55 protein-coding genes, 4 tRNA genes and 1 riboswitch (1 of these 60 only partly in view) are annotated in these 57502 nt (G+C 45.6%); of the genes, 46 read left to right on the top strand and 13 right to left on the bottom strand.

What is annotated here, in order from left to right; all coding sequences use genetic code 11:
- Window positions 1–233: 233 nt before the first annotated feature.
- Complete coding sequence (locus tag AC2CGA_RS11355) at window positions 234–377, bottom strand: YycC family protein (protein WP_014306172.1); 144 nt, start codon at window positions 375–377, stop codon at window positions 234–236.
- Window positions 378–495: 118 nt separating this feature from the next.
- Between AC2CGA_RS11355 and AC2CGA_RS11350 the strand changes: the two genes are divergently transcribed.
- Complete coding sequence (locus tag AC2CGA_RS11350) at window positions 496–705, top strand: hypothetical protein (protein WP_484480196.1); 210 nt, start codon at window positions 496–498, stop codon at window positions 703–705.
- A 30-nt stretch (window positions 706–735) separates the two neighbouring features.
- On the opposite strand, the gene AC2CGA_RS11345 is transcribed toward AC2CGA_RS11350, so the two are convergent.
- Window positions 736–933 (bottom strand): DUF2188 domain-containing protein, encoded by a 198-nt coding sequence (locus tag AC2CGA_RS11345; protein ID WP_004393099.1) that lies wholly within the window; start codon window positions 931–933, stop codon window positions 736–738.
- 170 nt (window positions 934–1103) lie between these two features.
- Here AC2CGA_RS11345 and dnaB point away from each other — a divergent pair, with 170 nt between their 5' ends.
- The 20 genes from dnaB (at window position 1104) to AC2CGA_RS11245 (ending at window position 20557) form a co-directional block, all read left to right on the top strand.
- On the top strand, window positions 1104–2468 hold the full coding sequence (gene dnaB / locus AC2CGA_RS11340) for a replicative DNA helicase (protein ID WP_004393100.1): 1365 nt from the start codon (window positions 1104–1106) through the stop codon (window positions 2466–2468).
- 117 nt (window positions 2469–2585) lie between these two features.
- Window positions 2586–2999, top strand: coding sequence for a VOC family protein (locus tag AC2CGA_RS11335; RefSeq protein ID WP_283002479.1), 414 nt, complete (start codon window positions 2586–2588; stop codon window positions 2997–2999).
- Window positions 3000–3237: 238 nt separating this feature from the next.
- Window positions 3238–4530 carry an adenylosuccinate synthase gene (gene purA / locus AC2CGA_RS11330; protein ID WP_004393102.1) on the top strand — a complete coding sequence of 431 codons (1293 nt, stop codon included), beginning with the start codon at window positions 3238–3240 and terminating at the stop codon, window positions 4528–4530.
- A gap of 202 nt (window positions 4531–4732) precedes the next feature.
- Window positions 4733–4808 (top strand) — tRNA-Lys (locus AC2CGA_RS11325).
- Between the two features lie 8 nt (window positions 4809–4816).
- Window positions 4817–4888: transfer RNA gene (locus AC2CGA_RS11320), tRNA-Glu, on the top strand.
- 84 nt (window positions 4889–4972) lie between these two features.
- A tRNA-Asp gene (locus tag AC2CGA_RS11315) sits at window positions 4973–5049 on the top strand.
- A gap of 36 nt (window positions 5050–5085) precedes the next feature.
- A tRNA-Phe gene (locus AC2CGA_RS11310) sits at window positions 5086–5158 on the top strand.
- A 336-nt stretch (window positions 5159–5494) separates the two neighbouring features.
- Entirely contained in the window at window positions 5495–6202 is a 708-nt protein-coding gene (gene walR / locus AC2CGA_RS11305; protein WP_004393104.1) for a cell wall metabolism DNA-binding response regulator WalR, read from the top strand.
- Window positions 6203–6208: 6 nt separating this feature from the next.
- Window positions 6209–8044 carry a cell wall metabolism sensor histidine kinase WalK gene (gene walK / locus AC2CGA_RS11300; protein WP_004393106.1) on the top strand — a complete coding sequence of 612 codons (1836 nt, stop codon included), beginning with the start codon at window positions 6209–6211 and terminating at the stop codon, window positions 8042–8044.
- Window positions 8034–9392, top strand: a complete 1359-nt coding sequence (yycH, locus tag AC2CGA_RS11295; RefSeq protein ID WP_004393107.1) for a two-component system activity regulator YycH — start codon at window positions 8034–8036, stop codon at window positions 9390–9392. Before walK ends, yycH begins: the two co-directional genes overlap by 11 nt.
- Window positions 9379–10218, top strand: a complete 840-nt coding sequence (locus tag AC2CGA_RS11290) for a two-component system regulatory protein YycI (RefSeq protein WP_004393108.1) — start codon at window positions 9379–9381, stop codon at window positions 10216–10218. Before yycH ends, AC2CGA_RS11290 begins: the two co-directional genes overlap by 14 nt.
- A 14-nt stretch (window positions 10219–10232) precedes the next feature.
- Window positions 10233–11027 (top strand): MBL fold metallo-hydrolase, encoded by a 795-nt coding sequence (locus AC2CGA_RS11285; RefSeq protein ID WP_004393110.1) that lies wholly within the window; start codon window positions 10233–10235, stop codon window positions 11025–11027.
- 86 nt (window positions 11028–11113) lie between these two features.
- Entirely contained in the window at window positions 11114–12310 is a 1197-nt protein-coding gene (locus tag AC2CGA_RS11280) for a S1C family serine protease (RefSeq protein ID WP_015387437.1), read from the top strand.
- Window positions 12311–12776: 466 nt separating this feature from the next.
- Window positions 12777–12989, top strand: a complete 213-nt coding sequence (locus AC2CGA_RS11275) for a winged helix-turn-helix domain-containing protein (protein ID WP_004393115.1) — start codon at window positions 12777–12779, stop codon at window positions 12987–12989.
- On the top strand, window positions 12986–14404 hold the full coding sequence (locus AC2CGA_RS11270; RefSeq protein ID WP_230639699.1) for a sensor histidine kinase: 1419 nt from the start codon (window positions 12986–12988) through the stop codon (window positions 14402–14404). Before AC2CGA_RS11275 ends, AC2CGA_RS11270 begins: the two co-directional genes overlap by 4 nt.
- Before the next feature lie 231 nt (window positions 14405–14635).
- Window positions 14636–15643 carry a ThiF family adenylyltransferase gene (locus tag AC2CGA_RS11265; protein WP_484480195.1) on the top strand — a complete coding sequence of 336 codons (1008 nt, stop codon included), beginning with the start codon at window positions 14636–14638 and terminating at the stop codon, window positions 15641–15643.
- Window positions 15640–16962, top strand: a complete 1323-nt coding sequence (locus AC2CGA_RS11260; protein ID WP_139885505.1) for a periplasmic substrate-binding domain-containing protein — start codon at window positions 15640–15642, stop codon at window positions 16960–16962. Before AC2CGA_RS11265 ends, AC2CGA_RS11260 begins: the two co-directional genes overlap by 4 nt.
- A gap of 18 nt (window positions 16963–16980) precedes the next feature.
- A complete protein-coding gene (locus AC2CGA_RS11255) occupies window positions 16981–18171 on the top strand; it encodes an MFS transporter (protein WP_014306161.1) in 1191 nt (396 codons plus the stop codon).
- 27 nt (window positions 18172–18198) lie between these two features.
- Complete coding sequence (locus AC2CGA_RS11250; protein ID WP_014306160.1) at window positions 18199–19824, top strand: ABC-F family ATP-binding cassette domain-containing protein; 1626 nt, start codon at window positions 18199–18201, stop codon at window positions 19822–19824.
- A gap of 13 nt (window positions 19825–19837) precedes the next feature.
- On the top strand, window positions 19838–20557 hold the full coding sequence (locus tag AC2CGA_RS11245; protein WP_004393125.1) for a cupin-like domain-containing protein: 720 nt from the start codon (window positions 19838–19840) through the stop codon (window positions 20555–20557).
- Window positions 20558–20598: 41 nt separating this feature from the next.
- Here the strand turns inward: AC2CGA_RS11245 and AC2CGA_RS11240 are convergent, their stop codons facing one another.
- Window positions 20599–22014, bottom strand: coding sequence for a sigma-54 interaction domain-containing protein (locus tag AC2CGA_RS11240; protein WP_046341460.1), 1416 nt, complete (start codon window positions 22012–22014; stop codon window positions 20599–20601).
- Between the two features lie 207 nt (window positions 22015–22221).
- On the opposite strand from AC2CGA_RS11240, the gene AC2CGA_RS11235 reads away from it, so the two are divergent.
- From AC2CGA_RS11235 to AC2CGA_RS11210, 6 genes are all read left to right on the top strand, one after another.
- Window positions 22222–23427: an ornithine--oxo-acid transaminase gene (locus tag AC2CGA_RS11235; RefSeq protein WP_004393130.1), complete on the top strand. Its 1206-nt coding sequence runs from the start codon at window positions 22222–22224 to the stop codon at window positions 23425–23427.
- 223 nt (window positions 23428–23650) lie between these two features.
- Complete coding sequence (locus AC2CGA_RS11230) at window positions 23651–25051, top strand: amino acid permease (protein ID WP_004393132.1); 1401 nt, start codon at window positions 23651–23653, stop codon at window positions 25049–25051.
- Between the two features lie 73 nt (window positions 25052–25124).
- Window positions 25125–26015 carry an arginase gene (gene rocF / locus AC2CGA_RS11225; protein ID WP_058906479.1) on the top strand — a complete coding sequence of 297 codons (891 nt, stop codon included), beginning with the start codon at window positions 25125–25127 and terminating at the stop codon, window positions 26013–26015.
- 131 nt (window positions 26016–26146) lie between these two features.
- On the top strand, window positions 26147–27262 hold the full coding sequence (locus AC2CGA_RS11220; protein ID WP_024086023.1) for a response regulator aspartate phosphatase: 1116 nt from the start codon (window positions 26147–26149) through the stop codon (window positions 27260–27262).
- Entirely contained in the window at window positions 27249–27383 is a 135-nt protein-coding gene (locus AC2CGA_RS11215; protein WP_007407881.1) for a hypothetical protein, read from the top strand. The genes AC2CGA_RS11220 and AC2CGA_RS11215 overlap by 14 nt, the downstream gene beginning before the upstream one ends.
- A gap of 37 nt (window positions 27384–27420) precedes the next feature.
- Window positions 27421–27894, top strand: coding sequence for a GNAT family N-acetyltransferase (locus AC2CGA_RS11210; RefSeq protein WP_072588337.1), 474 nt, complete (start codon window positions 27421–27423; stop codon window positions 27892–27894).
- Window positions 27895–27923: 29 nt separating this feature from the next.
- Here AC2CGA_RS11210 and AC2CGA_RS11205 read toward each other — a convergent pair whose 3' ends face one another.
- Entirely contained in the window at window positions 27924–28904 is a 981-nt protein-coding gene (locus AC2CGA_RS11205; protein ID WP_139885504.1) for an aldo/keto reductase, read from the bottom strand.
- A gap of 181 nt (window positions 28905–29085) precedes the next feature.
- On the opposite strand from AC2CGA_RS11205, the gene AC2CGA_RS11200 reads away from it, so the two are divergent.
- The 8 genes from AC2CGA_RS11200 to AC2CGA_RS11165 all read left to right on the top strand — a co-directional run bounded on the left by AC2CGA_RS11200 (window position 29086) and on the right by AC2CGA_RS11165 (window position 36941).
- Window positions 29086–29835, top strand: coding sequence for a YiiX/YebB-like N1pC/P60 family cysteine hydrolase (locus AC2CGA_RS11200; RefSeq protein ID WP_015387448.1), 750 nt, complete (start codon window positions 29086–29088; stop codon window positions 29833–29835).
- A 10-nt stretch (window positions 29836–29845) separates the two neighbouring features.
- Window positions 29846–31009: a hypothetical protein gene (locus AC2CGA_RS11195; RefSeq protein WP_264254720.1), complete on the top strand. Its 1164-nt coding sequence runs from the start codon at window positions 29846–29848 to the stop codon at window positions 31007–31009.
- 304 nt (window positions 31010–31313) lie between these two features.
- Window positions 31314–31484 (top strand): hypothetical protein, encoded by a 171-nt coding sequence (locus AC2CGA_RS11190; RefSeq protein ID WP_004393146.1) that lies wholly within the window; start codon window positions 31314–31316, stop codon window positions 31482–31484.
- Window positions 31485–31637: 153 nt separating this feature from the next.
- Complete coding sequence (locus AC2CGA_RS11185) at window positions 31638–31808, top strand: CxxH/CxxC protein (protein WP_004393147.1); 171 nt, start codon at window positions 31638–31640, stop codon at window positions 31806–31808.
- 80 nt (window positions 31809–31888) lie between these two features.
- Window positions 31889–32368 carry a 23S rRNA (pseudouridine(1915)-N(3))-methyltransferase RlmH gene (gene rlmH / locus AC2CGA_RS11180; RefSeq protein ID WP_007407874.1) on the top strand — a complete coding sequence of 160 codons (480 nt, stop codon included), beginning with the start codon at window positions 31889–31891 and terminating at the stop codon, window positions 32366–32368.
- A gap of 149 nt (window positions 32369–32517) precedes the next feature.
- Window positions 32518–34461, top strand: a complete 1944-nt coding sequence (locus tag AC2CGA_RS11175; protein ID WP_088037194.1) for a hypothetical protein — start codon at window positions 32518–32520, stop codon at window positions 34459–34461.
- A 624-nt stretch (window positions 34462–35085) separates the two neighbouring features.
- Window positions 35086–36078 carry a ParA family protein gene (locus AC2CGA_RS11170; protein WP_020958089.1) on the top strand — a complete coding sequence of 331 codons (993 nt, stop codon included), beginning with the start codon at window positions 35086–35088 and terminating at the stop codon, window positions 36076–36078.
- The gene (locus AC2CGA_RS11165) at window positions 36075–36941 is read left to right on the top strand and encodes an SIR2 family protein (RefSeq protein ID WP_061861697.1); all 867 of its coding nucleotides are present in this window, start codon (window positions 36075–36077) and stop codon (window positions 36939–36941) included. Before AC2CGA_RS11170 ends, AC2CGA_RS11165 begins: the two co-directional genes overlap by 4 nt.
- Before the next feature lie 169 nt (window positions 36942–37110).
- Here AC2CGA_RS11165 and AC2CGA_RS11160 read toward each other — a convergent pair whose 3' ends face one another.
- Both AC2CGA_RS11160 and AC2CGA_RS11155 read right to left on the bottom strand, forming a co-directional pair.
- Complete coding sequence (locus AC2CGA_RS11160; protein WP_004393168.1) at window positions 37111–37272, bottom strand: hypothetical protein; 162 nt, start codon at window positions 37270–37272, stop codon at window positions 37111–37113.
- A 58-nt stretch (window positions 37273–37330) separates the two neighbouring features.
- The gene (locus AC2CGA_RS11155; protein WP_264101689.1) at window positions 37331–37885 is read right to left on the bottom strand and encodes a Pathogenicity island protein; all 555 of its coding nucleotides are present in this window, start codon (window positions 37883–37885) and stop codon (window positions 37331–37333) included.
- 316 nt (window positions 37886–38201) lie between these two features.
- Here AC2CGA_RS11155 and AC2CGA_RS11150 point away from each other — a divergent pair, with 316 nt between their 5' ends.
- The 6 genes from AC2CGA_RS11150 (at window position 38202) to AC2CGA_RS11125 (ending at window position 44543) form a co-directional block, all read left to right on the top strand.
- Window positions 38202–39218 carry an FUSC family protein gene (locus AC2CGA_RS11150; protein ID WP_349686190.1) on the top strand — a complete coding sequence of 339 codons (1017 nt, stop codon included), beginning with the start codon at window positions 38202–38204 and terminating at the stop codon, window positions 39216–39218.
- A gap of 69 nt (window positions 39219–39287) precedes the next feature.
- Window positions 39288–40304 (top strand): XdhC family protein, encoded by a 1017-nt coding sequence (locus AC2CGA_RS11145; protein ID WP_117614740.1) that lies wholly within the window; start codon window positions 39288–39290, stop codon window positions 40302–40304.
- Window positions 40301–40921 (top strand): NTP transferase domain-containing protein, encoded by a 621-nt coding sequence (locus AC2CGA_RS11140; protein ID WP_484480194.1) that lies wholly within the window; start codon window positions 40301–40303, stop codon window positions 40919–40921. The genes AC2CGA_RS11145 and AC2CGA_RS11140 overlap by 4 nt, the downstream gene beginning before the upstream one ends.
- Before the next feature lie 5 nt (window positions 40922–40926).
- On the top strand, window positions 40927–43257 hold the full coding sequence (locus AC2CGA_RS11135) for a xanthine dehydrogenase family protein molybdopterin-binding subunit (RefSeq protein WP_484480193.1): 2331 nt from the start codon (window positions 40927–40929) through the stop codon (window positions 43255–43257).
- Window positions 43244–44086 carry an FAD binding domain-containing protein gene (locus AC2CGA_RS11130; protein ID WP_213403685.1) on the top strand — a complete coding sequence of 281 codons (843 nt, stop codon included), beginning with the start codon at window positions 43244–43246 and terminating at the stop codon, window positions 44084–44086. Before AC2CGA_RS11135 ends, AC2CGA_RS11130 begins: the two co-directional genes overlap by 14 nt.
- Window positions 44079–44543 carry a (2Fe-2S)-binding protein gene (locus AC2CGA_RS11125; protein WP_044052762.1) on the top strand — a complete coding sequence of 155 codons (465 nt, stop codon included), beginning with the start codon at window positions 44079–44081 and terminating at the stop codon, window positions 44541–44543. Before AC2CGA_RS11130 ends, AC2CGA_RS11125 begins: the two co-directional genes overlap by 8 nt.
- 52 nt (window positions 44544–44595) lie before the next feature.
- On the opposite strand, the gene fbp is transcribed toward AC2CGA_RS11125, so the two are convergent.
- Window positions 44596–46521 carry a fructose-1,6-bisphosphatase gene (gene fbp / locus AC2CGA_RS11120; RefSeq protein WP_213403683.1) on the bottom strand — a complete coding sequence of 642 codons (1926 nt, stop codon included), beginning with the start codon at window positions 46519–46521 and terminating at the stop codon, window positions 44596–44598.
- A 298-nt stretch (window positions 46522–46819) separates the two neighbouring features.
- Window positions 46820–46900: riboswitch (glycine riboswitch) on the top strand.
- 145 nt (window positions 46901–47045) lie between these two features.
- Between fbp and AC2CGA_RS11115 the strand changes: the two genes are divergently transcribed.
- Window positions 47046–48392: an amino acid permease gene (locus tag AC2CGA_RS11115; RefSeq protein ID WP_139885500.1), complete on the top strand. Its 1347-nt coding sequence runs from the start codon at window positions 47046–47048 to the stop codon at window positions 48390–48392.
- Window positions 48393–48483: 91 nt separating this feature from the next.
- Here AC2CGA_RS11115 and ahpF read toward each other — a convergent pair whose 3' ends face one another.
- Together ahpF and ahpC are read right to left on the bottom strand one after the other, a co-directional pair.
- Window positions 48484–50013, bottom strand: coding sequence for an alkyl hydroperoxide reductase subunit F (gene ahpF, locus AC2CGA_RS11110; protein WP_007614902.1), 1530 nt, complete (start codon window positions 50011–50013; stop codon window positions 48484–48486).
- 13 nt (window positions 50014–50026) lie between these two features.
- On the bottom strand, window positions 50027–50590 hold the full coding sequence (gene ahpC / locus AC2CGA_RS11105) for an alkyl hydroperoxide reductase subunit C (protein WP_004393188.1): 564 nt from the start codon (window positions 50588–50590) through the stop codon (window positions 50027–50029).
- A gap of 298 nt (window positions 50591–50888) precedes the next feature.
- Here ahpC and AC2CGA_RS11100 point away from each other — a divergent pair, with 298 nt between their 5' ends.
- A complete protein-coding gene (locus AC2CGA_RS11100) occupies window positions 50889–51575 on the top strand; it encodes a VOC family protein (RefSeq protein ID WP_014306142.1) in 687 nt (228 codons plus the stop codon).
- 36 nt (window positions 51576–51611) lie between these two features.
- Here the strand turns inward: AC2CGA_RS11100 and AC2CGA_RS11095 are convergent, their stop codons facing one another.
- The 3 genes from AC2CGA_RS11095 to AC2CGA_RS11085 all read right to left on the bottom strand — a co-directional run bounded on the left by AC2CGA_RS11095 (window position 51612) and on the right by AC2CGA_RS11085 (window position 53695).
- Window positions 51612–52067 carry an RDD family protein gene (locus tag AC2CGA_RS11095; RefSeq protein WP_004393190.1) on the bottom strand — a complete coding sequence of 152 codons (456 nt, stop codon included), beginning with the start codon at window positions 52065–52067 and terminating at the stop codon, window positions 51612–51614.
- A gap of 69 nt (window positions 52068–52136) precedes the next feature.
- Window positions 52137–53303 (bottom strand): MFS transporter, encoded by a 1167-nt coding sequence (locus tag AC2CGA_RS11090; RefSeq protein ID WP_043867576.1) that lies wholly within the window; start codon window positions 53301–53303, stop codon window positions 52137–52139.
- An 80-nt stretch (window positions 53304–53383) separates the two neighbouring features.
- Entirely contained in the window at window positions 53384–53695 is a 312-nt protein-coding gene (locus AC2CGA_RS11085) for an ArsR/SmtB family transcription factor (RefSeq protein WP_007407855.1), read from the bottom strand.
- Window positions 53696–53837: 142 nt separating this feature from the next.
- Here AC2CGA_RS11085 and AC2CGA_RS11080 point away from each other — a divergent pair, with 142 nt between their 5' ends.
- Both AC2CGA_RS11080 and AC2CGA_RS11075 read left to right on the top strand, forming a co-directional pair.
- Window positions 53838–54257 (top strand): DUF5391 family protein, encoded by a 420-nt coding sequence (locus AC2CGA_RS11080; RefSeq protein ID WP_004393203.1) that lies wholly within the window; start codon window positions 53838–53840, stop codon window positions 54255–54257.
- A 130-nt stretch (window positions 54258–54387) separates the two neighbouring features.
- Window positions 54388–55608 (top strand): outer membrane protein assembly factor BamB family protein, encoded by a 1221-nt coding sequence (locus AC2CGA_RS11075; RefSeq protein WP_088005523.1) that lies wholly within the window; start codon window positions 54388–54390, stop codon window positions 55606–55608.
- 33 nt (window positions 55609–55641) lie between these two features.
- Here AC2CGA_RS11075 and AC2CGA_RS11070 read toward each other — a convergent pair whose 3' ends face one another.
- A complete protein-coding gene (locus AC2CGA_RS11070) occupies window positions 55642–56979 on the bottom strand; it encodes an aldehyde dehydrogenase family protein (RefSeq protein WP_139885499.1) in 1338 nt (445 codons plus the stop codon).
- A gap of 141 nt (window positions 56980–57120) precedes the next feature.
- Here AC2CGA_RS11070 and AC2CGA_RS11065 point away from each other — a divergent pair, with 141 nt between their 5' ends.
- Window positions 57121–57502, top strand: partial view of a TetR/AcrR family transcriptional regulator gene (locus AC2CGA_RS11065; protein ID WP_139885498.1) — the start only. The gene runs 776 nt beyond the window's last position; 382 of the gene's 1158 nt are visible here — the first part of the coding sequence; its start codon is at window positions 57121–57123; its stop codon lies off the right edge, out of view.

The raw sequence follows: 57502 nt of genomic DNA, 5'->3' as shown, positions 1-57502 counted from the left end.
TCGGGCTGAGCCTGTTTTTCCGGTGCTGTGAGATTTTTGTGCCGTTCTTTTTAATCCATGAGACAAGCTTTGTGTTGCCTGAATTGTTTCCTGATTATAAGAAATAGTTCACTTTTCCTTCGTCAACAAGTTTTTTCAGCTGTGAGACGGTTTTACCGAAATTTTCTTCATGGAAAAAAGAGGCGGAAAGCCATCGCTTCCGCCTCCCGCACATATATATGAGAGAGCAGCCTTTATTTGTGATCGTTCTCTTTTTGGATTTCAGCTAATTTGGCAAGCAGAATGTGCTGAGGCATGTGCATGATTCTCTCAAGCGGCATATTCAGTGATTCTGCGAGCTTTTGCGCCGTTTCGGCGGAAATTTGCAGCGGTTTCATGTGATCACTCCTTCCGTTTCTTTATTGTACTAAAATCAGAAATCTATCGTAAGAGGATATGACAAAGGAATGGAGGTTTGAAAAGCGGGGCTTTATAACAGAATGGGGGAGGTTTTTTATGCAATCGCCATTGATGTTATTACAGCTGAAGCTGGCTGATTATCAGAAAAAAGCCGCAGAACTGTGGACAATTGACGAATTTATCATACTGAAACAGACATTGCAGGACATGATGAAAGTATTCGCCGCCTTTGAAGAATGGGAGCTGTATCAAAAAACGGCCGATCTCATGGCGCAGACGGTGCTGCACATCCGTTTCATCGAATAAGAAAAGCCCTCGCACGGGCGAAGGCTTTTCTTAAAAGGAACGTTCCTCTTCAATGTTTTTATGCTGATCATAAATGACAAGCTTAGCCGGGCTGTTCTCTTTCGCCATCTGCTCCGCTTTTTCAATCGCCGCGTCCTTTGATGTACAAAGAGCCGTCGGCGCCACATTTTCCACCTTCACAAACCATCCGTCCGCATCAACACTGGGTGTTACTGCATATGTTTTCATCCTTCTTACCTCCCGGTTTCGATTTATTTATTTGTTTCCCGGCATTCGGAACGGCAAAACACATAACCCTCTCCTGACAAATACAGGCAAAGTGATATTTTTCTATTCTTTTTCATGAGAAATGGTAAAATGAAGTTTGGATATTTTTTAAGGAAAGGACGGTGCTTAGCATGACAGACCTTCTGAATGATCGGCTGCCGCCGCAAAACATAGAAGCTGAGCAGGCCGTGTTAGGTGCTGTTTTTTTACAGCCGTCTGCGTTGACACTGGCTTCTGAAGTGTTGATTCCGGATGATTTCTACAGAATGTCACATCAAAAAATTTACAATGCCATGCTCGTGCTCGGAGACCGCGGTGAACCGGTTGATTTGGTCACGGTAACGTCAGAGCTTGCGAATACCGATTTGTTAGAAGAGGTGGGAGGCGTCTCTTACCTGACGGACATCGCGAATTCCGTTCCGACAGCGGCTAATATAGAATATTACGCGAAAATCGTTGAGGAAAAATCCATTCTCCGCCGTTTAATCAGAACGGCGACCTCGATCGCTCAAGACGGGTATACGCGCGAGGATGAAGTTGAAGATTTATTAAGCGATGCGGAAAAAACGATTATGGAGGTCGCGCAGCGAAAAAATTCGGGCGCCTTCCAAAATATTAAAGACGTGCTTGTTCAAACATACGACAACATTGAGCAGCTTCACAACCGGAAAGGCGATATTACCGGGATTCCGACCGGCTTTATCGAGCTTGACCGGATGACGGCGGGTTTTCAGCGGAATGATTTGATCATTGTCGCAGCCCGTCCGTCTGTGGGGAAAACGGCGTTTGCCTTAAATATTGCGCAAAACGTGGCTACCAAAACGGATGAGAGCGTCGCGATATTCAGTCTTGAGATGGGTGCCGAGCAGCTTGTCATGCGTATGCTCTGCGCCGAAGGGAATATTAACGCCCAAAATCTCAGAACGGGTAATCTGACGGAAGAAGATTGGGGCAAGCTGACGATGGCGATGGGAAGCCTGTCAAACAGCGGTATCTTTATAGATGACACCCCCGGCATCCGCGTCAGCGAAATCCGTTCAAAATGCCGAAGACTGAAGCAGGAGAACGGATTGGGCATGATTTTAATTGACTACCTGCAGCTCATTCAGGGAAGCGGCCGTTCGAGCGACAACCGTCAGCAAGAGGTATCGGAAATTTCACGGGCGCTAAAAGCGCTGGCGCGGGAGCTCGAAGTCCCGGTCATCGCCCTGTCTCAGCTCTCCCGGGGTGTTGAGCAGCGGCAGGATAAACGTCCGATGATGTCAGATATCCGTGAGTCGGGAAGTATTGAGCAGGATGCCGACATCGTCGCCTTCCTGTATCGTGATGATTACTATGATAAAGAATCCGAAAACAAAAACATCATCGAAATCATTATCGCCAAACAGCGTAACGGCCCGGTGGGCACCGTCTCACTGGCTTTTGTGAAAGAATACAATAAGTTCGTAAATCTGGAAAGGCGCTTTGATGACGGCGGTGTTCCGGCAGGTGCGTAAAGCCTCAAGCAATGTCTTGAGGCTTTTTTTCATCCGAAAGAATGAGAGAATGCCGTCTGTTCGGCAGTCGATAAAAAGAAAGCGCTTTTATATAATGGCATTAAGGGAGGGATGATGATGACAATTGAATTTCCGCAATTTCAAGCGGCGCAAATCCGGATTGCCCGGCCGACCGGACAGCTCAAAGAAATCATCAGGTTTTATGAAGAAGGCCTCGGATTGAAGAGGGGCGGCAGTTTTTCCGGACATGAGGGCTACAGCGGCGTCATGTTCGGCCTGCCGCATACGCAATATCACTTAGAATTCACCGAAGAAACCGGCTCGTCTCAGCCGGCGCCCGTTCCGCACGGCGACAGCCTGCTTGTCTTTTACATCCCTGATCAGCAGGAGGTCATTCGCATCAGCACGAAATTAAAGCAGATGGGATATGAGGAGAAAGAACCCGAAAACCCGTACTGGGAAGAAAAAGGCGTGACCATCGAAGATCCTGACGGCTGGCGGATCGTCCTGATGAATACAAGCGGAATATAAATGACTGTCTGAAGAACCCGGGATATGGGTTCTTTTTCGTGTTAAAGTATGAAAGTTTCGGGAGTAATAGATAGCAAATGAAAGAGAAAACGCTTTTAATCAGGTTTAAGGCGAACAAATATAGAATAATAAGATTTTAATGTTCGGATTTACGATTGACTTTCTGTTTCGGCACTGATACACTTAATTTGTTTGAATGAGATATCGTTTTGAAAGGTTAACGGAGGTGCACGGATATATGTCTTCAGTAGTCGTAGTAGGTACGCAGTGGGGCGATGAAGGAAAAGGTAAAATTACAGATTTCCTATCAGAAAATGCAGAAGTGATCGCACGTTATCAAGGCGGAAACAATGCAGGACATACCATCAAGTTTGATGGCGTCACGTACAAGCTTCATTTAATCCCATCAGGAATTTTTTATAAAGAAAAAGCGTGTGTCATCGGGAACGGAATGGTTGTTGATCCGAAAGCGCTCGTAACGGAGCTTGCGTATCTTCATGAACGCAATGTGAGCACGGATAACTTGAGAATCAGCAACAGAGCCCACGTCATTCTTCCATACCATCTGAAACTGGATGAAGTAGAGGAAGAACGCAAAGGGGCCAACAAGATCGGCACAACGAAAAAAGGCATCGGACCTGCTTATATGGACAAAGCGGCGCGGATCGGCATCCGGATCGCAGACCTGCTAGATCGTGACGTGTTTGCAGAAAAGCTTGAACGGAACCTTGAAGAGAAAAACCGTCTGCTGGAAAAAATGTATGAAACGGAAGGCTTCAAAATTGAAGATATTCTGGATGAGTATTATGAATACGGCCAGCAGATTAAAAAGTATGTATGCGATACATCCGTCGTTCTGAATGACGCGCTGGATGAAGGCCGCCGCGTTTTATTTGAAGGCGCTCAAGGGGTTATGCTTGATATTGACCAAGGGACATACCCGTTTGTCACTTCATCCAACCCGGTCGCCGGAGGGGTGACGATCGGTTCAGGCGTAGGTCCGACAAAAATCCAGCACGTCGTCGGTGTATCTAAAGCGTACACAACCCGTGTCGGTGACGGTCCTTTCCCGACTGAGCTGAAAGATGAAATCGGGGATCAAATCCGTGAAGTCGGACGCGAATACGGCACAACAACAGGCCGTCCGCGCCGTGTCGGCTGGTTTGACAGCGTTGTTGTCCGCCATGCCCGCCGTGTCAGCGGAATCACAGATCTTTCTCTGAACTCAATCGATGTGCTGACTGGCATTGAAACATTGAAAATCTGTGTCGCTTACCGCTACAAAGGTGAAGTGATTGAAGAATTCCCGGCAAGTCTGAAAGCTCTCGCAGAGTGTGAACCGGTATATGAAGAAATGCCTGGCTGGACGGAAGATATCACAGGCGCAAAAACATTAAGCGATCTTCCTGAAAATGCGCGCCATTATCTGGAACGCGTATCTCAGCTGACAGGTATTCCGCTTTCTATTTTCTCTGTCGGTCCCGATCGTTCACAAACGAACGTCATCCGCAGTGTATACCGCGCTAACTAAGAATTTGCAGCAAACAAGCCTCCGGTCACGGAGGCTTGTTTTTTTATGTAGGAAAAAAATAATAGATTTTTTTCAAAAAAGTAGTTGCCACTTTCGAATGTTCTATGATATTATAAATCTCGTTGTTACGGAACAGCTTCAATAGAGTACTGCAAGAAAGCTTTTGTCTCAATGCTCTATGATACATAATCCGACACATCAAGAGCCATTAGCTCAGTTGGTAGAGCATCTGACTTTTAATCAGAGGGTCGAAGGTTCGAGTCCTTCATGGCTCACCACTTTTTATGGCCCGTTGGTCAAGCGGTTAAGACACCGCCCTTTCACGGCGGTAACACGGGTTCGAATCCCGTACGGGTCATTGATTTACTTTAGCGTTATTGCTAACTCCTTATTTGTCCTCGGAGGACCGCCACGATACGGTTCTCCGGACAAATTACTGTAAGGTCCGGTAGTTCAGTTGGTTAGAATGCCTGCCTGTCACGCAGGAGGTCGCGGGTTCGAGTCCCGTCCGGACCGCCATTTTACTTTACTTTATAGTATAGAAAAGAAACATCTGGCTCGGTAGCTCAGTTGGTAGAGCAACGGACTGAAAATCCGTGTGTCGGCGGTTCGATTCCGTCCCGAGCCACTTACCCAAACGCATCTGCAATAGTAGGTGCGTTTTTTCTTTTGTTATAAAAAAGGGAGAGCCGGCTTTTCAGCCGGCCCAGAAGAAGACGTCAAACACTAGACGGCGTTTTTTTTCTTGAGGTTTCAAAAAAATATTATTTTTTAAAAGAAAATAAAAAACATGACAAAAGGATGGCAGTTCAATACGTTTTTGCGCTGTTCTCTTTAATTTTTTTATCTTTTGACCTGAAACCGTTATAATAGACGGGGAACGTTTTTCACGATACGAATTGTGATCATCATGAAACATCAATAGATGAAATGAAGTCATTCTGGCAGGAGGAAAATCAAGATGATGGATAAGAAAATCCTTGTAGTCGATGATGAAAAACCGATTGCAGATATATTAGAGTTTAATTTAAGAAAAGAAGGCTATGACGTGCATTGTGCGTACGATGGAAACGAAGCCGTGGAAATGGTGGAGGAGCTTCAGCCTGATTTAATTCTTTTAGATATTATGCTTCCGAATAAAGACGGAGTTGAAGTGTGCCGGGAAGTCCGGAAAAAATATGATATGCCGATTATTATGCTGACGGCAAAAGACTCGGAGATTGACAAGGTCATCGGGCTTGAAATCGGAGCGGATGACTATGTCACGAAGCCTTTCAGCACGCGTGAGCTTCTGGCCCGCGTCAAAGCGAACCTGCGCCGCCAGCTTACGGTTGCGCCGGCTGAGGAAGAATCAGCTTCTAATGACATTCATATCGGTTCTCTCGTCATCTTCCCTGACGCTTATGTCGTATCAAAAAGAGAAGAAACGATCGAGCTGACTCATCGTGAGTTTGAATTGCTTCATTACTTAGCCAAACATATCGGACAGGTCATGACCCGTGAGCATCTGCTGCAGACTGTGTGGGGCTATGACTATTTCGGTGACGTGAGAACGGTGGATGTAACAGTGCGCCGTCTCCGTGAGAAAATCGAAGATAATCCGAGCCATCCGAACTGGATCGTCACAAGACGGGGTGTCGGTTATTACTTGAGAAATCCTGAACAGGACTAACCGGCGATGAATAAGGTTGGTTTTTTTCGGTCGATTCAGTTTAAGATCACGCTGATCTATGTGCTTCTCATTATCATCGCCATGCAGATTATCGGCGTGTACTTTGTGAAACAGGTGGAGAATTCTCTTCTCAAGTCCTATGAATTATCGTTAAATCAGCGGATTGACAATCTTTCCTATTATATTGAGCAGGAATATAAAGGAGATAATGACAGCACCGTCATTAAAGATGACGTCAAACGGATTTTGAATGATTTTACGAAAAACAATGAAATACGGGAGATTACATTTGTTGATAAAAGCTATGAGGTCGTCGGTTCTTCGAGGCCTTATGGCGAGGAAATAGCGGGGAAACAGACGACTGACCCGATTTTTAAACGGATTTTCTCAACAAAACAGGCCTATTCAAAAAAATATTATGATCCTAAAAGCAAAAACAGAGTGCTGATTTCAGCAAAACCTGTCGTCACAGAGAATCAGGAAGTTGTCGGCGCAATTTATGTCGTGGCCAGTATGGAAGATACCTTTAACCAGATGAAAACCGTCAACTCGATTCTTGCTTCAGGAACAGGCTTAGCCCTTGTTCTGACGGCTCTTCTCGGTATATTTCTCGCCCGCACGATCACCCATCCGCTGTCGGATATGCGTAAGCAGGCGATGGAACTGGCAAAAGGGAATTTCTCCAGAAAGGTGCGGAAATACGGGCATGATGAAATCGGTCAGCTCGCAACGACATTCAACCATCTGACGAGAGAGCTTGAAGATGCCCAAGCCATGACGGAAGGGGAGAGAAGAAAGCTTTCTTCCGTTATCGCGTATATGACGGACGGTGTCATCGCTACGAATCGCAACGGGGCTATTATTCTTTTAAACAGCCCTGCGCTTGAGCTGCTGAATGTTTCACGTGAAACGGCTTTAGAGATGCCGATTACGTCTTTATTGGGCATAAAAGAGAACTTTACATTTGAGGATTTAGTAGAACAGCAGGATTCAATGCTGCTGGAGATCGAACGTGACGATGAAACGACTGTACTGCGGGTGAATTTTTCCGTTATTCAGAGAGAGCACGGAAAAATCGACGGTTTAATCGCGGTTCTTTATGATGTCACCGAACAGGAAAAACTCGATCGGGAACGCAGAGAGTTCGTTGCCAACGTGTCTCATGAGCTGCGGACACCGCTGACGACCATGCGAAGCTATTTAGAGGCGCTTGCAGAGGGCGCGTGGGAAAACAAAGATATCGCTCCGCGTTTCTTAATGGTGACCCAAAATGAGACTGAGCGCATGATCAGATTGGTGAACGACCTGCTTCAGCTTTCTAAATTCGACAGCAAAGATTATCAGTTTAATCGGGAGTGGATTCATATGATCCGCTTTATGTCACTGATTATCGATCGTTTTGAAATGACGAAAGAACAGCATGTTGAATTTATCCGCGAGCTTCCGGACAGAAATCTGTACGTGGAGATTGATCAGGATAAAGTGACGCAGGTTCTCGATAATATCATTTCTAACGCACTGAAATACTCACCGGAAGGCGGGCATGTCACTTTCTCAGTCGATGTGAACGAGAAAGAAGAGCTGCTTTATATCAGCGTAAAAGATGAAGGTATCGGCATTCCGAAAAAAGATGTGGAAAAAGTCTTTGACCGTTTCTACAGAGTGGATAAAGCGCGCACGAGAAAACTCGGCGGCACCGGGCTCGGCCTTGCGATTGCAAAAGAGATGGTTCAGGCGCACGGCGGAGACATTTGGGCCGACAGTGTAGAAGGCAAAGGAACGAAGATTACATTTACTCTTCCATATAAAGAAGAGCAAGAGGATGATTGGGATGAGGCGTGAAAATATAAAAACAGTCATACTGTCAGTGCTGGTCGTCATTAGTCTTGTTTTAACATGGGGAATTTGGACATTCCAGCCCAATTTTTCAGAAGGCACGGCCTCAACCAAATCGACTGTCCGGGAAAAGCATAAAATTGATAAAACGAGCCAAAAAGTGTCGCAAACGGTAAAACCCCGGGATATGTTTATTCATACAAACGGCTCTCATTATAAAGTGGATGATGAGACGCTCTTTAATGACCTGTGGGCGGATTTGCCGCAATGGGAAGTAAAAGGGATGAAGGATATTTCCGATCAATACGACAAGCTCGGTTTTAAAAATTGGCTTTACGGCAGAAACGGCAATTCGGCAAAGCTCGATCTGCAATTCAATGACACCATTCCGATTGATTTCTTCCAATCGATGTTTAAATGGTCAAATCCGTCAATGGAATACAGCTCATTTGACCATATTGTTATTCCGTTTAATGAGAATAAGACGAATAAGAAGATTTACATGGTCTCGTACAGCAAGCAGCTGATTTTGGAAGTGACTGTGGAATCGGCGAATTACCGCAATCTGATGAATGAGCTGTACAGCAAAAAGTCGAGTATGCCGTTATACCACCTCTATTCGGTCGGAAAAAGCAAAGAATTTCTCATGCCGAATGCGCGGTTTAATATGAAGGAAAAAGAATTTATCACTGAAACCATTAAGACGAACCTGTTTAAGCAGACGCTTTTTAATGATCCGAGCACGGTCAGAGAGGACCCGAATTACAATCGGAATGTGCTGACTGACGGAATCAGCCGTCTGGAAATCAATTCGACACAGCGGCAGATTCAATTCCAGCATCGGAACCTGGCACAAAGCGCTTCTTACCAAACGGGTGAGCTGATTAAGAAAAGCTATAAATATTTAGAGGATACGGGAAGCTGGACGGATCATTATCAATTTTTCAATGTGAGTGATAACCAGCAGCTGAGTTTCTACATGTTTAAAGACCAAATGCCTGTGATCAACAGCACGTCTAAGCCTTTCGGATCCGGACCTGTTTTGACCCTGCAATGGGCCAATGACGAGGTTCTCAGCTACAAGCGGCCGAACTATGTTCTCGGGCCGAATCCGATTAAAACAAAAGACGTAAAAATGATGAACGGCAATGAGGTTGTGTCTCTGCTGGAGCAGCAGGATAAATACGACGTGAACAAAATCGACCAGATCTTCCTGTCCTATCAAATGGTCTCTTCTTCAACGAATGATCTCGTTGAACTGGAACCCGTCTGGAGTATGAAAATCAACGGGAAGATCGTCCCGATTACGAAAGATCTGCTGGGGAAGGAGGAGGACGATAATGGAGTGGAATAAGACAAAAACGATCTTCATCATTGCCTTCCTCATCCTCGATATTTTTCTCGGCTATCAGTTTTTTGAAAAACGCTCGAGCAGTGAATACGAAGTGATTAAAAATTCAAACGTGGAAAAAGACATGGAGATGGACCATATCACATTCGGCAACCTGTCTTCTGATTCCGCGACGGGCTACCGGCTGACGGCGGGCCAAAAGGTATTTACCGCTGAAGATATTGATGCTTTGAAGGATCAAAAGCCGTTAATGGAAATGCCGGCGGATGATCATAAGGTCACAACGCTGAAAATGAAATTTACCGATCCGGTCGGTTTATCGAAGCAAAAACCGCAGGAGGATGCGGAATCGCTCGTCAGTTCTAAAGTAACCGGCGGTGAAAAATATAAACTGTGGAAAGTCGACAAGGATCAAAAACAGATCATTTTTTACCAGACATATGACGGACAGTTTATTTATCAGGATTTTGACTCGTCCACGGATGCGATCGGACAGGTGATTCTGCATCTGAACGATAAAAACCAGGTCGTATCCTACGAGCAGACCATGCTGGAGTCATTCAAGCGAATCCAGACCGAGAGCCTGATTCCTGAGCTTGATGCGGTCGAATTATTGTATTCTCAAAATTACTTAAAAGCGAATTGCGCCGTTAAAAGCGTCAAGTTCGGCTATATTGCCCAATACCCGCTGACAAGTACGCAGGTGCTGGCGCCGGTATGGAGAATTACAATTGAAGATAAGTCAAAAGGGACGAAGAAAAAGACACAGCAAACGTACACTGTGAATGCATTGGAAAGCACAGTCATTGATAACAATCAAAATAAATAATGGAGTGAGGCACAATGGGCTTGCAATTTAGCGTGCTTGCGAGCGGGAGTACCGGAAACGCGTTTTATCTGGAGACAGAGGAGCATTCTTTTCTGGTGGATGCCGGCCTGAGCGGTAAAGCGATGGACGGGCTGATGGAGAGAATCGGCCGCAAGATAGACGACGTCGACGGCATCTTTGTCACTCACGAGCACAGCGACCATATTAAAGGGCTCGGCGTCATTGCGAGAAAGTACGGTCTACCCGTCTACGCCAATGAAAAGACGTGGAAAGCGATGGAGAATCAGATCGGCAAGCTGGATACCGGACAAAAGTTTTTGTTCCCGATGGAAAGCGTAAAATCTTTCGGCGGGCTTGATGTTGAGTCATTCGGCGTCTCTCATGACGCGGCCGAGCCGATGTTTTATGTTTTCCACTACCAAGGCAGAAAGCTCGCGCTGATGACGGACACCGGATATGTGAGCGACAGAATGAAAGGCATCATCCGTTCGGCCAATGTGTTTGTGTTTGAAAGCAACCATGACGTCGGCATGCTGCAAATGGGCAGATACCCTTGGAGCATTAAGCGGCGGATTTTAAGCGATGTCGGCCACGTCTCGAATGAAGATGCGGCGCTCGCCATGACTGATGTCATCGGCGACGGCACATCGCGCATCTATTTGGCGCATCTGAGCCAAGACAACAATATGAAGGAACTGGCGAGAATGTCCGTGCAGCAGACATTGGCTGCGAAAGGATTTGTCGCCGGGGAAACGTTTCAGTTATTTGATACCGATCCGAAAATTCCGACGCCGCTGTGCGCCGTGTAATTTTTCCAAATGAATCATGATTATTAATCCGCGATCTGACCCACACTATAAGCAAATCGAGTACTCTTGAAAGGATTTGAGATAGGGTGGATTATAATCGCGATGATGAACAGTACGCCTCCGAACAGCCCCGCCGCAGCAAGAGGGGATACTTTCTATCAAGTCTGATCGGCGTCATCGTCGGGGCCGCGCTCATGGCTTTCCTGATGCCGTACTGGACAGGCGGAGACCATGGAGACAGCAGCAAAAGCACCAGCCGGCGTCTCGGCAGCGAACAGGTGAAAACAGTCAACGTAAATGTCAATGACGCTGTCACGAATATGGTCAGCCGTGTATCGGATTCGGTAGTCGGCGTTCTCAATATCCAAAAGACTGATATTTGGGGAGAGGGCGGCGAAGCGGGAAGCGGGTCGGGCGTCATTTACAAAAAGAACGGAAACACTTCTTATATCGTAACCAATCACCATGTCATTGAAGGTGCGACTGAGATTGAGATCAGCCTGAAGGATGGTTCGCGCGTGCCTGCTGAGCTGATCGGGAGCGACCGTCTGATGGATCTCGCGGTACTGAAGGTGAAGTCTGATAAAATCAAATCGGCCGCCCAGTTCGGCAATTCTGATCAAGTCAAAGTCGGAGAACCGGTCATTGCGATCGGAAATCCGCTCGGACTTGAATTTGCGGGATCAGTGACACAGGGGATCATTTCAGGCACGGAAAGAGCGGTGCCCGTTGACTCAAACGGCGACGGACATCCGGATTGGAATGCGGAAGTGCTGCAGACCGACGCTGCGATTAATCCCGGCAACAGCGGCGGCGCTTTGATGGATATTTCGGGCAAGGTGGTCGGCATCAACTCAATGAAGATCGCTGAATCCGCCGTTGAAGGAATCGGCCTGTCCATCCCGTCAAAGCTTGTCATTCCCGTTATTCAGGATTTAGAAAAATACGGAGAAGTCCGACGGCCTTTCCTCGGTATTGAGATGAAATCCTTAACGGATATTGCGAGCTACCATTGGAGCCAGACGCTGAAACTTCCGAAAGGCGTTAAAACCGGGGCGGTCATTATGGGTGTCGACGCGTTTTCACCGGCCGGAAAAGCGGGTTTGAAAAAGCTCGACGTGATTACCGGGTTCGACGGACATAAGGTCAATGACGTTGTGGATCTCCGTGAGCGCCTGTATCGCAAAAAGATCGGCGACCGTGTGAACATCACGTTCTACCGTTCGGGAAAGAAAAAAACAGCGGAAGTCAAACTGACAGAAGCGGATCGATTACAGAAATAAAAAAGCAGCCCGGACATCCGGGCTGTTTTTTATTGATTTATTTGTTAATATTATACTATTGTGAAGCAGGGAGGTGAAACACATGAAAACGGCTGATGTGATCATCGTATTGAATGAAATCGAGGGTGAATGTGAAGGAAGAATTATCTTAGAATGCAGAATTTAAGAAAATGAAACATGACATATTAAACGTCCTTTTTCAGGGGCGCTTTTTTTATGCCTTTTTTCAGAAGCCATATAAAGAACTGAACGCGGGTCACAACAGAACTTTGTGATTGAAACAGACTGGTGCTGCTGAATAGCGGCAGATGAAACTGCCGGCAGCTTATTTGCAGATGGCTCCGTTTTCAGCGTTTACTTTCACCAATTCAGCTTAGCTTCCGTTTTGATTCAGATAAAAGCGAATAATAGAAGGGGAAGCGAAAAAAATAAACACAGGCTGATACATCTAAGGAGAGACTGCATCATGAATAAGTTGAAAGGCATCAAGCTGCTGAGTGCAGACGGCGAGTCTGCACTCATTGATTCTTTAACGATGGGGCTTCATCACGGAACGGTTCTCGGGGAAGACAATATCGTCGAGGCATACATCCGTTCTTTGCGAGAAAAGCTGAAGGACAAAGAACACAAGGTGATTCGCACGGTTCGGGGCGCCGGGTACAGGGTGGACCTGGCATGAAACGGCTGTACAGAACCCTGCGGTTCCAGCTCCTGTTCAGGTCACTGGCAATTTTGACCTTGCTGTTATGTTTCATCGGCGGTACACAGTACATGTTTATGAGACGGACGATGTATGAAAATCAGGCGATCAGCATTCAGAGTGATATCAATTCAATGGATCAAAGCGTATGGAGGTCAATCAAAACCCCTGCCCGTTCCGAAACACCGGCTCATCCGAATGTGATTTATCCCGGGGTGACGGTTGCTTTTATCAATCAATCATACAAGATGTCAGTTTTATCAGAAGACCCGCACGCGGGAGCCGCTCCTTCTTTCCCGAAAAACGTGTATCGGGATGCGCTGACAGATACAATGGCGCTTCACTATCAGGTGGCTCACAATAAGGCGGGTGAGGAAATCATCGTCGTGTTTCAGGCGATTTCCGTTGACGGAAGGCAGGCGGGAGTTGTACAGATGAGCACGCTGACCCAGCCTCTGAATGATTCGCTTTTCCGCCAGATCAGCATTTTCGCGATACTTTCCTTTGCGGCTTTGGTTATCGGACTGTTTGTTTTTTTGCCGGTGATCCGGCTCACACTCAAGCCGCTGTCCCGCATTGTGCATATGATGGGTGACATTCATGCCGGCAGTCTCGATAAACGGCTGCCGATTGATAGGAAGCAGGCCGAAATTGAGTCATTGGGCATCTCCATCAATCAGATGCTGGAACGGATTGAAACCGCGTTTCAGGCGGAAAAAGAAGCGAAGGAGCGCATCCGGCAGTTTGTATCAGACGCATCACATGAGCTGAGAACGCCGCTTACCTCCATTCACGGCTTTATCGAAATTTTAATGCGCGGAGCGGCGGAAAAGCCGGAGCAGAAAGAAAAAGCGCTTCAAAGCATGTACGCGGAATCCGTCAGGGCGAATAAGCTGATAGAGGATCTTTTGTTTCTCGCGAAGATTGACCGGGAGCCGAGCTTTGAAATGAAAAAAGGGGCATTGGGAGGCGTCATTTTGGAAATGGAGGCTGAGCTGAAGCTGCTCGCGAGAAACCGGAAACTCGAGTTCTTTGTTGATCAAAAGATAGAAGCTGTTTTTGACAAAGACAAAATGAAGCAGGCCATTCTCAATCTCTTTTACAATGCGGTGCAGCATACGGATGAAGACACGGGTGTCATCACCGTCTCCCTGCAGGAAGACGGAGGAATCATGCTTATGATTGCGGATAACGGAACGGGAATCGCTCCGGAGCATGTGCCTCATGTGTTTGACCGGTTTTACAGGACGGAAACCTCCCGATCCCGTCAATCCGGCGGCGCGGGGCTGGGTCTTGCCATTACAAAAACCATTATCGACAGCCATAACGGAACAATTGAAGTGAAAAGTGAGCAGGGAAAAGGCTCCGTGTTCATCATCCGGCTGCCGGGGTAAACCGGGATAGCGGAAGAAATATCACAATTTATATATAAATTCTAAATTTTCAAAAAATAACTTGTCCTTTTCCAATATTGATGATAATATCTAGTTATTGGTAAAGGGGGTGTGTACTGATGAAGATTGAAGAACTTGATCTTGATACAGAAACAGCAAGCTTGGTGCATCGCTGCTAGTAAAGCCGTGACTCCCCTTATTGGGGAGTTATTATCTTTCAGGGGGTATGTCATGATGTCAACGGACTGTAAGCGCTGGAAGTTTAAAGACAGCGTGCAGGTGCTGACCTACACGGGGCATATTATCATTCAATATCGAAAGGCGATTAAGCTTGCGCATACGAGTGAGATCAAAGAGGCGGTTGAACGGCTGATCACCGGCTGTGAAAAACAAGAGCTTTCTGATCTTCTGGGAGAGGAAGCGGGAAACCAGTTTTTCGATGCGTTAATGAAATTGGATGCTTTAATAGAGCCATGGCAAAACGGCCGTGAAGGCTGCATCACTGAAAAGCAGCTGTACCATTTTGAGAAATACAACCAAAACCCCAATCTGATCCAAAACAGATTAGACGGCAGCAGGGCAGCGATCGTGGGTCTGGGGGGCGTCGGAACGATCATTCTTCAAAACCTTTTGGCGGCGGGCATGCAGCATTTTATTCTCATTGATTTCGATGCCGTATCAGTACATAACCTGAACAGACAATTCGTCTATACTCAATCTTCTGTAGGCAAATTAAAGATCTCAGAATGCAGAGATTATATCGCGGGTATCAATCCCCATGCGGACGCAGCACTTTACCATCAGGAAATGACACAGCCGCAGGACCTGCGTGTGTTAGATCCGTACGAAATTGATATCGTCATAAATGCCGCTGACAAACCCCATAACATTTCTGAATGGGTTTATCAGTATTGTAAGGAGCGGAATATCGCGTTTATGACCGGGGGTGTCGGCAGCTTCAGCGGCCAATGGGGGCCTCTGCTCACGCCTGAATCCTATCAATCCGGCGTCACCTATGAAAAAAACAAGCCGGCCGGACTTCTGAACTGTTACCCCGATGAACCGATCAAAGGTTCGTTAGGAGCGACAAACGGTATTATATCCTCGTTTATGTCTCATGACATTATCACATACCTTGCAGGCGGAAGCCCGAAATCCCTGAATACCCGCATCGGCCTGGACTTTGACGGACTTCATATTACAGAAACGAAGCTTTCTCAAAAGGAAAGCGCTTTATGAAGACGATGCATCGTACGGCGAGAAAACCGGGCGACCCTCTGAAAATAGAAATCGACACAAGCCCGATACGCTTGAACCCATTAGATACGCAGGATTACACAAGCAAGATGATTTGCAGCATTATGTATGAAAGCCTGCAGGACGGCTATAACTGCCGAATCATCCGCAAAGATCGCCGCACCTGTCAGGTGGACATTCACCCGGACTATTTAGGTGACGCCGAGGGTGTGGTTCAAACGATCATCTATCATCTGACAAAAGAAAACCAAAGTCCCCATCTCGGCAGTTTCCTGAACATAAAACAGGCCGTTCCGTATGTAAAAGGCCTCGTCTCATCCGATCAGCTCGGGGTGAACGTAACGGGCGAAAAACGCTTTGAAGTCACCTTGGACGAGCCGTCTGATGAAATAGAAGCCGTTTTGCAGAGCAGCTTTCTGATTCCGGCGACCGCCGGGGGCGATGTGCCGGAAAATGGCCCGTACCGATTCAAGCGTACGTTTGAGAAGGGACTGGAATTTGAGCGGAATCCGCAATATAAAATGACGCCCGCGGATCACCGCACCGTTCAGATCATCCAATTTATTTTGAATGATGATCTGGAAAAAAGCATCTGGCTGTACGAAGCGAATCAGACCGATGTGACCTGCCACACCCAGTTTCATCATTCCAACATGAGGTATCGGCAGTATGCTGATTTTAAAGAAAATCATTTGCCGATGTTATTTACCTTCAAGGTAAAGGACGGCATGCTGAGAACTTTCATTCAGCATTATTTTGATAAACAAAAGCTGGCCGGGGATTTGGGGCATATCATCACACCGACTGATTCACTGATCGGTATATGGGAAAGCGGGCGGACACCGCAGAAAGATCCGCCCCTTTTGACAAAAGGAGAGCCGATCCGAATTGTTTATGCCGATTATTATCCCAACGGAGAGATCATTGAAAGGCTGACTGAATTGTTTCGGAGGGCCGGAGCGGACGTATCCGTCTCCCGCGTCAGTCATTTCAATGATTATTACCATATGGATAAAAGCGGGTTTGATATTGAGCTCCATTTGTTCCTGCCGGCTTACATGCATGAGCTGAGCTATATCAAATATTTCATTCGCGACATCAGCGATCCGGGGAAGAAAAAAACGATCATTGATGCCATAGGATCTGAAAAAAAGAAGGAACTTTTTGGGTTATTCGAGAATACAACTCATTATTGCCCAATTTGTTTTGGGAAAAGTCTGTATCTGCAAGATCCATGTATAGAGGGTTTTAGTGTAAAGACTGACGGGCTCCTTTCTGTTCATGATGTTAAATGCAGATAGCTGGAAAGGGGTATTCATTTGCGGAATCGAAATTTGCTTTACTTCTCCGGTTTTTTCGGAAACTTCTTTTTCGAACGGGGAATTTGGATTTTATATTTAACAAGCATGAATTATTCATTGTTTCTAGTGGGCATCCTGCAATCGGTCCTGAATTTGGCGATGTTTCTGGCGGAAGTGCCGAGCGGCGTCATCTCGGACAGAATCGGGAGAAAAAAATCGCTCTTGCTCGGTCATTTTATGGTCATTGTCTATTTGGTGATGTTCCTGAGCTTTCATAACTTCATCGCCCTCTTCATCGCTCATATTATATACGGTATCGGGCTGACGTTTATATCAGGAACGGATCACGCCTTTTTGTTTGATTCACTGAAAGAACAAGGGAAAGAAAAGTGGTACGGCAAATCCATCGGAAATTATAACGGACTTGTCATACTCGGTCTTGCGATCGCCATGGGCATCGGCGGCTACTTGCAGGAAATATCATGGTCGTATGTGTTTATCGCCGGGATTGTGACCCAGCTGATTGCGATGGCGGTCATTACACAGCTGACGGAAATCAAATTTGAAAACAGTGAACACGAAACGCAGACGGTCGGGGACATCTTAAAAGAAGTCAAAGATTTCTTCAGGCTGAACAAAGCCTTTAAATATTTGGTGCTGTCACTCTCCGTTTTCTTTGCGATTACATCGGTTTTTTATATGTACGGACAAGATCTGTTAAGTCAGGAAGGGCTGTCCGTGCGCAATATATCCATTATTTTTGCGGGGCTGTCCATCTTGCAGGCGCTGTGCTCCATCTTTTCTTCAAAGCCGGCGGAAAAATTCACGCCGAGGCGCGTGCTTCTGCTGACATTCTGCATTATCGGGGCGGCCTATCTGTTTATACCTTCGGGCAGTCTGTACGTGACGATTGCAGCTTTTGTTGTCATCAACGCGCTCTATGATGTGATAGAACCCGTATCCAGTCAGGTGGTGAATAATGAGATTCCGTCCAGAACGAGAGCCACGCTGCTGTCCATTATCAGTTTGATGACCTCGCTCTTCATGTTCATTGCCTTTCCGTTTATCGGATTCTTAACGGACTATTTTGATTCAGCTTTGCTGCTGACCGCAATCGGGGTATTATCCATCTTATTGTCGCTGTTTATGATGCTCAGCTTTTACAAACTGAAAGCGAGCGTCGCCATCCAGAATAAAGTCGAGCTTTGAACCAGAATGACAAAGGGATGATGTGAGTTGCTGAATATTCATAATCTTACGGTAAATTTAGCGGGAGATACCATTTTCAAACAAGTTTCTTTCTTCATCAATGAAGGCGAAAAAGTGCTTGTGGCCGGGCCGAACGGTTCCGGCAAAAGCACGCTGTTCAGGGTGCTTTCAGGGGAGCTTGAGGCGGATGAAGGAACGATTGCGATCAACAAAGGGGCGAAGGTCGGTTTGCTGAAGCAGATCGCTGATCCCCATGAGGATCTGACGTTGTATCAATATCTGGAAAAATCGTTTGAAGCTCTCGCGGCGATCCAGAAGGAAATGAAGGCCATTGAGCTGAAGCTTTCGGAACCGATGGGTGATGACGAGCTGACTGCTTTATTGGAAAAGTACAGTCAATACACGGAAACATTTGAGCGGAACAACGGCTACCAGATGCATGCGATGATTGACGAGGTATGCAACGGGCTCAGCCTCAGCGAATTAAAGGATCAGCCGTTTTCAAAGCTGAGCGGCGGCGAAAAAACAAAAGCCGGCCTTGCCGAAATTTTAATCCGCAACGACGACATTATACTGCTGGACGAGCCGACCAACCATTTGGATGTTCATGCGATTGAGTGGCTTGAAGGGTTTATTAAAAAATCGAACAAAACCATTCTGTTTACGACCCACGATAAAACGTTTGCCGACCAGACGGCGATGAAAGTGCTCGAGATTGACGATACCGAGGTGAAGATTTGGCCTTACGGTTTCAGCGAATACCTGAAAAAGCGGGAAGAATTCATCATCGCCCAGTTTGAGAAATATGAAGAACAGCAGAGAAAAATACAGAAGATGAAGGAATCCATCGCCCAGCTGAGAGATTGGGCCAACCGCTCAAATCCGCCGTCTGTCGGGCTGCACAGACGCGCGAATAATATGGAAAAGGCGCTGAAAAGGATCGAGCTGATCAATAAGCCGGTCCGGACGGAGCAAAAATTAAAAAACGCATTTCAGGAAGCGGGCGCCGGTTCAAAAGATATTGTGTTCATTGAAAACGGAAAGGTGGCCAACGGATCTTCCCTTTTATATCAAAATGTGAATCTGCGTATAAAGCATAAAGACAGAATCGGCATCGTCGGCAGAAACGGCGTCGGCAAAACAACGCTGATCCGCTGCATCATCGGGGAAAGAGAACTGTCGGACGGCACCATTAAAGTGGGGGAAAATCTTAAAATAGGCTACATTGATCAAAAGAGCCACGTCGGAGATTCGAGTCAGACGATTCTGCAATTCTTTAAAGAAAATCTGCTGACTGAAGAGGGCATGGCCCGGAATATGCTGGCCAAGTACGGATTTTACGGGTCGTCGGTCTTTAAAAAACTTTCCGTCCTGTCGGGCGGTGAGAGAATCAGGCTGAAGCTGTCCATCTTAATGGAAAAAAAGCTGAATGTCCTGATCCTGGATGAGCCGACCAACCACTTGGATATTGAATCTCAGGAAATTCTCGAAAACAGCCTGATGCAGTTTCAAGGCACCATCATCTGCGTTTCTCACGACAGAAACCTGCTGGAGAAGTTCAACAAGATTTTCTGGCTTGAGAATCAAAACGTCACCATCTTTTCAGGTCCATACAGTTACGCCAAACAAAAAAAACGGCAGATTGCCGAATAAAAGGGGAATGGATATGACCATTGACAGACTGACAATCAATGAGTTATCGTACGATCTTTTTGTAAGCGAGTATGCTGATAAGAAACCTTTTATTTTGACGGGGGCAATGGATCACTGGGAATGCAGGCCGTGGACGCTTGAATACATTGACGAACACTATGGAGACAGAATGGTCACCATCCGGAAATCAGATATCGAAGGGGTCAAAACGTTTAAACAAGTAAAGCTTTCCAACTATATCGAGTACATTGATCAGAATGATGACAAATGGTACTGTGACTGGAATTTTACGCAGCTGAACCAAAATGACTTAGACCTTGTCTATTCCGCACCCGAGTATTTTACAAAAGACACATTGAGAGCGGATGAAGAAACGGGACGGGACTGGAAATGGTTCTTTCTCGGTTCTAAGCAGACAGGCACGCCGCTGCATCAGGATTTTAACAGCACGCACGCGTGGAACGGCGTCATTTTCGGGGAGAAGGAATGGATTTTCTATCATCCGGACGACTCTCCGTATTTGTACGAAGGAAATATCAATGTCTTTGATGAAAAAGATATAGAGCAAAAACCGCTGGCGCAAAAGGCGTCTCCGATCCGCTTCAGGCAAAAGGCGGGAGAAATCATTTACGCGCCGCGCCATTGGTGGCATCAAGTCGAGAATACGGAACATACATTGGCAGTGAGTGAGAACTTTTGGTTTACCGGAGAGCGGCTTGCCAATCAGATATAAACGAAAGGCTGAGGAGCACCTCAGCCTTTTTTTGTATGGATTCATTTCATCCGGTCCAGACCGAATTTTTTCAGGCGGTATTGCAGGCTCTGCCTGCTGATTCCGAGCTCGTTTGCCGTTTTGGATATGTTATTGCCTTGTTTTCTCAGGGTTTTTTCGATCATGTATTTTTCGAAGTTTTCCATTTTGTCTTTTAAATCTGTGCCGGGCTGGGTGCTTGCGGCTGCTTTGCTTTCCGTGTCAGCGGGTTTGATTTTCATCCGGTATTGGTAAGGCAGGTGGGCCGCCGTAATCGTCGTTTCATCCGTCATAAAGTTCATGGCGCCTTCAATCATATGTTCAAGCTCGCGGATGTTGCCCGGCCAGTCATACTCCAGGAAAAATTGCTGCACATCGTCACTGATCGAATCGACATGCATTTGAAACAGGTGGTTGTTTTTCTGAATAAACACTTCGGCCAGAGGCAGAATGTCTTCCTTGCGCTCCCGGAGCGGGGGAATGATCAGCGTGACAACGCTTAAGCGGTAGTATAAATCTTTGCGCAGCCGCTCTTCTGAAATGGCGGTGATCGGGTCTTCATTCATCGTGGCGATGATACGGACGTCAATCGGTTTGTCCTGAGCTGATCCGATGCGCCTGATTTTCTTTTCCTGAAGGGCGCGGAGCAGTTTTGCCTGCAGGCTGAGATTGAGAGAGTTGATCTCATCGAGGAGCAGGGTGCCTCCCTGCGCCTGCTCAAATAAGCCGGGCTGGTCGATGGCTCCGGTAAAGGCGCCTTTTTTCGTGCCGAATAAAATACTTTCGACCAGACTGTCCGGCAGGGCGGCGCAGTTTTGTGAGATGAACGGGGCGCCTGAGCGCTGGCTGCCGTTGTGAATGCTTTGGGCGAACAGCTCCTTGCCTGTTCCCGTCTCGCCGGCCAAAAGCACGGACGATGATGTACGGGTTGCCCGTTTCGCGTTTTCGATGACTTCCTGAATGACCGGGCTGTTGCCGAGAATGCTGTCAAACGTGTAGCTGTTCTGTTCTTTTCTGTGCATGTTCTCCCTGATCAGCCGTTCGAGCTTGGTGACGTCCTTGGCGATTTCCACGGCGCCCTTGATCTCGCCGTTTTGCACAATCGGGAAGGTGTGGTTGATCGTCGTGATTTCCTGGCCTTTGTTATTGAAATAGCTCTGCTTTACATTTTTAATCGTTTTGCCTTCTTGAAGGGCCTGAACGAGCGTGCTGTCCTGCTGATTGGAAAACATAAATACATCAGTCAGGTTTTTATGCAGGACGTCCCGTTCATCCATATCTTCAATCTGCATCATTTTCTTATTGTAAATGACGGTGCTGCCCTTCTCATCCACCACATGCAGCCCGACATCAATCTCTTCCAGAATGCTTTGTAACACGAGTGTGTAAAATTCGCTGGTTGTGTGCAGGTCAATTCCCCCTCTCAATCGTCTTAACATTCATTATTTTAAAATAAATCGAACAGGAAACGCAAAAAAATTTTGCGCTTGGCTGAAGTTTGCACGCAAACTGCCGGAATATTTTGCAGGAAAAGAAAGAATGCTGGCGAAACATCCCGTTTTTTCGGATTGGCACGGAACTTGCTTTATAAAAAGGGAAAGCAAGATCTAATGTTGAATGATTACAAAACAAGGGGGAATCAGATTATGTCAGCTTTCACAAAATCTCAAGAAATTATCAGCCAAACTTCACATTACGGCGCGAACAACTATCATCCTCTGCCGATTGTTATTTCCGAAGCGCAGGGTGTTTGGGTAAAAGACCCTGAAGGCAATCAATATATGGATATGCTGAGTGCTTATTCCGCGGTGAACCAGGGGCACAGACATCCGAAGATCATTCAGGCGCTGAAGGATCAGGCGGATAAAATCACTCTGACGTCACGCGCGTTCCATAATGATCAGCTCGGCCCGTTTTATGAGAAAACAGCCAAGCTGACCGGAAAAGATATGATTCTGCCGATGAATACGGGGGCGGAAGCCGTTGAATCCGCTGTCAAAGCGGCGAGACGCTGGGCATATGAGGTCAAAGGAGTAGCGGATAATCAGGCGGAAATCATTGCGTGTATCGGCAACTTCCACGGCAGAACGATGCTTGCGGTATCCCTTTCTTCAGAAGATGAGTATAAACGCGGTTTCGGACCTATGCTTCCGGGTATAAAATTAATTCCATACGGAGACGCAGAAGCGCTGCGCCGGGCGATCACGCCGAACACAGCCGCTTTCTTATTCGAACCGATTCAGGGAGAAGCGGGCATCGTCATTCCGCCGGAAGGATTTTTACAAGAAGCGGCCGCTATTTGTAAGGAAGAAAATGTGCTTCTGATCGCTGATGAAATTCAGACGGGACTCGGCCGCACAGGGAAAACATTCGCGGTTGACTGGGAAAATATCGTACCGGATATGTTTATCTTAGGCAAAGCGCTCGGCGGGGGCGTCTTCCCGATTTCGTGCATCGCGGCGAACCGTGACATTCTCGGCGTGTTTAACCCGGGTTCCCACGGCTCGACATTCGGCGGAAACCCGCTCGCTTGCGCGGTATCGCTCGCATCTCTTGAAGTCCTTGAGGAAGAAGGGCTGGCAGAGCGTTCCCTTCAGCTTGGCCGGTATTTTAAAGAAGAGCTTGAGAAAATTGATAACCCGATCATAAAAGACGTGCGCGGACGCGGCCTGTTTATCGGTGTTGAACTGACAGAAGCGGCCCGTCCGTACTGTGAAAAGCTGAAAGGCGAAGGGCTTTTATGCAAAGAAACACATGATACCGTGATCCGTTTTGCACCGCCGTTAATGATTTCCAAGGAAGACTTGGACTGGGCGATCCAAAAGATCACAAACGTGCTTCAAAACGCGTAAAACCTTGATGCGGCAATGCTTTCCCTCGGCTTGTATGGAATTTACAAATAAAAAATTCAGCACACTCTATTTGCGCGGAGACAGTATTTTAGTATAATGTATCTTTATGTACGAAAATGAATTTCATATAACATTCATATACAAATAGAGGCTCTTTGGACAGCAAATCGGTTTCAAAGCACCGGCTTGGTTCCAATACAAGTTGCTGAAGGGGTGCAGAATAGTGAATACAAATCAAAAAGAGAATCAGCTTCAGCGCACAATGAAATCGCGCCATTTGTTTATGATTTCATTAGGCGGAGTGATCGGCACCGGGTTTTTCCTGAGTACCGGATTTACAATTAACCAGGCGGGACCGCTGGGCGCGGTTCTGTCTTATCTGGTCGGCGGTTTTATTATGTTTTTGACAATGCTCTGCTTAGGCGAGCTTGCGGTTGCCCTTCCCGTATCAGGGTCGTTTCAGACGTACGCAACCAAATTCATCAGCCCCGCTTTCGGTTTCGCATTCGGCTGGCTGTACTGGCTCGGCTGGGCGGTGACATGCGCCATTGAGTTTTTATCTGCGGGACAATTGATGCTCCGCTGGTTTCCGCATGTTCCCGTATGGGTGTGGTGCCTCGTGTTTGTCGGACTGATGTTTCTTTTGAACGCGATTACCACAAAAGCGTTCGCTGAGTCGGAATTTTGGTTTTCCGGCATTAAAATTTTAGTCATTCTGCTGTTTATTATTTTGGGCGGCGCCGCCATGTTCGGCCTGATCGACATGAAACACGGCGAGCAGGCTCCTTTCTTCTCTCATTTTTATGAGGATGGATTGTTTCCGAACGGCATTAAGGCTATGCTTATTACGATGATTACCGTAAACTTCGCGTTCCAGGGAACGGAGCTGATCGGGGTTGCCGCGGGAGAAAGTGAAAATCCCGAGAAAACGATTCCGCGCTCTATCCGGCAGACGGTATGGAGAACGCTTGTCTTTTTCGTTCTCTCCATCATCGTCATTGCCGGCATGATTCCGTGGAAGCAGGCGGGAGTGGTGGAAAGCCCGTTTGTCGTGGTGTTTGAACAAATCGGTATTCCATATGCGGCCGATATTATGAACTTTGTTATCTTAATTGCGCTGCTCTCAGTGGCCAACTCAGGCCTGTTTGCATCGACGCGTATCCTATATGCCATGGCGAACGAAGGACAAGCCTTTAAATCACTCGGCAAAACAACTAAACGCGGCGTGCCGATGAACGCTCTGATCGTGACGCTGGCCGTCGCCTGCCTGTCCCTGCTGTCTAAAGTGGCAGCGCCGGAAACCGTTTATATGTTTCTCTTATCATTAGCCGGACTAAGCGCGCAGGTCGGCTGGATCACGATTTCCCTGTCACAGCTGATGTTCAGACGGAAATACATCCGCGAAGGCGGCAAAGTGGAAGACCTGAAGTTTAAAACACCGCTGTACCCGGTGCTGCCTATTATCGGGCTGACGTTAAATACGGTCGTTCTGATCAGTCTCGCATTTGATTCAGAACAGCGGCTCGCCCTTTATTGCGGCATCCCGTTCATGGCGGTGTGCGTTATCGTCTATCATCTGTATGTAAAAAAGCATAAGCAGTCAGAAAAACAGATAGAGCTTTAAATCTTTTCGTGTCCAAGTCATCTTTGAGAAACCCGCACAGGACAACATACAACATGTTGAGGTGGAAAAACGGATGAACAAGAATATCTCAGTTATTGGAATGCCGATGGATTTAGGACAAGCACGACGCGGAGTGGACATGGGCCCGAGCGCCATCCGCTACGCGCATCTCATTGAACGGTTATCTGACATGGGGTATGCGGTGGAAGACTTAGGCGACATCCCCGTCAATCGTGAAAAACTCAAACATGATGAAGAGCTGAAAAATTTGAACTCTGTGCTCTCGGGGAACGAGCAGCTCGCCCAAAAGGTGGACAGCGTCATTAAGAATGAGCGGTTCCCTCTCGTCTTGGGCGGCGATCACAGCATCGCGATCGGAACGCTGACAGGAACGGCAAAGCACTATAAACAGCTCGGCGTCATCTGGTACGACGCGCACGGCGACTTAAACACCCTGGAAACATCGCCGTCAGGCAATATTCACGGAATGCCGCTGGCCGTCAGCCTCGGCGTCGGGCACGACACGCTGGTGAATCTGGGCGGGTATGCCCCGAAAATCAAGCCGGAGAACGTCGTCATCATCGGCGCGAGATCGCTTGATGAAGGCGAGCGTGAATACATTAAGGAAACAGGCATGAAAGTCTATACGATGCATGAGATTGACCGCCTCGGCATGACAAAGGTCATTGAAGAAACCATTGACTACCTGTCAGACTGTGACGGCGTTCACCTCAGCCTTGATCTAGACGGCCTTGATCCGAGCGACGCACCCGGCGTAGGCACGCCTGTCGTCGGCGGCATCAGCTACCGTGAAAGCCATTTGGCAATGGAAATGCTGTATGATGCCGACATCATCACTTCAGCTGAATTTGTCGAAGTCAACCCGATCCTCGATCACAAAAACAAAACCGGCAAAACAGCGGTCGAGCTGGTGGAATCTTTGTTAGGAAAAAAACTATTATAAAATATGCGCCTCCGCACCTGCGGAGGTTTTTTTTGTTGCCACGAGGAAACTAGCGGGCTGTCACCCTCTTTTTGGACCTGTAAATATGATATATTTATTACACAAAATGGGAAAGGGAGGTGTCCTGACAGATGGCTGAAGTGATGGCCCACGAAACAGTTGCGAAAAAAATCAGTGACTGGTATGAGGAAATCAAAAAGCACAACACTGAATCGGCTGAGGCGTTAAGAGAACAACTGCTTACGGATCTGCAAAATATGACACAAAATCAAACGGTGCTCCTTTATTTTAATTTAATTGATTCCCGCTATAAGCTTTTAATGGAAGAGTATGAGAAAACAGACGGCATTTTAAAAACGATCCAGCTGAACGCCGATAAAGAAAAAACAGACCAGATGATTCAATACTATTATTATTTCTTTTCCGGAATGCACGAGTTTTACCGTAAACGGTTTATGAACGCCATTAATTTTTACCGGATTGCTGAAAGCAGGCTCCGGCACATACCGAATGAGATTGAAAGAGCCGAGTTTAATTATCAAGTGGCGATTGCCTACTATGAAATCCGCCAAAACTACTTTGCGATGAACCACGCGGAAAAAGCGTTGGAGATCTACAAAGCCAATGAAATGTACGCGGTCAGAGAAGCACAGTGTTTAATGGTGATCGGCTGTAACAGAATGGACTTGTTCCACTATCAGAAAGCCGAAGAGCTCCTGCAGACGGCGGTTCATCAAGCCGCCAAAGCGGGCGATCCGCATATTGAAGCGCTCGCCCACTTTAACGCAGGCATTTGCTATGAAAGACAGGAAAAACTGGAAGAGGCGCGGGTCGAGTTTGAAACGGCTCTTGATCAAAAGGAGCATTTGCGATCAGCGTATTCGGTGCGGAGTCTGTACATGCTGGCCAGAGTGTTATTGAAGCAGGAAAAGACGGATGAGGGCCGGTTTTGGCTGCATAAAGCGCTGAATGCCGCTGAAGAAAAAAACGAGCCTGTATACACCCAAAAGCTGCGCATTTTACAGCATGTCTTTATTGACCGCAATGAAGAAGCGCTTGAATCAGCTTTCGCCGAGTTAAGAAGGAAAGAGCTGTGGAGTGACGTTTCCGATTTGTCATATCAGGCCGCGGCGCATTTTAAAAAACAGGAGAAATACAAACCGGCGGCGAAGTATTTTCAGGAATCAATTGATGCCAATGACCAAATTTTGAGATTAACGGAGGGGATTCGTAATGAAAACATGTAAATTCATTGTACTCTCAGCAGCCTTGGCAAGTCTCATTTCGATTGGATTATTTGCACAAACTGGTTCAACGGCACAAGCCGAACAAATCATAAAACCGGCGGAAAACGGAGCCTTCGGATAATACTGCATGATACCGCTTTCGTGTAAGGAGTGATTCAATGGCTATCACGCTGCAGCCGATGACAGGACAAGAGTTTCAGTCCTATCTCGCTCATTCAACCAAGCATTACGCTGAAGAAAAGGTAAAAGCGGGAACGTGGCTGCCTGACGAAGCGCCGGAATTAGCGGAGCTGGCGTTTGAAGACCTGCTTCCAGACGGCATGAAGACAGCCGATCACTATTTATGGACGCTGACATTGGACGGAAAGGAAAATGCCGGCTGGCTGTGGCTGCACGCCGATCCGGATCACCCGCAGCAGGACGCATTTATTTATGATTTCGGCCTTCATCCGCCTTTCCGCGGCAAAGGCTATGCAAAAGAGGCGCTCGCAAGGCTGGAGGACAAAGCCAAAGACCTGGGTGTCCGCAAGATTTCTCTCCATGTGTTCGCTCATAACGAAACGGCGCGGAAGCTGTATGAGAAGACGGGATTCCTGGAGACGGATGTCATTATGAGCAAAAAGCTGTCATGAAAAGAGGCCCGCACGATGGGCCTCTTTTGTTATTCATCTAACAATGTCATCATTTGTTCCGGGTAACGCTCGCCGGCCGCCGTGCCGATCGGAAACATCTCATCCAACCGCGCCTTCACATCCTCTGGAAGCACAATGTCGAGAGCGGCGAGGTTCTCTTCCAAGTAGTGTTTCTTTTTTGTACCCGGAATCGGAATGAGGTCATCGCCGTTTGCGAGAACCCATGCGAGCGCAAGCTGGGGCGCGGTGATATTCATTTCCCGGGCAATGGCGGTAAATTTTTGGACGAGCCCTATATTCACCGCCAAATTGTCTCCCTGGAATCTCGGCGTTCTTCTTCTGTAATCATCGGCATCCAGCTGATCTGTCGACGTCATCTTTCCGGAAAGAAAACCTCTGCCGAGCGGACTGTAAGGCACAAATGAGATGCCGAGCTCACGGCAGGCGGGCAGCACATGCTCCTCTGCTTCCCTGCTCCATAAAGAATATTCCGATTGAAGCGCGGCAATCGGGTGAATGCGGACGGCGCGCCTGATCGTTTCTGCGGAAGCCTCTGACAATCCGATATACCTCACTTTTCCTTCGTCAATCAGCTCCTTCATGGCGCCGACAGTTTCTTCAATCGGCACCCGCGGATCAACCCGGTGCAGATAATAAAGGTCGATATAATCCGTCCCAAGGCGTTTCAGACTGGCATCACACGCTTTTTTCACATAATCGGGCCGTCCGTTAATTTCGATAAACTCACCCTTTTCGCTTCGGACATAACCGAATTTCGTCGCGAGGCACAGTTCCTTTCTGAATGGGGCAAGCGCTCTGCCGACAAGTTCTTCATTCGCACCCAATCCATATTGATCAGCCGTATCAAACAAATTCACGCCGAGATGAACGGCATGATGCAGTGTGGAAATCGACTCTTCCTCACTCTGGCTGCCATAGTATTCCGACATGCCCATGCACCCTAATCCCATTGCGGAAACCCGCATCGAACCGATCGTTCTGTCCTTCATATGTCCTCCCCCTTTCTTGTATGATAACCAGATTTCCTGATATTTGAAAATGATTTATGTATATGATTTACATATTGTTATAAAATTTTTAAGAATCTGTAAATTGTATATTTTTTTATCACAATTTCGTCATATAATGAAAACGTGGAAAAATTAACCTTTGAGAAAAGAGGCGAAGTCAATGTGTAAAAAGCTGTTCAAAGCCGTCCTCCCGTTTGCCCTGTCATTCACCATGGTTCTGTCGTTCTCCGGTTTGAATGTAAAAGCGAAAGAAACAGAAATACCACGCTACGCAAAAGAAATCGCAGACCTTCAGCAGGGCACGACTCCTCAAGACGTTCTCCAATCCGCCAAAGAGCTTGCCAAACAGAAGCACGTTTCAACAGAAGCGATTCTCAAGCAGTTTCATCAAGAAATCACGGCAGATAAGGTGCAAGGAAATGTAATCGCTTCCAAAGACGGACTCTCTGCAATGGGCGGATCATCAGGCACTAAAAAACTTCCGAAAAGCACAAAAGGCAATATTTATTACACGAACTCATACACGGCTTATTACAACCACGGGCATGTCGGCATGTATTCATCCGCTGATAAAATTGTCGAATCCGTGCCGGGAGACGGCGTCCGCCAGATTGCTTATAACGGAAGAGAAGTCGAAGACAATTCAATCGTCCAGACCGTGAAAGTCACTGATGCCCAAAAACAAGCCGCCGCTGACTGGGCTGTATCAAGAGTGGGTGATGAATACTCCTTCAACTTCGTCAATAACAGAAATACGGGCCATGAAGGCGCCAAAAACTGCTCAAAACTGCTGTGGTCGGCATTCCTTTTAAAAGCCGGGATTGATATCGACTCTAACGGCGGCTTAGGAGTATATCCGCGCGACATCACAAGCTCGTCTTACACGACCACGATTCTGACCATTCACTAAGGAGAACAATGTGAAAAAAATCATCTGGATACCCTTAGTGATCATCCTTGCCGCAGCGGTCTTATGCTTCTTCTATTTCCGCACGGAAGAGCCTGCGGAGGTTGATAGGGAAACATTAAATGACCCTGATTTTCTGAAAGATAAAGAAGCGCTGTTGTATTTCTCCACTGCGGCTGATCAAGACACATTCGGCGGCGGAAAAAGCTATGCCCTCTTCGCCGATAAAAAGGGGCGGCTCTCTTCTTATCAAATGAAAGGGCTTGAGCTCGGATCGGCCAAAGTGCATGACGAAAGCGTCCTGCTGGAGGACAAAAAAGGAATCTACACCGTTCAAAATGGTCTTCACACATATAAAAGAGCGTATCAGCATACGGGAGACAGCGCGGGATATATCGAACGGGTGAAAGGTTTTTACACGCTGTATAATTCGGGCTACGACAAGAGCGGCGGCAGCTATCGCTCAGAGCTGTACCGCCAGATGGACGGCAAGTGGAAGCAAGAGGTCATCCCGCACTATATCCGTGCTTCAGGCTTTTTTAAAGATCATCTTTTCGCGCTCACGCCGACAGATGACGAAAAAGGCTATCATGTCCAAGACATTCAAGCCGATAAAGAAAAGCTCCATACAAACTCAATCGCGACATGGACGTATAAAGAAGGCACGTCTGTCGAATCCCAGCTCGCCGCGGACGACAGCGCCGTCTGCTTTGTTACCAGAGGGGAAAAAGCCGATTACATCTATCAAATGGTGAAAGTCATGAAAAACAGCGGCGCCATCAAAACGTATGACATCGCCGCTTATAAAAATGACGAACAGACGATCTATGACTCCATGCCGTTCAGCTTCAAAAAAAGCTTTTTCATGGAGCATCGCAGCTTCTATTTCGTTGACGGCTTCGGAACCGTCTACCGCATCAACCCTGAGACCGGAAAAAGCAAAAAGGCTTTCACCCTCCCCGCATCACGAATGAAAGCCGACTTCAAGGAGCTGACCCATCAAAACGGAAAGCTGTATCTGTTTACGTACAGCTACAAAAAGCCCGCCAAAATCGAATCTTTCGACCTGAAAACGGGCAAAAAGCTGAACGACCTGACCATCCCAAACTTAAAAAACATCGTCACACCGAAAAGCCATCTCAAGCTGTATGATGTGCAGGTGATGGGTGGGTTTTAAAGAGTATGAACATTTCGGAAGAGCTTGCCGCTTTTGGTAAGCTTTTTATAATGAAACGTTACTGCGGGAAAGAAGGTGTTCATTTGAAATCATTCAGTATCTTCTTATTGTTGTCCGTCATTTGTATAACCATTGTTTTTGTCATAATGAATATGTTGATTGGATACCCTGATGTGAGTAACGGGGCATTGATTATGATTGTATATATCGTTGTGACCCTCATGATAAGGCTATATAGCAAGAAAAAGAAATAGAGGAATTTGAACCGTAAAAGCAGAAGACAGTCAGGTGAAGGAGGGAGCCGATGAAGAAAAAGCTTGCCGCGGTGACCGTAACCATTCTCCTGGTTTCCGTGATAACCAACTCTTTTCTAAACGGCGGAAAGCCGGACTGGATTGATGTATGCTGTACGCTGCTGGCGTGTCTATTAGGAATTCTGTTCGTCCTTCGCTTAGAAAAAAGAGAAAACACGTAAAGAGCCGGATGCTGAAAACACCGGCTCTTTTTGCGCGTGATTTGCCGAATTGTGGATAAAACTCAGCCCGAAGCACTACTAACATGTGTATAAATAGGTTATATTGAAAAGAGAACAATTGCCGCGTGCAAAAGAAAACCGGAGGACGTAACGATGAAAACCGCTTATTATTCTTGTGAAGAACATATCGAAACCGTGCTGGACATGTACATAGATGATCATGAGCTTCCGCCCGAAATCAGAAAAATCGAACATACTAACAGTTTATCCACAGCCTGTGAATTATGTGGGGACACTGCAACATATCTAGTAGGGAACGAATGATCCTACACAAAATACAGAAAAGATATCCACAATTGTGGACAATATATATGAATAACTTGTTTCTAAAGTGGGGATGACCTGTGAATATCAATATTGTGACCATCGGAAAACTAAAAGAAAAATACCTCAAGCAAGGCATTGAAGAATACAAAAAACGACTCTCAGCCTACGCAAAAATCGACATCATTGAACTCCCGGACGAAAAAGCGCCGGAAAACCTGAGCGACCAAGACATGAAAATCGTTAAAGACAAAGAAGGCGAACGCATCCTGGCCAAAATCAGCCCGGACACCCACGTCATCGCCCTCGCCATCGAAGGAAAAATGAAAACATCCGAAGAACTGGCCGATACAATAGATAAGCTGGCGACATATGGAAAAAGCAAAATCACCTTCGTCATCGGCGGCTCACTCGGCCTAAGCGACGCCGTCATGAAACGGGCAGACGAGAAACTGTCATTTTCGAAGATGACGTTTCCTCATCAGCTCATGCGGCTGATTTTAGTGGAGCAGATTTATCGGGCGTTTCGGATTAATCGTGGGGAGCCTTATCATAAGTGAGTGAGGTTTTTAGAGTAAAGAATTTATTTGCTAATAGTAACAGAGTAATGACATAAAAAAATCCTTCCAATTCGACTTTGAAAATCAAAAGAGAAGGCAACGTAGGAGTTTGCCAAAGAATATTAATATTAAAGAAAGGAGAGGGGAATGTGGTAAAGGAAGGATATAGAGGTGTAGAGTACTACAAAGGGCCAGATTTGGCAAAAGGATATATGCTAGATAAGGCTAAAGAAGTTTATGAGGAGTTGACGATAGGTCATACAATAGAGAATATCAATGAAGCTATAGAATTATATAATATAATCAAGTATGTGAAGGACGATACATTTCTATTATATCTTGGTGAAGATAAAGAGGAATGGCTTAAAGAAAAAGACGGTATAGCTAAATCGTTAGTGGGTAAATATATCAATCATCATTCAGACATATTAGCCGAATATGAAGAAGTAGATTTCGAATATAAGGAATGCTTTTGGGAAATAATAGAAAAAAGGAAGTTGGGTGATATTACAGAAAGCAGATTTAAGGTGTTTCTTGATAAACTTGATGTATTTGCATGGCAAATATTTAAGCAATATAAACTTGTGATGAAATATGACGTGGAATTAAGAGAATACATGCTTATCAATCCAGAAGGAAGTACAAATTTACTTTTGGATAAATATTTATTAAAGCATAGGAGCGAACGAGAGGAATCTTATTTGCCACAATCATTAACTACAGAAGATAAAGAAAAGATTATTAGCACCTATATTGATTTAGACAAGCCTAATTTAAATTATACCAGGCTTCTTAGTAATGTACAGAATACAAAAGAGTTTGCTTTAGATACTAGAGTTAAACTGAAAGCAAAAAGAGTAAGCGAAAGACTTGAGAGAGAACTCTTTAAAGATGGTAGTGGGCGGGGAACGGAAATAATAGTTGAGTTCAAAGAAAATGTAGAGGGTACAGTAAAGCAACATTTCACTTTAAGCAAAGTAGGAACAGAAGTTGATAAAGAATGGTTAGAATCAAACCTTGATAATCCTACATTATTGAACAACTTTATATACATATTCGAGTTCGTAAATAATGATATGGTTTCTAAATTCCCATATAATGAAATATATGCAAGTGTTTTTGAAAGATTTGGTTTTGCTCATGAAAAAGAATACAAGACCTGTACAGCTTTCTCAATAAGAGAATCGTTATCCTTAGCACAAATGCATGTATATTATTCATTTCTAAAGAGTAAAAACAAAGATTTAGAAGCAATAATTGAATGGTTCTTCAATGTTTATCTAAAAGAGGAATTCTATATTGAGGACTTCACCATTAAGCTACCACCTATAGATAATCCGAATTTTGAAAAGTGCAAATCTATATTTCCAACTATTGAAAGCATAATCAAGAAGTATAGGTTTTATTTAGAGGATGGTTACATTGATGAAGAACTTGTACAAATGGAAAGCAAGCCTTTGCCATTTTCTGAATGCCCAAGCATGACAAAAGACAGATACGTGTATATAGCGCCAAATAATGATGAGGCTATAATATTGAGAAATATTATGTTCTCTGACCAAAGTAACCTTACTTATTTCCCGAATTATGGTGATATTCAATACAATACGCTTATTGAAAGGTTGACTACTGATAAGCTGTATTTACATGACATAGAGGATTATCAAAAATCGTCTTTAGATTGGCTTATTGAACATGATTATGTGACTGTAAACGACGATAATGAAATAATGTTGGTCAATAGGAATCGAACACTTATACATTATTATATCCATATAAACGGTGTAGTTGTGACTAGTAAGTTAACTAATGCTCTAAAGCAAGAAGTTGATAAGTTATTAAATGAAAGAGTTTTAGTTTCCGAAAATACATTATTAACAAGGCAAGAATCCAATTATATAGATTACTACTTGAATAAGAAAAATTTTATCAATGGATATGACTTAAGGAACAAGTATTTACATGGTACATCTTCTAGCTATGAGAATGAAAATGAGCATTATGTAAATTATTTGCATGCTCTCAGATTATTAATAACGATTATGATAAAGATAAATGATGATCTTTGCACAGCGAAGGTTGTGGGTGATTAATATTAAGAAGAAACGAACCAGGCCCCTGTGGCAGGAGTAAAAATTGTAAGCATCAAGTTAAATTAGGTTCTTTTCAAAATTAGTTGATAATTCTTTCTAGGCATGTTCAGGGCTCAACAAGAAAAAGAAGAAGTAGAGACCATGAATGAATTGATACGGCTTCTCGACCGCATTTGGAATACGATTCTCATGAATTAACAGTCCATGCTGTGGTGATTCATGTATCGTCAAACCTTCATGAAGTTTCCTGACCCCATTGTGGTGTGAGTTCGTCCACCGTTCACTCCACCTATCCGAAAAAGCTTTCAAGATTTACCCATGCAGAGAAACAAGGCCATGATTCGTTTGAGTAATCGGGAATTATTTTATGATAATCCAACTTGTAGCCACGAGATTTTCTTAGAACGTGCAGTGTTCATTTACTGCAGTTCCGTAACGGTTTCGAAAGTCTTGAGTACCCTATTTAAACAAAAATCAATTAATAAAAACCATACTTAGATTAGTCAAGGGAGCCTTATCATAAGTATTTTATTTTCTTAAACTGATTTTTTCAAAAAAAACATGAAACTCATGATAATATATAACCAGGTCCATTTCAGAAAAATTTGTCACAGGAGGGTATTTATGAAATCTATTGCAATGTTTAACAACAAGGGCGGAGTAGGTAAAACTACATTAGTATGCAATTTAGCAAGTTTTATAGCTGCTGAGTATGATAAAAAGGTACTGCTAATAGATGCGGATCCTCAGTGTAATTCTACGGTGAATTTACTATCTGATAAGCAATTTGAAGAAGTTTATTATAAAAAAGATGGATTCACAATATACGACATGTTAAAGCCCTTACATAGAGGACAGGGCTATTCACAAGAGTTAAATCTAATAAAAGTAAATAATTTTGATATTAGTTTCTTAGCTGGCGATCCACGGTTGGCATTGATGGAGGATTTACTATCCAATGATTGGAGAGATGCTGTTGCAGGTTTACCCAGGGGTTTGAGGACAACGCTTGTTTTCAGTGAATTGTTAAGTAGATGTAAAGAATTTGACTATGTTTTTTTTGATATGGGGCCATCTTTAGGCTCATTAAATAGATCTATATTATTAGCATCAGATTATTTTATAACACCTATGTCTTCCGATATCTTTAGTTTATTGGCGGTTGAGAACATTGGCCAAACTTTAGAAGCTTGGAAAACAAGGTTTAATTATGGAGTTATAAACAATGAAGATCCAGAAGCTTTAGATGGATTAAAAACAGAGAGTAACCTGAAGTTTGCTGGGTATGTTACTCAACAATATACTGCAAAAACAAAGGATGGAGTAAAGAGACCAGTCAAAGCATTTGAACGTATACTTGAACCAATTCCAGCTACGATGAAAAGGGAATTAATTGAAGTCTTGAACAAAGAGGTTGGAGAGAATGATTATGATTTGGGAAGTATTCCTAACTTCCATAGTGTAATACCAATGTCACAAGTTGCCCATAAACCAGTATACAGATTAGAAGCAAAAGATGGAGTAGTAGGTGCTCATTTTACTAAAGTAAAAGAATTTAAATATATTATGGAAGGTATTTCTCGGAAACTGATTGAGAGTTTGGAGGTAATTGGATGATTAGCTGGCCACTTCCTCTCGTGAAAGATATAGCGAGAAGAAAGTCTGTTTTATTTTTAGGTTCAGGAATATCTAGAAATTCCATAAATGCACAAGGTAAAAGGCCACCTACTTGGGAAGAATTTTTGAGAATAGCTTCAGATAATATCTCTGAAAATACTGAACATATTAATACTTTTATAGCTGAAAAAGATTATTTAACTGCTTGTGAAATAATTTATTACAAATTAAGTTCCCATGGTTTTAATGAAATAGCTAAAGATTCTTTCATGAGACCTGGATTTGAAAAACATAGAATTCATGAAGCGATTTTTAAATTAGATTCAAGAATAGTAGCCACTCCAAATGTTGATAAAATATATGATACATTTGCCAACCAAGAATCAAATGGAACTATTAGTGTGAAAAACTATTATGATGACGATTTAGCAGATAAGCTTAGATCCGAGGATCGGATAATCATAAAAATTCATGGCACTATAGATTTCCCTAATCAAATGATTTTCACCAGAAAGCAGTATACAGAAGCTAGGTATAATAATTCCACTTTTTACAAGTTGTTAGATGCCTTAGCCTTAACCCACACATTTATATTTTTAGGGTGCGGTCTAAATGACCCTGATATTAGATTAATTTTAGAAAATTATGCTCATGTATATCCAAATAGCCGCCCACATTATATGGTAACGGCCTCAGATAATGTGACTGAAGATTTAGTTCGGTCTACAAGAGAGAATGCTAACTTGGAAATTATAAGTTATGATTCAACGAACAATCATATAGAACTCTGTCGATCATTAGAATCATTAGTTGTTTTGGTTGAAGAGGAGCGAGATAAAGTTGCTAGTGCAAGAATTTGGTGAGTAACATTCTGTATATTGAGAAATTAACTCTAGTATTACACCTGGCATTTTGTGGAATAGTTCGATAGATTGAATTTTATGCAAAACTATTGCTAGTTAGCAGTCAATGAGGTGAAACAAAAACCAGATTCCACTACAAATCTGGTTTCCCACAGCTATTGAAAGTAATCTACTGTTGCTTCTCTTTCACCATCTTTATAAAGAGAAAGAAGACAATGAATACAATAAAGTAATTCAATGGATTCTTAACGATGCTTATCTCCAGTGAAATCTGTAAGAGTATCCAGAGAATGAAGATGGCTAGTATTGAAGGAATGATGATTTTGTACATGTCGACCACCTTCCATAGTTAATAAAAGAAAGGGGCGCGGGCCCCTTTTTCTTCATGGTTAAAAGCAAGATGCGGCAGCTCCTGTCATTGCACCGCCAACAGCGCCCGTAATTGCTCCGACGGCACCCGCTCCTACTGTTCCGATGCCGGGTATTGTGACTGTTCCTACAGCAGCTCCTGCGAGACCCAGTGTGCCGCCTCCAGTTACCGCACCGCCGCCAGTACCTAAAATACATTTCCCGACTGATTGGGTGCTGATTGAACCGCTCGTTTTTCCAGCGTCTTTGTTTACGACTTTGACTAAAACGCCATTTTTGATTTTTTCGTATTTCAGTGTAACAGGTTCACCATTTTTGTCAGTGGAGCTTTTCGGAAGAGCCTGCTCCTCGCCCGTTATGTTGTCTTTTAGGGTTGCCTTGCCTTTAGCGTCAATATGAACATCTGCATGATTGAACGTCATCTTCAGCTCACTGTCGTTGAGGTTTTCAACTTTGTATGTAGCTTGGGATTCTGCGGCAGCCGCAGCATGGGGTAAAACCGGGAGGGCAAAGGCACCTACTAGGAATACCAAGGCTGCCAGTTTCACTGCGGTTAGCTTCATTCTGTTTTGCATCATTGATCCTCCTCCTTTGGTTGCCATACTAACAAAGGCATTCTGCTTGTTAAACCCTTACCATATAAAATGATAAAAAATTCACCCAATTTCATCACATTAACCAACAAGGTTTGTATGTTTCCCTTCGAAAGTCATAGGAGAGCAGGGTTCATATCTGATGCGAAGTTATCAAGGAGGATAGAAACCGTAAAGAAGAGCTCAGAGAAGCACCTTTATTGCGAACAACAGCTTCTTCCGCATTTTCCACACGTCAGTATAAATCCCTTTCCGTCACGGAAACCTAGTGGAAAAGGTTTCTGAAAGGAGGGGGCGTATGATGAAAAGTGAAAAAATTCAAAACAAAACATCTTTGGTTTGGAAGATGGCGATTGCCTCTGCGGTTTCTTGGGAAGCGGCAAAACTGGCGGGCTCTGATCACCCCTATTTAGCGCCTCTGTCTGTTATCTTATGTTTGCAGCCAACGATAGATCAGTCGATTCGTTTTTCTTTTCATCGTATTGCGGGAACTGCGATTGGGATCATGCTAACGTCCTTTCTTGTCAGTCACTTGCCAATGAATGGCTGGATGCTGGGGCTGTTCCTGTTAGGCGGTACTTACATAGCGAAGTGGTTGCGAATACATGTAACGGTTCTGCATCAGGTAGCGCTCACCATTTTATTGGTCTTTACGTTTGAACGAAACTCTAAAGATTATGCATTCGACCGAATCATCGATACGGTGATCGGCGTCATCATCGCGATTCTGGTTCACATGTTCCTGTTTCCGCCGGATTACACAAAAAAGGCAGCGGACTCTTTTCAAACATTGGCTCGTCAGCTTTCCGGCACACTTTCAGACCTTTCCAAATGGGTTCAATCAGAGTGGGGACAAGGAAAAGGGAACCTTATGGAATATAAAATGAACCATCTTCTGCAGGAGCTGCATATGACAAAAGAGATGCTGCAAACAGCCTCTGACAGCTTAAAATTCAACCCCGTCAGAAAAAAACATAAAATCATCATTTCAAGCTATCAAATAGAGATGCAAAAGTTGAACGCCGGATTTGAGTATCTATCAAATATAGTGAAAACGTTAAAAGAATGGGAAAAAGAAGGAGCTTTATCTTCAAGTGACAAAAGGGAGCTGGGGAATGATTTACAAGTGTTAAGTGAATACTTTGCGGGTTTTAAAGGCATACAGCAAGGTGAAACAGACAATCGGAAACAGAAGGAACAGGACGTGTTATTGGAATCTCTCCGCTCCGACATGCTGTCGCACCCGCCGCCCAGTCATAAGGTCTATAAAGACTCTTTTTTTTTAGAAACGAAGAAATTGCTGAAGCGTTTGTAATGTTTTCCGGAAAAAAAGAATACGGATATACAGATGCAGATATGATCAGGTAAAAGCGGGGGACATGAGATGGATGATATACACCGGATTTTGGATGTCATCGCCAATTCTAAGAAAGCTAAGGTACTGGCTACCATCATTAAAACAGAGGGGTCCGCTTATAAGAAAGAAGGGGCCTCCATGCTGATTTTAGGGGATAAAACAAGAGTCGGAATGTTATCCGCCGGTTGTCTGGAAGAAGATCTCGTTGAACGGTCGGAACAGGTCTGGACTGCAGGAGAGCCGTTGATTGTCCGCTTTGATATGAGCGCGGAAGACGATTTATCTTGGGGACAGGGTGTTGGCTGTAATGGTGTTTTGACGGTGTTGCTTGAGCCTGTAAAAGGGGAATTGGAACGAAATCTGATGACAGTCAAGACATGCTTAGATGAAAAAAAGTCTGTGACCCGACTGAAACGATTCACTGAAACGTTAGAGCCGAAGGAAGATCTGTATATCGCTGAAGACGGCAGCGTGTTTGGAACCGGGGATGTGATGGAACAAGGCCGTATTCAAAAACTGAGACAGATAGAAAAGGGAATCAAAAGGGATGAACATACATCTGATTTATTTTTTATCCATCAGATGGTGCCAAAACCTTGTTTATACGTCTTCGGAGCAGGGGAAGATGCGAAGCCGTTAGTTTCTTTGGCAGCTGGTACGGGTTTTCATGTGACGGTGATTGACTGGCGTCCCGCTTTATGTCATCACGGGCATTTTCCTGAAGCCGGCCATTTGATTACGGGAGCACCGGAAGAAGTCATGGAAGGACTGAGCATGACAAAAAGGGATTTTGTTGTCATTATGACGCACAGCTTTCAAAAAGATCAGATCATTTTACATACAATAAAAAACGAGAATGTGTTTTATAAAGGCGTTTTAGGCCCCAGAAGGCGCACGGAGCGGCTGTTAGGCGGGGCAGAGATTCCGGCAGATATTCATTCCCCTATCGGCCTTCCCATCGGGGCACAAGGCCCTGAAGAGATTGCTGTAAGTATTGTCGGCGAGCTGATTCAAAAAATGCGAAAACAAAGGTCCCGCTTATGAAAACAGCAGCCATATACCTGGCAGCCGGTACAAGCAGACGCATGGGAACGGATAAGCGAAGTTTATTTCTCAATGGCGTTTCCCTTGGAAGTATGGCTCTTAAACATGCCTTGTTATCTGAATTAGATCATATTTTCGTTATTACGGGAAAGGGAGATTCACTGCATTGGCTTTCGGATTTTTTCTTTTTAGATCCCATGTCAAATAAGTGGAGCCAGGCAGAATGTGAGCAGGCGGGTAAGGGCCAAGGCCATTCTATACAATGCGGTGTAAAAAAAGCGGCAGCGTACGAGGCTGACGCCGTTATCATTCTCCTTGCAGATCAGCCGTTTGTCACCGCAGATATCATCAATACGTTAATTGATTCCTATCAAAAAGAGCGCCGTTATTCATTTATCGCCGCTGAAAATCAGCATCTTCCTATGCCCCCCATTTTATTCTCCAATCAATGTTTTCCGGTATTGCATCAGTTAAAGGGGGATCGGGGCGCCCGGCATGTCATCCGTGAAAGTATGATCAAGGCGGGAAAAATGATCAGCTTTCAAGACCCTTTGCTTTTTTATGACGTCGATACAGTTGAAGATTATAGGCTGCTGCTGAATAAATTCGGGGAGTGAATGAGTTGGAGTATATCGGGAAGAGTGTCATTCGGAAAGAGGCCCTTGAAAAAGTGACGGGTAAAGCGAAATATACGGATGATTTTCAAGAAACAGGGACGTTGCACGCAAAAATGCTGACCAGTCCATATGCTCATGCCGATATTGTGTCGATGGACTTTTCAGAAGCTTGGAAGATTCCCGGCGTGAGAGCGATATTGGGGGATGAACCTTTTCCGCTTGCAGGTGAGGAAATTAAAGACAGATCGCCGATTGCTTACAAAAGGGTCAGATACCATGGTGAGCCGGTTGCTGTTGTTGTTGCGGAAAATCCGATTACAGCTAAAAAGGCCGCGGATGCCATCAAAGTATCCTATAAACCTCTTCCCGTCGTCAATTCCCCCCGTGAGGCCTTTCAAAAGGATGCGCCGCTCGTCCATGAACATGCGGACCGCTATGAGAAGACAAAAGGTGTATTCCCGGTTCCGAAGACAAATATCGCAAACGTGGATAAGGTTAGAAAAGGAAATATTGAAGACGGATTTAGGGAAAGTGATGTGACAGCAGACTTCCAGATTTCCTTTAACCCTTCTGATCACGCTGCGATGGAGACAAGATGCTCGATCGCTGAAATTCGGGCGGATGAGGAGATTATCATTACCACATCCTCTCAAGCTCCTTTTGCCATTAAAAAATTAATGCAGTGGTATTTTGGAATTGAACCCGGAAAGGTTATCGTCAAAACGCCTTTAGTAGGCGGGGCGTACGGGGGAAAAGCAGCCGTTCAGTTAGAGGTGATTGCCTATTTGGCATCAAAAGCGGTTGGAGGCCGGCCCGTCAAATTGTTTAATACGAGAGAAGAGGATATGATCACATCTCCCGTTCATGTAGGATTGGATGCCATTGTCAAATTAGGGGCCACAAAGGATGGAATTTTAAAGGCGGCGGACATTCAGCTTTTATTTGATGGCGGAGCATACTCTGATAAAGGAGTGGACATCAGCCGGGCTGCGGTGGTTGATTGTACGGGTCCGTACGCTATCGACCATATATCGTGTGATTCATATTGTATGTATACGAATCATCCATATCCAAGTGCATTCAGAGGCTACAGCCATGCTGAAGTGTTATTTGCTTTTGAGCGGACGATGGATGTATTGGCGGAAAAGCTGAACATGGACCCGTTAGAACTCCGCTATAAAAATGCCATTCGCCCCGGTGACACCACACCGACTCAAGTTCTTCTCAATTCAAGCACGGTCGGAAATGTACCGAAATGTATTGAAAGATTGAAGGAATTAATGAATTGGGACGAGGGACAGCGAATTGAAATCGACGGCCGGAAGATACGGGCGAAGGGAATCAGCTGTATTTGGAAAACCTCAACATTTGATACAAATGCAACGTCCGGGGTTATTTTAACCTTTAATCCCGATGGAAGCATTAATTTGATGTCAGGGGTAGTGGAAATTGGAACAGGGACAAAAACAGTGCTAGCCCAAATCCTGGCGGAACGAATGAAAATGGATATAAGCAAAATTCATGTAAAAATGCTTGTAGATACACAAACAACACCCGAGCATTGGAAAACCGTGGGGAGCAGAGGGACGTTAATGGCCGGAAATGCCGTACTGAATGCAGCGGAAGAAGCCATTCGAAAGCTGAAGGACGCGGCATCATGTGTGTTGCGGGTTCCTGTCGAGGAATTGGAAGTGGCCGACGGAAAGGTTTATTTTATAGATCATCCTTCTGTACATGTTGACATAAAAGACATTGCTTACGGATATACGTTTCCGAATGGAAATACCATTGGCGGCCAAATCATTGCGAGCGGCAATTACACATTAACCCGGATGACGAATTTAGACCGGGAAACGGGAAGAGGAAAGCCGGGACCCGAGTGGGCTGTCGGTGCTCAGGGAATTGAAGTTGAGTTGGATAAGCGGGATTATACGTATCGGATTACAAAAGCCTATTCTGTTGTGGATATAGGAACTGTACTGAATGAAAAAGCTGCAAGGGGTCAAGTGATGGGCGGAATGAGTATGGGAATCGCATTCGGAGGAAGAGAAACCTTTGTCTTTGATTCATATGGCAGAGTATTAAATCCTCAGCTTAGAACATACCGCCCCCTTCACTATGGAGAGCAGCCTGAATATATCATTGAATTTGTTGAAACCCCGCATGAGATTGCGCCTTATGGAGCGCGCGGCGGCGGGGAACACGGACTGCTGGGGATGCCGGCCGCATTGGGAAATTGCCTTTCCGCCGCTTTAGGTGTCCAATTGAATCAACTTCCTCTCATTCCCGAACAATTATGGAGAACGCAAGAGGGGTGGAAAGATGATACCGTTTGATTTTGATTATTTTAAACCGAAGACCATTCAAGAAACAATCAATCTATTTCACTCGCTTGCGGCCGAAAAGAAAACACCGATGTATTATTCCGGCGGCACGGAAATTATCACGTTAGGAAGGCTGAATATCATCTATACGGATGCGGTGATAGACATGAACGCGCTTCCGGGATTTCAAACCATCCGCTTTTATGAACATGAACTGGTGATCGGAGCGGGCGTGTCATTAACGAAACTGGAGGAAGAAAATCCATTTCCGCTATTAAGTAAAACGGTAAGTGAAATAGCCGATCGGACGACTCGAAATAAGATCAGCCTGGGCGGAAACATTTGCGGGGGCATCTACTACCGTGAGGCCGTGCTGCCGTTGTTGATTTCTGATAGTTTGCTAGGGATTGCAGGGAGAGCGGGGATTCATTACCGCCCCATAAATAAAGTATTTAACAAGGAAATACAATTGCAAAAAGGTGATTTTTTATTTCATATCGTTGTCGATCGAGCGTATGTTGACTTGCCGTTTGTCAGTATCAAAAGAAGACAGCAGTGGAATGTCGGATATCCATTGGTGACAGTCTGTGCGCTGAAAAAAGATGATGAGATCAGAATGGCCTTCAGCGGCGTATGTCCATTTCCGTTTCGTTCTGCTGAAATGGAGGCTGTGCTTAACGATAAAAGCTATTCATTAGAAGATAGAGCGCGCAGGTCTTTACAGTATGTACCCAAACCCGTTCTTGATGATGCGGAAGGCTCAAGTGAATACCGAATATTTGTCTTGCAACATACAATTTTAGATGCCTTACGGGAATTAGAAGGAGGTCCAAATGTCTGATCTTATTACGTTGAAAGTAAATGGCGAGGAAAGACAGATGACGGTCAGACCGGCTGATACTTTGTTATTTGCTCTTCGTCTTCGTCTCGGATTAACTGGTGCAAAACCGGGCTGCTTAAATGGGGATTGCGGCGCCTGTACGGTATTAACGGACGGGGTGCCGATGAAATCTTGCTTAATGCTTGCGGCAGAAGGGGAAGGAAAGGACATTACGACAATTGAAGGACTGATCAATACGCCGATTCAAAAGGCTTTTATTGAAAAATTCGCGTTTCAATGCGGTTATTGCACACCGGGTTTTCTCATGAATTGTCATGCTTTAGTGAATACTGAGCCGAATGCAAGTGATGACACGATAAAAAATTGGCTGGAGTCCAATATTTGCAGATGTACGGGTTACAGGGAGATTGAAGAAGCGGTTAAATCCGTTTTACATACAGGGAAAGGGACTTCTTAGTTCGCAACCGTAAAAAAAGAGCCCAGAGAATTATCTCTGAACTCCATATTCTTCACTTCATATAACGATACTCCCGCAGTTTCTCCAAAATCGCCACTTCTTTCAGCAGTTCTTCACCGACGTTTGTTTCTTTCACTTTCTTCCGCTCAAGCTCTTTGTCGACTAATCGTTTCACCGTTAAGACGTCGGTTCCGGTGCTCAGCACTTCGGCCTTGGAGTTAAAGTGTTTATGGGCGACGAGCTGCATGCCGTAGGAATTGTATAAGAGCGTGTAGCCGGCGATGCCTGTTGTGGATTGGTAGGCTTTGGAGAAGCCGCCGTCGATGACGATCATTTTTCCGTTTGCCTTGATCGGATCTTCGCCTTCGATTTCTTTTACCGGTGTATGGCCGTTGATGATATGGCCGTGATCCGGATTGAGGCCGAATTCCTTCAGGATGTTTCGGCAGGTTGCCTCGTCTTCACGCAAATAGTAATACGGGTTTTTCTTTTCTTTATGCGTTTCCTTCTCTTTAATGAAATACCGCTCAAAGGTTGTCATGGCCCGTTTTCCGAAGAGGGAGGAGTATTCGCCTGTCCATAAGTACCACGTCATATCTGTCGCCAGATCATCGGTTTCTTCCGGATGGGCAAACGCTTCACGTAAGAACCGTTCAAATACATCGAGCAGCTCACGGCCCGCATAAGCTTTATCCTCTATCATCATCGTTTCCATGCTGCCGTTTTCATCGACGGGAATACAGCCGTGAATCAGCAGGTTGCCGTTATATTTCAGATACAGGCTGCCTTTTTTCATCATAAAATTCATATGGCGGCCCAGCTTTTCGGAGTGCTGGACAGAAAACAGCAGCTTGTCCATGACTTCTGTTTCTTCTTCTAGCAGCTCGTCAGGCTGTTTGGGATTCACCGTCGCAAAGCAGGTGTTTTCCAGTTGATACGTTTTTCCGTTCAGCGTGATTTCATTGCGGTCATAATCGATCTTTTCCAGTAACAGCCGTTCTTCCATATTAAAGTTCGGCCGTCTCTTAATAATCGGGCTCTCAAGCTTGAATTGGATCATCGCGATCGCCTGATGAATTTTTGTGATTTGTTTAATCTCATCTTCCGGTCTGTTTTCGTCCGCTTTCGGGCGGAAAGACGGGTTATCATCGTAATATTTTTCGGCAAGGTTCAATAGCGGTCTCAGATTGATGCCGTAAACGTCTTCAATAATATCCAGATTGTCATAGCGGGCACAGATGCGGATAATATTTGCCAGGCATACTTTTGAGCCGGAATAAGCGCCTATCCAGAGAACATCATGATTCCCCCATTGAATATCCACTGAATGATAGTTGATCAGTTCTTCCATGATTTTATCCGGCTGCGGTCCGCGGTCATAAATATCGCCGACCACATGCAGATGGTCGACCACCAATCGCTGCGTGCTGTAGGCAAGACCGGTGATCAGCTTATCGGCCTGGCCGAGCGCAATGATCTGTTCTATGATTTCGGAGTAGTATTGTTCCTTGTTGGCGGCTTGTTCTGTTTTGTACAGCAGCTCTTCGGAAATATAAGCAAATTGGGCGGGCAGTGCTTTGCGCAATTTGGATCGGGTGTACTTGGAAGAACAATAAGAAACGAGCTTAATCATCCGATGAATCGTTTCTTTATACCACTCGTTTAATGCCTCTTTCGTATCAAAGCCATGTTTGATCAGCTTCAGTTTGTCTTCCGGGTAATAGACCAAAGCCGCCAATTCATCAATTTCTCTATCGTAAATGACGCCGCTGAAAATATCGCGGATCTTCTCTTTTACTCTTCCTGAACCGTTCCGCAGCACGTGTTGGAATGCTTGATACTCCCCGTGCAGATCACTGACGAAATGCTCGGTTCCTTTCGGCAGGTTCAGTATCGCTTTCAGATTAATGATTTCCGTGACCACTTTTTCTTCACAATCGTATTTTTGTGCGAGCAGATCTAAATATTTGGTTTCCAATCTCGTCCATCCCCTTTTTATTTACGAGCAATTGTATGATAAAGTGAATTTAAAGTATGACATAATGTTTAAATGATTAGACCTTATATGATAGTACCGCATAACGCCTTTTTGAGACAATGAAAACGGAAGATACGGCGCTTCAGGCATCAAAAATTGGACCGGGATAACGCTGTGAGCGTATACCCCTGTTGACAATGCATTCAACTTCCATTAAAATAAAAAGTTAGCTGATAGTTATTTCTATCGGAAACTCAATACGTAGCAGGCTATGATTGCTGTGGGTCGCACTACAGCAGGAGCGGCTTCTGGAGAGACCGCGGGTTTTCCGCGGCGCCGAAGGGTTCACAATCTCAGGCAAAAGGACAGAAGAGTACCGAATATGTATTTGTCATGCTGTTGATTGTCAGCGGCGCAAATATAATTTGATATTCTTATGACCATGAGATTGGAGGGCATCCAATCTCTTTTTTTATTGGCTTTTTTTGCTCGTCGTTCACTAGAGAGGTAAGGAGGAGTCAGATGTGGAGCAGCGAGAGCTAAAGAGGGATCTATCGAATCGGCACGTGCAGCTGATCGCTATTGGCGGCACGATCGGTACCGGATTGTTTTTAGGGTCCGGTAAGGCGATTCAGCTGGCGGGTCCTTCTATCATCTTTGCGTATTTTATTGTAGGTATTGCGCTTTTTTTCGTCATGAGGGCGCTGGGAGAACTGCTGTTATCTAAAGCGGGGTACCAATCATTAACGGATATAGCCGAGGCGTATTTAGGACCGCGTGCAGCGTTTGTCACAGGCTGGACCTACTGGTTTTGCTGGATTATGACGGCTATGGCGGATGTGATCGCGGTCGGTGTGTATGTGAAATATTGGTTTGATATTCCGCAGTGGATTCCGGCACTTATCTGTTTGCTCATTTTATTAGGGCTTAATCTGTTAACGGTTAAGATTTTTGGAGAATTGGAGTTTTGGTTCGCCTTAATTAAGGTAGTCACGATTCTCGCGTTAATTGTCATCGGGGTGGTTCTGCTGGTGATTGGGTTCAAAACGCATACCGGAACGGTTTCAGCGGCGAATCTGTGGGAGCACGGCGGCTTGTTCCCGAACGGATTTTCAGGCTTTTTGCTTTCATTCCAGATGGTGATCTTCGCCTATGTCGGTGTGGAATTAGTGGGTGTGTCGGCGGCGGAAACGTCAAATCCGAAAAAAAATATTCCGTCCGCGATCAATAAAATTCCATTGCGGATTTTATTTTTCTACGTCGGGGCATTGATCATTCTTTTATGTATTAACCCGTGGATGCAGCTGAATGCAACGGAAAGTCCTTTTGTAAAGACCTTCAGTCTGGTCGGCATTCCGTTAGCCGCGGGAATCATTAATTTTGTCGTATTAACGTCTGCCGCTTCTGCTTGTAACAGCGGGATGTTTTCAACAAGCCGGATTCTGTATAACTTAAGCAAAACGAAACAGGCGCCGGCAAGTTTTGCGAAGCTGAATAAAAATCATGTGCCGAGCCGCGCGTTATGGATATCGGTTATTGTGCTGTCAGCGGGCGCTCTTTTAAGCAAATTGATACCGGAAGCGGCCTTTGGCATCGTGACAACCATCAGCGCGATCTGTTTCATTTGGGTGTGGGGCGTGATTCTTGTCTGTCATATCAGATACAGGAAAACCCGTCCGGACTTACACGCAAGCTCGTCTTTCAAGGCGCCGTTTGCGCCGTTTATCAATTACGCCGTGCTGGCGCTGTTTGCCGTCATTCTGGTGATTATGCTGTTTGCGGATGCGACGCGCCCGGCTTTGCTGCTGACGCCGCTGTGGTTTATTGGATTGTTTCTTATCTATCGGGCGAGAGGGAGAAAGACAGATTGACATTACTTCAGGCGGTGTACTGCCATGCAGTATGCCGTTTTAATATAAAAAAGCGCTATCCTGCCGTGTAAGCAGGGTAGCGCTTTTTACATTAATTCCGGATCAAATAATCAAATGCGCCTAAAGCGGCAGTTGCACCTGATCCCATGGAGATAATGATTTGGTTGTACGGGCCGTCTGTGCAGTCCCCTGCGGCAAATAGGCCGGGAACGCTTGTCGCGCCGCTCTTATCGACGATGATTTCGCCGATGCGGTTGCGTTCGACGGTTTCGTCTAACCATTCTGTATTAGGCACGAGACCGATTTGGACGAATACACCTTGGAGTTCAACGTGTTTTTCTTCGCCTGTTTCACGGTCAACGAACGTAATGCCGTTTACGTTTTGGTCGCCTGTGATTTCTTTCGTTTGTGCATTTTTGTGCACAGTGACGTTCGGCAGGCTGTAAAGACGTTTTTGCAGGACTTCGTCTGCTTTCAGTTCAGGCGCGAACTCCAGCACAGTGACGTGATTGACGATACCTGCAAGGTCAATCGCCGCTTCGATTCCGGAGTTTCCGCCGCCGATAACGGCTACGTCTTTGCCTTCAAATAATGGTCCGTCACAGTGCGGGCAGTATGCAACACCTTTGTTTTTGAACTCTTGCTCACCAGGTACGTTGACATTGCGCCAGCGGGCACCTGTTGAAAGGATCACTGTTTTACTTTTCAGTACAGCGCCGTTTTCAAGTTCAAGTTCGAAGAGGTCTTTTTTCTCAAGGCGTTTCGCGCGCTGAAGGTTCATGACGTCAATATCATAATCTTTCACGTGCTCTTCAAGGCTTGCAGCGAGCTTTGGTCCTTCAGTCGCTTTGACGCTGATGAAGTTTTCGATGCTCATGGTGTCGAGTACCTGGCCGCCGAAGCGTTCAGCGACGACACCGGTGCGGATGCCTTTACGCGCCGTGTAGATCGCCGCGCTTGCGCCGGCAGGTCCGCCGCCGACAACAAGAACGTCAAACGGCTCTTTGTCGGCAAACTCAGACGCATCTGCGCCGCTGCCCATTTTCGCGAGAATCTCTTCGATGGTCATACGGCCGCTTCCGAAAGATTCACCGTTTAAGAAAACAGTCGGAACAGCCATGATGTTTTTGCTTTCTACTTCTTCTTTGAATGCCGCGCCGTCAATCATTGTATGTGTGATATTCGGGTTGAGCACACTCATCATGTTTAATGCTTGGACGACATCAGGGCAATTGTGGCACGTCAGGCTGATATAAGACTCAAAGCGGTATTCTCCGCTGATGTTCTTAATCTGGTCAATGACCTTTTGATCAGCCTTAGGCGCTCTGCCGCTGACTTGAAGCAATGCCAGCACTAATGATGTAAATTCGTGGCCGAGAGGAACACCGGCGAATGTAACGCCTGTGTCTTCTCCGGTACGATTAACGCTGAAGCTCGGTGTTCTGTTTAATTCAGTTTTTTCAACTGAAATTTTAGATGACATGGAAGCCAGTTCGTCAACGAGAGCCAGCATGTCCTTAGAAGTGTCATCGTCACCGGCGCTTACTTTGAGAACAATGTCGTTCTCAATTAGCTGCATGTATTGATTTAATTGTGCTTTGATATTTGCATCAAGTACCAATGGAATGCACTCCTTAGATTTTACCTACCAAATCAAGGCTAGGTGTAAGTGTTTCGCCGCCTTCTTCCCATTTAGCCGGGCAGACTTCACCTGGGTTTTGACGAACGTATTGAGCTGCTTTTACTTTGTTTACTAGGTTGCTTGCGTCACGGCCGATACCGCCTGCATTGATTTCAACTGTTTGGATAACGCCATCAGGATCGATGATGAATGTTCCGCGGTCAGCAAGACCAGTTTCTTCGTCAAGAACGTCGAAGTTGCGGGAGATCGTTTGAGATGGGTCACCGATCATTGCGTAAGTGATTTTGCCGATTTTTTCAGAGCTGTCATGCCAGCCTTTGTGTACGAAGTGAGTATCTGTAGAAACAGAGTATACTTCAACACCTAATTCTTTCAGTGCAGCGTATTGTCCTTGAAGATCTTCAAGTTCAGTCGGGCAAACGAAAGAGAAATCCGCTGGGTAGAAGCAGAAAACGCTCCATTGACCTTTCAAATCTTCGTTTGTTACATCGATGAATTCACCGTTTTTGAAAGCTTTTGCTTCGAATGGCAGTACTTCTTTTCCGATTAAAGACATAATATCTTCCTCCTGAAATGTGATTTGAAATATATTAAAAAGACAAAGCATTCACTTTATCTTTCAATAATAATTCTAATTATATATAGATTATTAAATAACATTTATTTTTTGTCAAGCTATATGGGGTATTATTTTCTGCTTTTTTTGCTTTAGACATTTAATAACGCCTGGTATAAGCGGTTTGGCGCTGCTTGTCATGTGTAGCGCCGGGCGAAAGGAGGATTCTCAATTGGTGAATCGAAACAGTAGGAATCAACCCCTCTATATGGCAGTATAAACCAAAGGGGGTATGATCATGCAAATAAATCACATTACTTTGTACAGTTGTGCGTTGGAGGAGACGAAACACTTCTATGAACGGGTGTTAGGTTTTCCTTTAATTGATGAGTCCGGTGATTCGTTTACCATCAAGGCGGGAGAAAGTGAGTTGGAATTCAGGCGCGCCGATTCTCACTCTCATCCGACGTATCATTTCGCGTTTAACATTCCGAATAATCGTTTTGATGAGGCGAAGGCGTGGATAAAGGATAAAGTCGTTTTTCAAACGGAAGATGGGGAGGATGAGGTGTATTTCACTCATATTCAGGCGCGTTCCTTTTATTTCAAAGATCCGTCCAACAATCTGGCGGAATTCATCGCGAGAGACACATCGCCGGAAAGCGCGGAACGTTTTTCGATTGAGTCCGTCCTGAATATCGGCGAGGTGAATCTGACGGCTGCCGAGGTGGTATCGACGGGGAAGGAGCTGCAGCGTCTCGGCATTCCGGTGAGAAAGCATGCGCCTCTTAGTGAAAACGGGTTTCATTTTATGGGTGATTACAATGATGGGGCGTTTTTGCTTTTAGGGCCGAGCGGCCGCCGCTGGATTTTTTCTGATCAGCATGCGGAGTTCCATCCGCTGTCTGTCATTGTGAACGGGACGATCCGCATTGAGGCTGACGGAGAAGGCGGCATTGACATCAGGCGGGCACAGCCGTCATAAAAAAGCCCGGGCTCAAAAGGCCCGGACTTGGGGACATTATTTATAAACAACCCGGGTGCTGCACATGATGTCGTGCAGCGTTTTTTTCTCTCCGAAGGCACCCATGATGAATCCGATATAAAGAATGAGCTTGGATATGATATAGGCGAAAGCGCGTCCGAAGGCCTGGCCGATGGAAATGCGTCCGCCATCTTCATTGACGACCTTAAGGCCGAGCAATGCTTTTCCCAGGGTCCCCTGCATCTTTGAGGCTGTGAGCAGGCTGAAATATAAGATGCTGATTACAAAAGAGCTCACAAGAATCGGGATGACGCCGAACACCAGAAAAGAGATATTAAACTGATTTTCGGTCATGAAGGGGTCAGCCGCCGCAACGCCTGCCGCAAATAAAAAAGAGACCATAAATTGTATGATAAAAATCGGAATTCCTATGATGATTTGATCAATGACGTAAGCCAGAAACCGAATCCAAAATCCTGCCGGTCTTTCCATGTATCTTTTTCTCTCCCTTGCTTTAATCTGGAATATTATACGTAATCATTCCGGATTTTGCAACGGAGCTTAAGCTTCTGCGAGCAGCCTCTTTCCCCATGCCAAGCGTCCCATGATCAGCCCGAAAGCCAGAAGGGCAAACATGATGCCGCACCACATCAGCTGATGGATTCCCAAATGTGAAATAAACCAGCCGCCCGCCGCCGTTCCGATGGTGATGCCGAGGTTGGAAAAGGAGACAAACAGGCTGTTGCCGAATTCGGGCGCCTCCTTTGCTTCCGCAGTAAGCCATGTCTGGCTGACAATGAGACCGCCGGAATGAACGGCGCCCCATACGAAGACGAGGACGGCCATCGGCGCGAAAGAGGTCCCAAACCCGTATATGAGCAAGTAGGCGGCTGTATAAAGAAGCGGAAACAGGATGACGGTCTTTTTCATATTTTTATATAACAAAGCACCGAAGACGAAATTCCCGGCTATCATAATCACCCCGAAACTCATCAGCATGAAGCTGACCCATGTGCCGATCATATGGGACACCCGCCCGAGGTACTCCGCAAAATAGCTGTAGACAGAAAACATGGCCGCAAAGAGACAGGTGACGGCAGCGATATTGAGCCACAAAGCCGGTTTGCGAAGAATGCCGAGCTGGCTTCTGAAAGACATTTTTTCTGTGACCGGCATGGATGGCAAAAAGAGAAGAATGCCCGTGAACGCGATGAGACTGATGATAGCGCCGAATAAGAAGGCGGCTTCAAGAGAGAGACGATCCGCCAGATAAGACGTGAAAGGCACGCCGAACGCAAAGCCGGCGGTGATGCCTGAAAAGACTTTCGTTACGGCTTTTCCGGATTGGCCGGCGGGGACAAGCCGGGCCGCGGCCGCAAGCGCTACAGAAAAGAACACCGGGTGGCATAAAGCCGGAATGATCCGAAACGCCAGCATGACATTGAAATGCGCCGTATACGCGTAGACCGCATTTGAAACGGCAAACATCAGCACCGCTAAAAGCAGAATGTATTTCCGGTTTATACCTGAAGCAAGCAAGGTCAAAAACGGTCCCGACACAGCGACGATGAACGCGAAAATACTGACAAGCCACCCCGCTTTTGAAGCAGAAATATGAAATCTGTCCGCCACTTGCGGAAGAACGCCGATAATGCCCATCTCGGTCGTGATAATCCCGAAAACCCCTAGTGCCAAAAATAGAATGAAGATGGAGCTGCTTTTTTTCATTGTTATGTATGCCTCCTTTTATTTAACTACATATATAGAAAAATAGATATGTTAGAACAAAAAAAGCCCTCCTTTCATGGTTATAGCTGGTGCTGGACATAGTCAGCAAAGGCTTTAATTTGTTTTTCATTTCTTCTGTAATAGGTCCACTTTCCGATTCGTTCGGATTCCAGCAGGCCGGCTTTTTGCATCGTCAGCAGGTAGCTGGAGATGACGGACTGCGCAAGCCCTGACTTTGCCTGAATATCACCGACGCAAATTCCGGTGCGGAAACTGAGTCCCTGATCAAGATAAGGTCTTTCATCAAAATGGTCTTCCGGGTGTTTAAGCCACGTCATAATATCACTTCGTGTTTTGTTAGATAACGCTTTATGAATCAATATCGGTTCCATAACGTTTATTATATCTATTTTTCTGGATTTGTAAATTCGTTTTTGACAAAACATTCTCAAATTAAGTAAATATCGTGCTAAAATATAACATATTATCAGATTACCGGTAAAAAAGCCGGGTTATTGTCAGGAGGATATTCACATGAATCAAAAGAAAAAAGGTGCGGTTGCGGTGACCTTGCTTTCCGCTCTGATGTTTTGTTTATTGCCGGTCCTCGTCTCGCTTTCTCCGCTTGCAGAAACGGGGCCGAACGCGAATCGTTTTAATTCCGCGGGCATGTGGGCCGCCGTCGGTCAGATCCTTGTTATATATGCGGTCCCGCTCATTATGTATATTCTCGGTGTTCGTGGCATGAAAATCATCATGGCTGTTTTTTGCGGGATCGGGCTTATCATTTGCGCGGCTGTCTTGTTGGTGGCGTTATTGACCGCAATTTCCTTAGGGCAGGAGCTGTCTCTTTATTACGGTCTTTTCGTTTGGTCAGGCGCGGCTTTCATCGTCAATGTGGTGTGGTATATTGCCGCGTTTCGATCATCCCCGAAGCATCAGCAGGCTATGTGACATTTGTTCTATAAATCTACCGAAAATACAAATATTTCATAGGATGATTATGGTATGATGAAAGCGGTATAGCAGTTTTTAATAGAAACGGGAGGAACTGACATTGAAAAAAAAGACAGCTTCATTGCGAATGAAAACATTGGCGGCCGGCGCTGCGGTTGCTGCGGCTTTATCTGTGGGGGCGGTTTCTGATCTGCCGGGGGCAAAATGGCTGCATCCGGCGGCTGCTCAAGCCGCGGAAACGGTATTTAAACAAAATCATGCGGCATCCGGTTTCTTGGCGGGACGGTATGACGCGCAGGCGATGTCTCCGACGATGTTCAACTGGTCAAGGGAAAGCCGGTTTACAAGCACTGCCGATGGCGCGTTAAAATGGGAAAAGAATGTTCCGGCCACCCCTCAAAACGGTGCGGGAGCCGCGGTTGACGGGGACGGCACCGTATTTATTCAATCAAAAGACGGGAAGCTGACGGCGTATCATCCGGACGGTACTGTGAAATGGGTGACGGAAAACCTCGGGACGACCTATACGCTGACTCCGGTGCTCGGAACAAACGGTGTCATTTATCTTCCTTCTCACGATAAAAAACTGTATTTCATCGACAAAGAAACCGGAAACATTTTAACATCGGTTCCGCTGAGCGGAGCGCCGAGTTCCGATGCGGCTATCGGCTCTGACGGCACGCTGTATGTGTCGACGCTGGATAACTATATCTATGCGATTAAACCGACGTCGCCTTCGACATGGACGCAGAAGTGGAAATTTAAAACAAACGGCGTGGTCGGCTCCGCTCCCGTGTTAGCATCAAACGGCACTTTGTATACGGCAACGTACAATAATATCTTTTACGCGATCAATTCCGGAACGGGCCAAGTGAAATGGTCAAAAACGACGTCCAACGGGTTTAAAGGTTATCCGGTTATTGATAGAGACGGCACCGTTTACGCCGGAAACCAGGACGGCAACTTATACGCCTATACATCAACGGGTGCTGTAAAGTGGACGTTCCCGTTAAACGGTTTCTCCAGCTCTTCATTAGCGATCGACCATAACGGCAATGTGTACATCGGTTCGGGAAGCGGCGAGCTGTTTTCCATCAGCAAAACCGGTAATATGAACTGGTCTTTCTATACGGACGGGCCTGTGAGAACGGCGCCGCTGATTGATGCGGACGGCAATGTGTACTTCGGCTCTGACGATAAAAACGTCTATGCGGTTGACGCTGACGGTAATGAAAAATGGCGCTATCAAACAGACAGCAATGTCATTTCCTCCCCGGTTCTGGCTGAAGACGGCACGCTCTACGTCGGCACTTATACGAAACTGCTCGCATTCGGGGCAAAAAAATAATAAAAAAGAATCCGCGCACGCGGATTCTTTTTTTTATTTAGAGGCTTGAATGAATACGCCTTTTTCATGAGAGAATTCTTTAAAGCCGTACACACCGTGATATGAACCAATCCCGCTCGTATTGACACCGCCGAACGGAAGGTTGACGTCAGTGAAATGAACGACGACATCATTGACAGAAGCATTGCCGGACGTCGTATGCTGCAGAACATAATCGATCAGCTCCTGATTATGGCTGAATACATACAAGGCAAGCGGCTTGTCCCGTTCAGTGATGTAATCAACGGCTTCACTGATATCTTCGTAATTCATAATCGGCAGAATCGGTGCGAAGATTTCTTCCTGCATGATCTTCATATCAGGCGTGACGTTTGTCAGCACGGTCGGAGAAATCGTGCGGTCATGAGCATCGAATACGCCGCCGAACGCCGTTTTCGCCCCTTTTTCAATGGCATCATCATACAGGGCTTTGACACGGTTAAAGTTGCGGTCATTGACAATCTGCGTGAATTTGTTGCGGTCAACCGTATGATCATCCTCCATAAAACCTGCATTGACAATGGTGTGGAGAAGATCTGTAAAGGTGTCCTGTACATCTTCCTTCATAAGGAGATAGTCAGGGGCGATACATGTTTGCCCCGCATTGACAAATTTGCCGACGGCGATTTTTTTCGCCGCGTCCATCAAATCATAGCCGCTGTCGATGATCGTCGGGCTCTTTCCGCCAAGCTCAAGCGTGACGGACGACAAATGCTTCGCCGCTGCCGTCATGACGATTTTACCGACATTCGTGCTTCCGGTGAAGAAAATGTGGTCAAACGGCTGGTCGAGCAGTTCTGTCGCGACATCGACCTCACCTTCAAAAATGGCGACTTCTTCTTCGTGAAATGCCTCGCGAATAACTGTCGCGGCGATATGGCTCGTCTCCATCGTAAAATCGGACAGCTTCACAATCGCGCTGTTTCCCGCCGCAATGGCAGCCGCAAGCGGAGCCATCGTCAGCATAAACGGATAATTCCATGGGCCGAGAATTAAGGTAAGGCCTTTTGGCTCGTACATTAATACGCCGTCAGCGTCGGGGCTGACGGATGAGCCGACGCGTTTCGGCGCCATCCAGGTGTCGAGATTGTTCATATTATCTTTAATCGCCTTGATCGTTCCCTGCGTTTCCGCTCTTTTCACCTCATGATAAGGCTTGCGGACGTCCCGTCTGATCGCCTCGATGATTTCTTCTTCATGTGCGGTGACGGCATCTAAAAAGCGCTGAAGCTTTTCTCTGCGCTGCCCGGCTGTTGAAGCACGCAGCGTTTTTTGATTTTTTTTCTGAAGCGCAAAGACGCGTTTGATGTCTGCTTTTATATGCTGATCCATCGGTTTTCCTCCTCTGGTTGCTTTTTTATTTCTTCAGGGCCTATTATAATGTGATGTGTTTTTGCGGCAAAGACAGCGTAAACGCATCTATACGTTACCGTACAAATTGCCGTGATCTGTCTAATGAAAGGAGTGTCTCTTATGCCGGATTCTATGACAAATGACATCAAACAAGCGCTTTTGGCCATGCTTGGAGAGCGGGATATCCGCCGTGTGACCATGAAGGACATCGCCGAACGGGCGCACGTGAGCCGGGGGACACTGTACCTTTATTACGAAGATAAATATGCGATTTTAGAGGATATAGAGGAAGAAATGAAAGACGGGCTGAGCGAAGCGCTGTATGATTCGCTGAAGAATAAAGATGTGCTTCATTTACAGGGCGGATGGCAAAAAGTGCATCCGACACTGTCTTTTGTTGACCGGCACCGGGTGTTTTTTCAAACGATGATGGACCGTCATAAAATGCCGTATTTTCACGTTCATGCTTTTTTAAAAGATGTGTTCCGGCATGATGTGCTGC

This window comes from Bacillus sp. SYZHCR11 (assembly GCF_057196865.1).
This window is presented reverse-complemented; position numbering and strand designations above follow the sequence as displayed.

Bases quoted from the DNA above. Each gene is read 5' to 3' on its own strand.
- AC2CGA_RS11355 (WP_014306172.1), bottom strand. From the start codon at position 377: ATGAAACCGCTGCAAATTTCCGCCGAAACGGCGCAAAAGCTCGCAGAA.
- AC2CGA_RS11350 (WP_484480196.1), top strand. From the start codon at position 496: ATGCAATCGCCATTGATGTTATTACAGCTGAAGCTGGCTGATTATCAG.
- AC2CGA_RS11345 (WP_004393099.1), bottom strand. From the start codon at position 933: ATGAAAACATATGCAGTAACACCCAGTGTTGATGCGGACGGATGGTTT.
- dnaB (WP_004393100.1), top strand. From the start codon at position 1,104: ATGACAGACCTTCTGAATGATCGGCTGCCGCCGCAAAACATAGAAGCT.
- AC2CGA_RS11335 (WP_283002479.1), top strand. From the start codon at position 2,586: ATGACAATTGAATTTCCGCAATTTCAAGCGGCGCAAATCCGGATTGCC.
- purA (WP_004393102.1), top strand. From the start codon at position 3,238: ATGTCTTCAGTAGTCGTAGTAGGTACGCAGTGGGGCGATGAAGGAAAA.
- walR (WP_004393104.1), top strand. From the start codon at position 5,495: ATGGATAAGAAAATCCTTGTAGTCGATGATGAAAAACCGATTGCAGAT.
- walK (WP_004393106.1), top strand. From the start codon at position 6,209: ATGAATAAGGTTGGTTTTTTTCGGTCGATTCAGTTTAAGATCACGCTG.
- yycH (WP_004393107.1), top strand. From the start codon at position 8,034: ATGAGGCGTGAAAATATAAAAACAGTCATACTGTCAGTGCTGGTCGTC.
- AC2CGA_RS11290 (WP_004393108.1), top strand. From the start codon at position 9,379: ATGGAGTGGAATAAGACAAAAACGATCTTCATCATTGCCTTCCTCATC.
- AC2CGA_RS11285 (WP_004393110.1), top strand. From the start codon at position 10,233: ATGGGCTTGCAATTTAGCGTGCTTGCGAGCGGGAGTACCGGAAACGCG.
- AC2CGA_RS11275 (WP_004393115.1), top strand. From the start codon at position 12,777: ATGAATAAGTTGAAAGGCATCAAGCTGCTGAGTGCAGACGGCGAGTCT.
- AC2CGA_RS11270 (WP_230639699.1), top strand. From the start codon at position 12,986: ATGAAACGGCTGTACAGAACCCTGCGGTTCCAGCTCCTGTTCAGGTCA.
- AC2CGA_RS11265 (WP_484480195.1), top strand. From the start codon at position 14,636: ATGATGTCAACGGACTGTAAGCGCTGGAAGTTTAAAGACAGCGTGCAG.
- AC2CGA_RS11260 (WP_139885505.1), top strand. From the start codon at position 15,640: ATGAAGACGATGCATCGTACGGCGAGAAAACCGGGCGACCCTCTGAAA.
- AC2CGA_RS11245 (WP_004393125.1), top strand. From the start codon at position 19,838: ATGACCATTGACAGACTGACAATCAATGAGTTATCGTACGATCTTTTT.
- AC2CGA_RS11240 (WP_046341460.1), bottom strand. From the start codon at position 22,014: ATGTTAAGACGATTGAGAGGGGGAATTGACCTGCACACAACCAGCGAA.
- AC2CGA_RS11235 (WP_004393130.1), top strand. From the start codon at position 22,222: ATGTCAGCTTTCACAAAATCTCAAGAAATTATCAGCCAAACTTCACAT.
- rocF (WP_058906479.1), top strand. From the start codon at position 25,125: ATGAACAAGAATATCTCAGTTATTGGAATGCCGATGGATTTAGGACAA.
- AC2CGA_RS11220 (WP_024086023.1), top strand. From the start codon at position 26,147: ATGGCTGAAGTGATGGCCCACGAAACAGTTGCGAAAAAAATCAGTGAC.
- AC2CGA_RS11215 (WP_007407881.1), top strand. From the start codon at position 27,249: ATGAAAACATGTAAATTCATTGTACTCTCAGCAGCCTTGGCAAGTCTC.
- AC2CGA_RS11210 (WP_072588337.1), top strand. From the start codon at position 27,421: ATGGCTATCACGCTGCAGCCGATGACAGGACAAGAGTTTCAGTCCTAT.
- AC2CGA_RS11205 (WP_139885504.1), bottom strand. From the start codon at position 28,904: ATGAAGGACAGAACGATCGGTTCGATGCGGGTTTCCGCAATGGGATTA.
- AC2CGA_RS11200 (WP_015387448.1), top strand. From the start codon at position 29,086: ATGTGTAAAAAGCTGTTCAAAGCCGTCCTCCCGTTTGCCCTGTCATTC.
- AC2CGA_RS11190 (WP_004393146.1), top strand. From the start codon at position 31,314: ATGAAGAAAAAGCTTGCCGCGGTGACCGTAACCATTCTCCTGGTTTCC.
- AC2CGA_RS11185 (WP_004393147.1), top strand. From the start codon at position 31,638: ATGAAAACCGCTTATTATTCTTGTGAAGAACATATCGAAACCGTGCTG.
- AC2CGA_RS11170 (WP_020958089.1), top strand. From the start codon at position 35,086: ATGAAATCTATTGCAATGTTTAACAACAAGGGCGGAGTAGGTAAAACT.
- AC2CGA_RS11165 (WP_061861697.1), top strand. From the start codon at position 36,075: ATGATTAGCTGGCCACTTCCTCTCGTGAAAGATATAGCGAGAAGAAAG.
- AC2CGA_RS11160 (WP_004393168.1), bottom strand. From the start codon at position 37,272: ATGTACAAAATCATCATTCCTTCAATACTAGCCATCTTCATTCTCTGG.
- AC2CGA_RS11155 (WP_264101689.1), bottom strand. From the start codon at position 37,885: ATGCAAAACAGAATGAAGCTAACCGCAGTGAAACTGGCAGCCTTGGTA.
- AC2CGA_RS11150 (WP_349686190.1), top strand. From the start codon at position 38,202: ATGATGAAAAGTGAAAAAATTCAAAACAAAACATCTTTGGTTTGGAAG.
- AC2CGA_RS11145 (WP_117614740.1), top strand. From the start codon at position 39,288: ATGGATGATATACACCGGATTTTGGATGTCATCGCCAATTCTAAGAAA.
- AC2CGA_RS11140 (WP_484480194.1), top strand. From the start codon at position 40,301: ATGAAAACAGCAGCCATATACCTGGCAGCCGGTACAAGCAGACGCATG.
- AC2CGA_RS11130 (WP_213403685.1), top strand. From the start codon at position 43,244: ATGATACCGTTTGATTTTGATTATTTTAAACCGAAGACCATTCAAGAA.
- AC2CGA_RS11125 (WP_044052762.1), top strand. From the start codon at position 44,079: ATGTCTGATCTTATTACGTTGAAAGTAAATGGCGAGGAAAGACAGATG.
- ahpC (WP_004393188.1), bottom strand. From the start codon at position 50,590: ATGTCTTTAATCGGAAAAGAAGTACTGCCATTCGAAGCAAAAGCTTTC.
- AC2CGA_RS11100 (WP_014306142.1), top strand. From the start codon at position 50,889: ATGCAAATAAATCACATTACTTTGTACAGTTGTGCGTTGGAGGAGACG.
- AC2CGA_RS11095 (WP_004393190.1), bottom strand. From the start codon at position 52,067: ATGGAAAGACCGGCAGGATTTTGGATTCGGTTTCTGGCTTACGTCATT.
- AC2CGA_RS11090 (WP_043867576.1), bottom strand. From the start codon at position 53,303: ATGAAAAAAAGCAGCTCCATCTTCATTCTATTTTTGGCACTAGGGGTT.
- AC2CGA_RS11085 (WP_007407855.1), bottom strand. From the start codon at position 53,695: ATGGAACCGATATTGATTCATAAAGCGTTATCTAACAAAACACGAAGT.
- AC2CGA_RS11080 (WP_004393203.1), top strand. From the start codon at position 53,838: ATGAATCAAAAGAAAAAAGGTGCGGTTGCGGTGACCTTGCTTTCCGCT.
- AC2CGA_RS11075 (WP_088005523.1), top strand. From the start codon at position 54,388: ATGAAAACATTGGCGGCCGGCGCTGCGGTTGCTGCGGCTTTATCTGTG.
- AC2CGA_RS11070 (WP_139885499.1), bottom strand. From the start codon at position 56,979: ATGGATCAGCATATAAAAGCAGACATCAAACGCGTCTTTGCGCTTCAG.